The 57671-nt window shown below is 67.3% G+C and carries 48 protein-coding genes and 1 pseudogene (2 of these 49 cut by a window edge); 25 read left to right on the forward strand and 24 right to left on the reverse strand.

Features of this window, described 5'->3' with window-relative positions; genetic code table 11:
- Positions 1–97, forward strand: the 3' portion of a protein-coding gene (locus tag V6V88_RS14915; RefSeq protein WP_223575805.1) for an NnrS family protein. Its footprint begins 1154 nt before the window's first position; the window shows 97 of its 1251 coding nt (coding positions 1155–1251); the start codon falls outside the window, past its left edge; it ends in the stop codon at positions 95–97.
- A 42-nt stretch (positions 98–139) separates the two neighbouring features.
- On the opposite strand, the gene V6V88_RS14920 is transcribed toward V6V88_RS14915, so the two are convergent.
- Positions 140–1096 (reverse strand): molecular chaperone DnaJ, encoded by a 957-nt coding sequence (locus V6V88_RS14920; protein WP_338615415.1) that lies wholly within the window; start codon positions 1094–1096, stop codon positions 140–142.
- A gap of 153 nt (positions 1097–1249) precedes the next feature.
- On the opposite strand from V6V88_RS14920, the gene V6V88_RS14925 reads away from it, so the two are divergent.
- The 3 genes from V6V88_RS14925 to V6V88_RS14935 are packed head-to-tail and all read left to right on the forward strand — an operon-like array spanning position 1250 to position 8576.
- The gene (locus V6V88_RS14925) at positions 1250–2437 is read left to right on the forward strand and encodes an efflux RND transporter periplasmic adaptor subunit (RefSeq protein ID WP_338615416.1); all 1188 of its coding nucleotides are present in this window, start codon (positions 1250–1252) and stop codon (positions 2435–2437) included.
- Complete coding sequence (locus tag V6V88_RS14930; RefSeq protein ID WP_338615417.1) at positions 2434–5514, forward strand: multidrug efflux RND transporter permease subunit; 3081 nt, start codon at positions 2434–2436, stop codon at positions 5512–5514. Before V6V88_RS14925 ends, V6V88_RS14930 begins: the two co-directional genes overlap by 4 nt.
- Positions 5511–8576: an efflux RND transporter permease subunit gene (locus V6V88_RS14935; RefSeq protein WP_338615418.1), complete on the forward strand. Its 3066-nt coding sequence runs from the start codon at positions 5511–5513 to the stop codon at positions 8574–8576. The genes V6V88_RS14930 and V6V88_RS14935 overlap by 4 nt, the downstream gene beginning before the upstream one ends.
- A gap of 102 nt (positions 8577–8678) precedes the next feature.
- On the opposite strand, the gene V6V88_RS14940 is transcribed toward V6V88_RS14935, so the two are convergent.
- Positions 8679–9605, reverse strand: coding sequence for a LysR family transcriptional regulator (locus tag V6V88_RS14940; protein WP_223575813.1), 927 nt, complete (start codon positions 9603–9605; stop codon positions 8679–8681).
- Positions 9606–9717: 112 nt separating this feature from the next.
- Between V6V88_RS14940 and V6V88_RS14945 the strand changes: the two genes are divergently transcribed.
- Both V6V88_RS14945 and V6V88_RS14950 read left to right on the forward strand, forming a co-directional pair.
- Positions 9718–11139, forward strand: coding sequence for a M20 family metallopeptidase (locus V6V88_RS14945; RefSeq protein WP_338615419.1), 1422 nt, complete (start codon positions 9718–9720; stop codon positions 11137–11139).
- Between the two features lie 17 nt (positions 11140–11156).
- Entirely contained in the window at positions 11157–12140 is a 984-nt protein-coding gene (locus V6V88_RS14950) for a tripartite tricarboxylate transporter substrate binding protein (protein WP_338615420.1), read from the forward strand.
- A 51-nt stretch (positions 12141–12191) separates the two neighbouring features.
- Here V6V88_RS14950 and V6V88_RS14955 read toward each other — a convergent pair whose 3' ends face one another.
- The 3 genes from V6V88_RS14955 to V6V88_RS14965 all read right to left on the reverse strand — a co-directional run bounded on the left by V6V88_RS14955 (position 12192) and on the right by V6V88_RS14965 (position 15892).
- Positions 12192–12713, reverse strand: coding sequence for a lipid-binding SYLF domain-containing protein (locus tag V6V88_RS14955; protein ID WP_223575815.1), 522 nt, complete (start codon positions 12711–12713; stop codon positions 12192–12194).
- Positions 12714–12889: 176 nt separating this feature from the next.
- Positions 12890–15265, reverse strand: a complete 2376-nt coding sequence (locus tag V6V88_RS14960; protein ID WP_338615421.1) for a catalase — start codon at positions 15263–15265, stop codon at positions 12890–12892.
- A gap of 12 nt (positions 15266–15277) precedes the next feature.
- Positions 15278–15892: a hypothetical protein gene (locus V6V88_RS14965; RefSeq protein WP_062840969.1), complete on the reverse strand. Its 615-nt coding sequence runs from the start codon at positions 15890–15892 to the stop codon at positions 15278–15280.
- Between the two features lie 305 nt (positions 15893–16197).
- Between V6V88_RS14965 and V6V88_RS14970 the strand changes: the two genes are divergently transcribed.
- The 4 genes from V6V88_RS14970 to V6V88_RS14985 all read left to right on the forward strand — a co-directional run bounded on the left by V6V88_RS14970 (position 16198) and on the right by V6V88_RS14985 (position 19773).
- Positions 16198–16548, forward strand: coding sequence for a DUF3325 domain-containing protein (locus V6V88_RS14970; RefSeq protein WP_056318298.1), 351 nt, complete (start codon positions 16198–16200; stop codon positions 16546–16548).
- 161 nt (positions 16549–16709) lie between these two features.
- Positions 16710–18704 (forward strand): ribonucleoside triphosphate reductase, encoded by a 1995-nt coding sequence (locus V6V88_RS14975; protein ID WP_338615422.1) that lies wholly within the window; start codon positions 16710–16712, stop codon positions 18702–18704.
- A gap of 93 nt (positions 18705–18797) precedes the next feature.
- Positions 18798–18980 carry an anaerobic ribonucleoside-triphosphate reductase gene (gene nrdD / locus V6V88_RS14980; RefSeq protein WP_056318292.1) on the forward strand — a complete coding sequence of 61 codons (183 nt, stop codon included), beginning with the start codon at positions 18798–18800 and terminating at the stop codon, positions 18978–18980.
- Positions 18946–19773: an anaerobic ribonucleoside-triphosphate reductase activating protein gene (locus V6V88_RS14985; protein ID WP_062840971.1), complete on the forward strand. Its 828-nt coding sequence runs from the start codon at positions 18946–18948 to the stop codon at positions 19771–19773. Before nrdD ends, V6V88_RS14985 begins: the two co-directional genes overlap by 35 nt.
- Here the strand turns inward: V6V88_RS14985 and V6V88_RS14990 are convergent.
- Complete coding sequence (locus V6V88_RS14990; protein ID WP_062841095.1) at positions 19764–21182, reverse strand: PLP-dependent aminotransferase family protein; 1419 nt, start codon at positions 21180–21182, stop codon at positions 19764–19766. The genes V6V88_RS14985 and V6V88_RS14990 overlap by 10 nt on opposite strands.
- A gap of 131 nt (positions 21183–21313) precedes the next feature.
- Between V6V88_RS14990 and V6V88_RS14995 the strand changes: the two genes are divergently transcribed.
- The 4 genes from V6V88_RS14995 to V6V88_RS15010 all read left to right on the forward strand — a co-directional run bounded on the left by V6V88_RS14995 (position 21314) and on the right by V6V88_RS15010 (position 25862).
- Positions 21314–22603 (forward strand): hydroxymethylglutaryl-CoA reductase, degradative, encoded by a 1290-nt coding sequence (locus V6V88_RS14995; protein ID WP_223576509.1) that lies wholly within the window; start codon positions 21314–21316, stop codon positions 22601–22603.
- Between the two features lie 70 nt (positions 22604–22673).
- A complete protein-coding gene (locus V6V88_RS15000) occupies positions 22674–23198 on the forward strand; it encodes a hypothetical protein (protein WP_338615425.1) in 525 nt (174 codons plus the stop codon).
- Positions 23195–24583 (forward strand): tripartite tricarboxylate transporter permease, encoded by a 1389-nt coding sequence (locus tag V6V88_RS15005; RefSeq protein WP_338615426.1) that lies wholly within the window; start codon positions 23195–23197, stop codon positions 24581–24583. The genes V6V88_RS15000 and V6V88_RS15005 overlap by 4 nt, the downstream gene beginning before the upstream one ends.
- A gap of 121 nt (positions 24584–24704) precedes the next feature.
- Complete coding sequence (locus V6V88_RS15010; protein ID WP_062840973.1) at positions 24705–25862, forward strand: nitronate monooxygenase family protein; 1158 nt, start codon at positions 24705–24707, stop codon at positions 25860–25862.
- A 14-nt stretch (positions 25863–25876) separates the two neighbouring features.
- Here the strand turns inward: V6V88_RS15010 and V6V88_RS15015 are convergent, their stop codons facing one another.
- A complete protein-coding gene (locus tag V6V88_RS15015; RefSeq protein WP_338615427.1) occupies positions 25877–26545 on the reverse strand; it encodes an HAD family phosphatase in 669 nt (222 codons plus the stop codon).
- A gap of 126 nt (positions 26546–26671) precedes the next feature.
- Positions 26672–27880, reverse strand: coding sequence for an MFS transporter (locus tag V6V88_RS15020; RefSeq protein ID WP_338615428.1), 1209 nt, complete (start codon positions 27878–27880; stop codon positions 26672–26674).
- Between the two features lie 100 nt (positions 27881–27980).
- Here V6V88_RS15020 and V6V88_RS15025 point away from each other — a divergent pair, with 100 nt between their 5' ends.
- Complete coding sequence (locus tag V6V88_RS15025; RefSeq protein WP_338615429.1) at positions 27981–28892, forward strand: LysR family transcriptional regulator; 912 nt, start codon at positions 27981–27983, stop codon at positions 28890–28892.
- Here V6V88_RS15025 and V6V88_RS15030 read toward each other — a convergent pair.
- Both V6V88_RS15030 and V6V88_RS15035 read right to left on the reverse strand, forming a co-directional pair.
- Positions 28883–29683 (reverse strand): DUF169 domain-containing protein, encoded by an 801-nt coding sequence (locus tag V6V88_RS15030; protein ID WP_175155613.1) that lies wholly within the window; start codon positions 29681–29683, stop codon positions 28883–28885. The genes V6V88_RS15025 and V6V88_RS15030 overlap by 10 nt on opposite strands.
- 78 nt (positions 29684–29761) lie before the next feature.
- Positions 29762–30679: a LysR substrate-binding domain-containing protein gene (locus V6V88_RS15035; RefSeq protein WP_338615430.1), complete on the reverse strand. Its 918-nt coding sequence runs from the start codon at positions 30677–30679 to the stop codon at positions 29762–29764.
- Positions 30680–30781: 102 nt separating this feature from the next.
- Here V6V88_RS15035 and V6V88_RS15040 point away from each other — a divergent pair, with 102 nt between their 5' ends.
- On the forward strand, positions 30782–31531 hold the full coding sequence (locus tag V6V88_RS15040) for an SDR family oxidoreductase (protein WP_338615432.1): 750 nt from the start codon (positions 30782–30784) through the stop codon (positions 31529–31531).
- Between the two features lie 58 nt (positions 31532–31589).
- On the opposite strand, the pseudogene V6V88_RS15045 reads toward V6V88_RS15040, so the two are convergent.
- Positions 31590–32423 (reverse strand): annotated as a pseudogene (locus tag V6V88_RS15045) (DNA alkylation repair protein).
- Positions 32420–32932: a MarR family transcriptional regulator gene (locus V6V88_RS15050; RefSeq protein WP_062840980.1), complete on the reverse strand. Its 513-nt coding sequence runs from the start codon at positions 32930–32932 to the stop codon at positions 32420–32422. Before V6V88_RS15050 ends, V6V88_RS15045 begins: the two are co-directional and overlap by 4 nt.
- A 220-nt stretch (positions 32933–33152) precedes the next feature.
- On the opposite strand from V6V88_RS15050, the gene V6V88_RS15055 reads away from it, so the two are divergent.
- Positions 33153–33641 (forward strand): DUF6882 domain-containing protein, encoded by a 489-nt coding sequence (locus V6V88_RS15055; RefSeq protein WP_062840981.1) that lies wholly within the window; start codon positions 33153–33155, stop codon positions 33639–33641.
- 170 nt (positions 33642–33811) lie between these two features.
- Here the strand turns inward: V6V88_RS15055 and V6V88_RS15060 are convergent, their stop codons facing one another.
- The 6 genes from V6V88_RS15060 to V6V88_RS15085 all read right to left on the reverse strand — a co-directional run bounded on the left by V6V88_RS15060 (position 33812) and on the right by V6V88_RS15085 (position 41887).
- Entirely contained in the window at positions 33812–35800 is a 1989-nt protein-coding gene (locus V6V88_RS15060) for a TRAP transporter large permease subunit (RefSeq protein WP_338615433.1), read from the reverse strand.
- Entirely contained in the window at positions 35797–36420 is a 624-nt protein-coding gene (locus V6V88_RS15065; RefSeq protein WP_062840983.1) for a TRAP transporter small permease subunit, read from the reverse strand. The genes V6V88_RS15060 and V6V88_RS15065 overlap by 4 nt, the downstream gene beginning before the upstream one ends.
- A gap of 127 nt (positions 36421–36547) precedes the next feature.
- A complete protein-coding gene (locus V6V88_RS15070) occupies positions 36548–37675 on the reverse strand; it encodes a TRAP transporter substrate-binding protein (RefSeq protein WP_062840984.1) in 1128 nt (375 codons plus the stop codon).
- Between the two features lie 300 nt (positions 37676–37975).
- Positions 37976–39499: an amidase family protein gene (locus tag V6V88_RS15075; RefSeq protein ID WP_338615434.1), complete on the reverse strand. Its 1524-nt coding sequence runs from the start codon at positions 39497–39499 to the stop codon at positions 37976–37978.
- 12 nt (positions 39500–39511) lie between these two features.
- Positions 39512–40492, reverse strand: coding sequence for a tripartite tricarboxylate transporter substrate binding protein (locus tag V6V88_RS15080; RefSeq protein ID WP_338615436.1), 981 nt, complete (start codon positions 40490–40492; stop codon positions 39512–39514).
- 48 nt (positions 40493–40540) lie between these two features.
- The gene (locus tag V6V88_RS15085; protein WP_142054960.1) at positions 40541–41887 is read right to left on the reverse strand and encodes a D-serine ammonia-lyase; all 1347 of its coding nucleotides are present in this window, start codon (positions 41885–41887) and stop codon (positions 40541–40543) included.
- Positions 41888–42006: 119 nt separating this feature from the next.
- Between V6V88_RS15085 and V6V88_RS15090 the strand changes: the two genes are divergently transcribed.
- Entirely contained in the window at positions 42007–42936 is a 930-nt protein-coding gene (locus tag V6V88_RS15090) for a LysR family transcriptional regulator (RefSeq protein WP_056318235.1), read from the forward strand.
- A 12-nt stretch (positions 42937–42948) separates the two neighbouring features.
- Here the strand turns inward: V6V88_RS15090 and fhuE are convergent, their stop codons facing one another.
- The 4 genes from fhuE to V6V88_RS15110 all read right to left on the reverse strand — a co-directional run bounded on the left by fhuE (position 42949) and on the right by V6V88_RS15110 (position 47801).
- On the reverse strand, positions 42949–45144 hold the full coding sequence (gene fhuE / locus V6V88_RS15095; protein WP_223575828.1) for a ferric-rhodotorulic acid/ferric-coprogen receptor FhuE: 2196 nt from the start codon (positions 45142–45144) through the stop codon (positions 42949–42951).
- A gap of 104 nt (positions 45145–45248) precedes the next feature.
- Positions 45249–45893: a glutamine cyclotransferase gene (locus V6V88_RS15100; RefSeq protein WP_338615441.1), complete on the reverse strand. Its 645-nt coding sequence runs from the start codon at positions 45891–45893 to the stop codon at positions 45249–45251.
- A gap of 31 nt (positions 45894–45924) precedes the next feature.
- Positions 45925–47154 (reverse strand): helix-turn-helix domain-containing protein, encoded by a 1230-nt coding sequence (locus tag V6V88_RS15105; protein WP_338615443.1) that lies wholly within the window; start codon positions 47152–47154, stop codon positions 45925–45927.
- A 68-nt stretch (positions 47155–47222) separates the two neighbouring features.
- Positions 47223–47801, reverse strand: a complete 579-nt coding sequence (locus tag V6V88_RS15110; RefSeq protein WP_081101038.1) for a M23 family metallopeptidase — start codon at positions 47799–47801, stop codon at positions 47223–47225.
- 186 nt (positions 47802–47987) lie between these two features.
- On the opposite strand from V6V88_RS15110, the gene V6V88_RS15115 reads away from it, so the two are divergent.
- The 7 genes from V6V88_RS15115 (at position 47988) to V6V88_RS15145 (ending at position 55937) form a co-directional block, all read left to right on the forward strand.
- A complete protein-coding gene (locus V6V88_RS15115; RefSeq protein WP_338615445.1) occupies positions 47988–48836 on the forward strand; it encodes a DUF3348 domain-containing protein in 849 nt (282 codons plus the stop codon).
- Positions 48837–48846: 10 nt separating this feature from the next.
- Positions 48847–52143 (forward strand): DUF802 domain-containing protein, encoded by a 3297-nt coding sequence (locus V6V88_RS15120; RefSeq protein ID WP_338615446.1) that lies wholly within the window; start codon positions 48847–48849, stop codon positions 52141–52143.
- On the forward strand, positions 52140–52790 hold the full coding sequence (locus tag V6V88_RS15125; RefSeq protein ID WP_338615447.1) for an OmpA family protein: 651 nt from the start codon (positions 52140–52142) through the stop codon (positions 52788–52790). Before V6V88_RS15120 ends, V6V88_RS15125 begins: the two co-directional genes overlap by 4 nt.
- Positions 52780–53499, forward strand: a complete 720-nt coding sequence (locus V6V88_RS15130; protein WP_338615448.1) for a DUF2894 domain-containing protein — start codon at positions 52780–52782, stop codon at positions 53497–53499. The genes V6V88_RS15125 and V6V88_RS15130 overlap by 11 nt, the downstream gene beginning before the upstream one ends.
- A 74-nt stretch (positions 53500–53573) precedes the next feature.
- The gene (locus V6V88_RS15135; protein WP_056318213.1) at positions 53574–53819 is read left to right on the forward strand and encodes a ParD-like family protein; all 246 of its coding nucleotides are present in this window, start codon (positions 53574–53576) and stop codon (positions 53817–53819) included.
- Complete coding sequence (gene map, locus V6V88_RS15140) at positions 53820–54611, forward strand: type I methionyl aminopeptidase (RefSeq protein WP_056318211.1); 792 nt, start codon at positions 53820–53822, stop codon at positions 54609–54611.
- A 105-nt stretch (positions 54612–54716) separates the two neighbouring features.
- Positions 54717–55937, forward strand: coding sequence for an MFS transporter (locus tag V6V88_RS15145; protein ID WP_338615451.1), 1221 nt, complete (start codon positions 54717–54719; stop codon positions 55935–55937).
- Between the two features lie 29 nt (positions 55938–55966).
- Here V6V88_RS15145 and cml read toward each other — a convergent pair whose 3' ends face one another.
- Positions 55967–57154: a CmlA/FloR family chloramphenicol efflux MFS transporter gene (cml, locus tag V6V88_RS15150; protein ID WP_338615452.1), complete on the reverse strand. Its 1188-nt coding sequence runs from the start codon at positions 57152–57154 to the stop codon at positions 55967–55969.
- 219 nt (positions 57155–57373) lie between these two features.
- Positions 57374–57671, reverse strand: partial view of an alpha/beta hydrolase gene (locus V6V88_RS15155; protein WP_196589521.1) — the final stretch only. It continues 569 nt past the right edge of the window; 298 of the gene's 867 nt are visible here — the last part of the coding sequence; its start codon lies off the right edge, out of view — the gene reads right to left on this strand; its stop codon occupies positions 57374–57376.

Consider the following 57671-nt stretch of genomic DNA (forward strand, 5'->3'; position numbering starts at 1 on the left):
GTTCTTCCCCATGATGATCCGCCCACGCGCGGACGCTGCGGCCAAGCAGGCGGCGCCCGTCATGCGGGTGATGCCGGTGTCGCGGCCCAAGAGCTGATGGGGCCGCGTCAAAGACCTCGCCGGCCCCCGCCCTAACGCTTCACGACCGGCCTTCGCGCCGCTCCATCGCGGCAACTTCACGCCGCATGGCTTTGAGCCAAGCCTTGAGCAGCGATTCGTCCGAGAATTGCATGACCTCGTGTTCAAGTTCCTGGATGTACTCCTGGATGTCCTTGATGTCGTCGTCCAGCTCTTGCATCACCGTTTCCGGATCGAAGGTGGCGAACGGGTCCAGCTCATAACGCAGCGTGAAGCCTTCCTCGGCAAACTGAACCTGGGTAAGGATCTCGTCGAGCTGCGCGGCCAGCACCGCATTGGCCGCTTCCAGCTGATCGTCGGGGATGTCGGAGGCGGCCTGCACGGTGGCGCGCAGGTTGGGATCCTGGGCGGCCTGGGCCAGCCGCTCCCGCTCGGCGGCATGCAATGCGTCCCAGGCGACGGCGTTCGTCACTGTCGGCATGCGGACCACGCGAGCGTATTCCAGCAGCTCTTCCGCGTCTTCGTCGTCGTATTGATCCTGGATGACCTGCAGCAACTGCATGGGCGACATCGAGTCCAGGTCGGCAACGTCCAGGTCCAGCGCATCGGCCAGTTCTTGCCGCGCGCTTCCGGTCAATTCGGCAAGATTGGCGTCGTAATCGGCCCCGCGGTGCTTCTTGTAAAGCGTCTTGAGCCGCGCGGTGTCGCAACCGGCCGGTAGCGCCGACTTGGCCGACAGCACCAGCAGTTCTTCCGAGAACTCCGTGACCAGTTCGGACACGAACTCGCGTTCGGCCTTGGACAGACCCATTACCTTGTAGGCGTGGTCAAAGCACAGCACCAGCTTGTAGCGCAGCTGGTTGAGCTTGTCTTCGAGCGGCCGCAGCGTCTCGGTGTATTTGTGGTGGTAATCCGCCTCGATCGACTGCCATTGCGCCAGCCGGGCCCGTTCGGCCGTCAGTCGTTCCTGCAGGCGTTCGCATAATTCACGCGGACTTTCGAGGGATTTTTCGCTCATGGACCCACTCCTGTTGCAAACCGGGGTATTGAAAACAGCCGCCACTCTAAACGATACGCGCAAACCCTTCTTGAATATCGGCGTCAATAACGCTAATCATTATTATTAATATAGAATCTCGGCTGTCCGCTATCCCCTTGCCTGGCAGCCCTGATGTCCCTGCGCTTCCTTGCGGGCCCCACCCCCTCACGCAAACGCCTGATCCTGATCGCGGCCGCCCTGGCGCTGGCCCTGCTGATTGGTGTGGCGCTTTGGCTGGCGGGCAATAAAGGTCCGGCCGCTCCGCCTCCCCCGAACTACGGGAAGCTTCCCGTCGCGGTGAGCGTCGCCGCTGCGCGCGTCGGTCCGCTGCAGCGAGACCTGCACGCGCTGGGCACCATCACGCCGCTGGCGCAGGTGACCGTGCGCAGCCAGGTCGATGGCGAACTGGTCAAGCTGCACTACCGGGAAGGCCAGGCCGTCACGCAAGGCCAGTTGCTGGCCGAGATCGATCCGCGCCCCTTTGTGGCCGCGCTGGCGCTGGCCGAAGGCGAACTGGCGCAGACACAGGCGCTGCTGGACAACGCCGAAGCAGACCTGCGGCGCTATCGCAGGCTGGCGCGGCAGGAGGCGGTGGCGGGCCAGCAGCTCGATACCGCCGAGGCCCAGGTGCGGGCCTACGCCGCGCGGCGTCAACGAAACCTGGCGCAAGTCGCGGATGCCCAGCGCCTGCTCGGTCACACGCGCATCGTGGCGCCGCATGCCGGCCGGGTGGGATTGCGGCGCGTCGACGCCGGCAACCACGTACGCGCGACGGACGCGGAGGGCTTGACCACCGTGGTTCAGATGGCCCCCATCTCGGCCCTTTTCAGCATCCCGGAAACGCGCCTGGCTCTTATGCGGCAGGCGCAGGCGAAGACCGCCGTGCTGCGCGTGCAGGCCTGGGATGCCGACGATCGCCGCTTGCTTGCCGAAGGCACGCTTGAGGCGCTGGACAACCGCATCCAGGCCGCCAGCGGCACGGTGCGGCTGCGCGCCCGTTTCGACAATGCCGACGAATCGCTGTTTCCCAATCAATTCGTGAACATCCGGCTGGCCGTGGTGCAGGAAGATGACGTGGTGACCATTCCGGCCGCGGCCGTGCAATACGGCTCGCAAGGCGCGTTCGTGTTCGTCATCGGCGACGACAACCGCGCCACCCGCCGGGTGCTGACGCTGGGCCCCGCCAACGCCGGCCGCATCGTGGTGCTGACGGGCCTGGCCGCGAACGAGCGCGTGGTCGTCGAAGGCGTGGACCGCCTGCACGACGGACGCGACGTGCAGATCGTTGACCCGCCCGGCCACGACGAGGAGTCCGCATGAGCCTGTCACGTCCATTCATCCTGCGTCCGGTCGCGACGTCTTTCCTGATGATTGCCCTGCTGCTGTCGGGCATCCTGGCCTGGCGCATGCTGCCCGTGGCCGCGTTGCCGCAGGTGGACTACCCGATCATCCAGGTGACCACGCAATATCCGGGCGCCAGCCCCAATGTGACGGCGCGCGCGGTCACCGCGCCGCTGGAGCGGCGCTTTGGGCAGATACCGGGACTGAAGCAGATGTCGTCCACCAGCGGCAGCGGCATCTCGGTCATCACGTTGCAGTTCGCCCTGGACGTCCCGCTGGGCGTGGCCGAACAGGAAGTGCAGGCAGCCATCAGCGCCAGCGATTCGCTGCTGCCGGGCGATCTGCCCACTCCGCCCGTGTACCGCAAGGTCAACCCCGCCGACGTGCCGATCCTGACGCTGGCCGTCACGTCGAATTCGCTGCCCCTGCCCAAGGTCTACGATCTGGTGGACACGCGCATGACGCAGCGGCTGTCGCAGTTGTCGGGCGTGGGCATGGTCAGCCTGGCCGGCGGACAGCGCCCCGCCGTGCGCGTGCAGGTCAATCCGATGGCGCTGGCCGCGCGCGGCCTGAAGCTGTCGGACGTGCAGGAGGCGATCGCCAAGGCCAATTCCAATCAGCCCAAGGGCAGCTTCGACGGCCCCGTGCGGTCCGTCATCATGGACGCCAATGATCAGCTGCAGAGCGCGCAGGAGTACCGCGACCTGATCGTCGCCTGGAAGAACGGCGCGCCGGTGCGGCTGGGCCAGATCGCGACGGTGGAGGACGGCGCCGAGGACCGCTACCTGGCGGCGTGGGTCGACAGGCAGCCCGCCGTGCTGGTGAACATCCAGCGCCAGCCCGGCGCCAACGTCATAGCCGTGGCCGACCAGGTCAAGGCATTGCTGCCCCAATTGACCGCCAGCCTGCCCGCCGCCGTGGAGGTGCGCATCCTGACCGACCGCACCGAAAGCATCCGCGCGTCCGTGCGCGGCGTGCAGTGGGAACTGGGGTTCGCGGTGGGGCTGGTGGTGCTGGTGACGTTCCTCTTTCTGCGCAACCTGCCCGCCACGCTGATCCCCAGCCTGGCCGTGCCGCTGTCGCTGATCGGGACCTTTGGCTTCATGTATCTGGCCGGCTTTTCCACCAACAACCTCACGCTGATGGCATTGACGATCGGCGCGGGCTTCGTGGTGGACGACGCCATCGTCATGCTGGAGAACATCGCACGCTACCGGGAACAGGGGCACAGCCCGATGGCGGCCGCGTTGAAGGGCGCCGGGCAAATCGGCTTCACGCTCGTTTCGCTGACGCTGTCGCTGATCGCGGTGCTGATCCCGCTGCTGTTCATGGAAGACGTGGTGGGCCGGCTGTTCCGCGAATTTGCCATCACGCTGGCCGTTGCCATCCTGATATCGCTGGCCGTATCGCTGACCCTCACGCCCATGATGTGCGCCCGGCTGCTGCCGCCGCACGCGCCGTCCAAGCCTGGACTGCTGGATCGCCTGCAGGCGCGCTATGCAGGCTGGCTGGACGTGACGCTGCGTCATCAGCGGCTGACGCTGCTGGCGATGCTGGCGACCGTGGCGCTCACCGGGCTCTTGTATTTCGCGGTGCCGAAGGGTTTCTTCCCGGCGCAGGACGGCGGGGTGCTGCAAGGCGTGACGCAGTCGTCGCAAAGCACCTCGTTCGACGCCATGTCGCGCCGCCAGCAGGCGGTGGCGGAAAGCCTGCTGGCGGACCCCGACGTCGCCACGCTGTCCTCGTTCATCGGCATCGACGGCATGAACGCCACGCTGAACACGGGGCGGCTTCTGATCAACCTGAAACCCTGGAACGAGCGCACAGCCCCGCTGGCCGACATCATGGCGCGGCTGGACGCGCGGGCCCGCGAGGTGCACGGCATCTCGCTCTATCTGCAGCCTGTGCAGGAATTGAACATCGAGGATCGCGTCAGCCGAGGCCAGTATCAGTTCAGCCTGACCTCGCCGGATAGCGCGCTGCTGTCGCGCTGGACCCGCGCCCTCATGGAGCGCCTGGCGCAAGCGCCCGAACTGGCCGACGTCTCGTCCGACCTGCAAGGCGACGGCCGCCAGGCCTATCTGGAGGTCTCGCGCGACGCCGCCGCGCGTCTGGGCCTCACGATGGACGATGTGGCGCAAGCCTTGTACAACGCATTCGGCCAGCGTCAGGTCGCCACGCTCTTTACGCAGTCGAACCAATATCGCGTCGTGCTGGAAGTTGACCGCAAGATGGCGGCCAGCCCCGAAGCGCTGGAACGCATCCATCTGCAAACGGACACCGGCCAGCCCATCCCCTTGTCAGCGCTCGCCACCGTCAGCGAGCGCGCCGTCCCGCTGGCGGTCAATCACCTGTCGCAGTTCCCCGCAGTGAACCTGTCCTTCAACCTGCCGCCCGGCGGATCCCTGGGACAGGCCATCGCCGCCATCGAGTCGGCGCGCCAGGAGATCGGCATGCCCGAGAGCGTCGAGCTCCGGCTGCAGGGCGCGGCGTCCGCCTTTGAGGCGTCGCTGTCGAACACGTTTTGGCTGATGCTGGCCGCGGTGGTGACCATGTACCTGGTGCTGGGCATGCTGTACGAAAGCGCCATCCACCCGGTCACCATCCTGTCCACCCTGCCCTCGGCCACCGTGGGTGCGCTGCTGGCGCTGCTGTTGACCGGCCGGCCGCTGGACCTGATCGCGGTCATCGGCATCATTCTCTTGATCGGATTGGTCAAGAAGAACGGCATCATGATGGTCGACTTTGCGCTGGAGGCCGAGCGCACGCGCGGCGTGGCGCCGCAGGCCGCCATCCGCGAGGCCGCGCTGCTGCGCCTGCGTCCCATCCTGATGACGACGTTGGCCGCGCTGTTTGGCGCGCTGCCGCTGATGCTGGCGACGGGTTCGGGCGCTGAATTGCGCCAGCCGCTGGGCTGGGTCATGGTTGGCGGACTGCTGGTCAGCCAGGTGCTGACGCTGTTCACCACGCCCGCCGTCTACCTGTTCTTTCACCGTCTGGGCCACCGGCGCGCTCAAGCCGCACCGGCGCCCAACGCCGAAGGCCCGGTGAAATGATCCGCGCGTTGCTGCACCGTCCGGTCGCCTGCATTTTCCTGGCGCTGGCGCTGACGCTGCTGGGTGCCGTGGCATGGCGGCTCTTGCCGGTGGCGCCGCTGCCGCAGGTCGATTTTCCGACCATCGAAGTGCGAGCCGACCTGCCCGGCGCCAGTCCCGAAAGCATGGCCAGCACGGTCGCGGCGCCGCTGGAGCGGGCGCTCGGCAGCATCGCCGGCGTCAGTTCCATGAGCTCGTCCAGCAATCAGGGCGCAACGCGCGTTCAACTGCAGTTCGACCTGGACCGCGACATCGACGAGGCCGCGCGCGACGTGCAGGCCGCAATCAACGCCGCGCGGGCCGAACTGCCCTCGGGCATGCCGGGCAATCCCAGCTACCGCAAGGTCAATCCGTCGCAGGCGCCCATCATGGCGCTGGCCCTCAGTTCCGCCACCCGGCCCGCGGGCCAGCTCTACGACCTGGGTTCCACCGTGCTGGCGCAAAAGCTATCGCAGATCAGCGGCGTGGGCGAAGTCACGATGGGCGGCAGCTCGCTGCCCGCCGTGCGGGTCCAGGTGAACCCCAACGCGCTGGCGCACTACGGCGTGGCCCTGGACGACGTGCGCGAGGCCATCTCCAACGCGGCGCCGATGGGTCCGCAAGGCCAGCTAGATTCAGCCGCGCGGCGCTGGGAAGTCGGCGCCCCCGAGCAGCCGCGCCGCGCCCAGGACTACGACAGCCTGATCGTGCGCTACCAGGACGGCGCGGTGATCCGGCTGTCGCAGGTGGCTCGCGTCAGCGATTCGGTCGAGAACCGCTACAGCAGCGGCTTTCACAACCGCAATCCGGCCGTGGTGCTGACCATCAGCCGGCAGCCCGGCTCCAACATCATCGAAACCATCGACGCCATCAACCAGGCGCTGCCGGGCCTGCGCCAGCTGATGCCCGCCGACGTGGACCTGACGGTGGCGCTGGACCGCTCGCCCGGCATCAAGGCGACGCTGCGCGAAGCCCACATCACCCTGGCGCTGGCAGCCGGGCTGGTCATCCTGGTGGTGTGGCTGTTCCTGGGCAACGCGCGCGCCGCCGCGATTCCCAGCGTGGCCATTCCCGTCTGCCTGATCGCCACCTTTGCCGTCATGTACGCGTGGGGCTTTTCACTGAACAACCTGTCGCTGATGGCGCTGATCGTGGCGGCCGGCCTGGTCGTGGACGACGCCATCGTCGTGCTGGAGAACATTTCGCGCCACCTGGAGCGCGGGCTGACGCCGGTCAAGGCCGCCCTGCGTGGGGTGCGGGAAGTGGGATTCACCTTGGTGGCGATGACGGTCGCGCTGAGCGTGGTCTTCGTGTCGATCCTCTTCATGGGCGGGCTGGTGGAACGGCTGTTCCGCGAGTTCTCGATCACGCTGGTGGCCGCAACGGTGATTTCGCTGGTTGTCTCGGTGGCCATCATTCCGGCGCTATGCGCGCGGTGGCTGCGGCCCGTCAGCTCCGCCGCGGCCAAGCCGTCGCGCATGCAGGCCGTGTTTGCCCGCCTGCACGACTGGTATGGCGTGTCGCTGGCGCGCGTACTTGGCCATGCACGCCTGACATTGCTGCTGCTGGCCGGCGTCGTGGGGCTGAACGTCTACCTGTACGTGCAGGCGCCGAAGGGCTTTTTGCCCGTGCAGGACACCGGCCAGCTCATGGGCTTCGTACGGGGCGACGACGGGTTTTCGTTCCAGGTGATGCAACCCAAGATCGACCAATACCGGCAACTGGTCCTGAAGCACCCCGCCGTCGAGGACGTCATCGGCTACAACGGCGGCGGCCTGGGCATCAGCAATTCGCTGTTCCTCATCCGCTTGAAGCCTGCCGCCGAACGCAACGAGTCCTCGACCGAAGTCATCAACTGGATGCGCACCCACGCCCCGGCGGTGCCGGGCGGCATGTTCTTTCTGAACGTGGACCAGGACCTGCGCATGCCCGGCGGCTTCGGCAATTCCGGCGACCACGAGCTGGCCATCATGGCCAGCGACGTGCCCGCGCTGCGCGAATGGTCGCGCAAGATTTCCAAGGCCATGCAAGAGATCCCCGAGCTGCGCGACGTCGACGCCCAGGGCGACGGCGCCACGCAGCAGGTGGTGATCGACATCGACCGCAGCGCGGCGCAGCGGCTGGGCGTGGACATGGAGACCATCAGCAGCGTGCTGAGCAATTCGTTCAGCCAGCGCCAGGTCGCCACGCTGTACGACGCCATGAACCAGTACCGCGTCGTGCTGGAACTGGACCCCCGCTACACCGAAGACCCCGAGGTCCTGGAGCGGGTGCACGTGGTGGCCGCTGACGGCAACCGCGTGCCGCTGACCGCGTTCGCCACCTACGACAATGGCCTGGTCAACGACCGCGTCTTTCACGACGGGCTGTTCGCCGCCGTGTGGGTCGGGTTCTCGCTGGCGCCCGGTGTATCGCTGGAACAAGGCCTGGCCGCCATCGACGCGGCCACGGCAAAGCTGATGGTGCCTTCGCACATCCAGACCCGGCTGGGCGGCGATGCGCGCAACTTCCAGCAGAGCCTGCAGGACCAGCCCTGGCTGATCCTGGGCGTCTTGGTCGCCATCTATCTGGTGCTGGGCATCCTGTACGAAAGCCCGCTGCATCCGCTGACGATCCTGTCCACGCTGCCTTCGGCGGGCGTCGGCGCCCTGCTGGCGCTGCGGCTGGCGGGCATCGAGTTCACCCTCATTGCGCTGCTGGGGCTGTTCCTTCTGGTGGGCATTGTCATGAAGAACGCCATCCTGATGATCGACTTTGCCCTCAGCCTGGAGCGGCGCGAAAACCTGACGCCCGAACAGGCCATCCACCGCGCCGCCATGCTGCGCTTGCGGCCCATCGTCATGACCAATCTGGCGGGCCTGCTGGGCGCCCTGCCCCTGGTGCTGGGCATGGGCGAAGGGTCGGAACTGCGCCGCCCGCTCGGCGTGGCGATCGTCGGCGGACTGATGATCAGCCAGTTCCTGACGCTGTACACCACCCCGATCGTCTATCTGGCGCTGGAACGCCTGCGCCGTCTGGCCTGGCGAAAGCGCCGCACGGCCTGACCGCGCATCCTGCGGGCCCGCCATCTTCCCGCTAGCCGGAAAAGCTTCCCGGAGTCCGCATGAGCCTGTTGAACACGGTCTCGCTGTAGGCGCATTCCTGGATCACGCGTCGCCCTTGTCCGCATCCGGCGCGCGGGGCGTGGCGGTGAGCCGTTGCGCCATGAACTCCAGGAACTCCTTGGCCAGGGGCGGCAAGGTGCGCCCCTGCAGCGTCACCGCCTGAATGCTGCGCTGGCGCATCTCGGGGTTGCTGAACGGCACCGCGGCCAGCGCTGCCCCCTGCGGGTCGCCCATCAGCGTCAGGTAGCCCGTCAGCGCCACGATGCGGCTGCCCGGCAGCATGGGCAGGAAGGCCGCCGAATTGTTCGATACGTAGGCCGGCTCGATGTGCAGCCCGGCGTTGGCGCACGCGCTATCGAATAACTGCCGGACGGTCGTGCCGGTATCGCCCACCGACACCGGCACCTCCGCCAGGTCGCGAAGGCTGACCGTGCGGCGGCTGGCAAGCGGATGCCGCCGGCACATCACCGCGTACACCGGGGCCCGGGTCAGCAGCTCGGTCTTGAGCCGATCGTCCTGCGCCACCGTGTAGTGCAGCGCGATCTGAGACAGTCCCTCCAGAATCCGGCGAATCACCTCTTCCGGCCGATCCACCTGCAGATGAAAGCGCGCCTCGGGCCGCATCTGTTTGAAGTCGGCCATGCACATCGGCATGAAACGGTGCGCGAAGCCCTCGCTGCAGGCCAGCCGGATGGTGACGTCGCCCAGCGCACTGCGCCGCCGGATCTCGGTGGTGACGCGTTCGGCCTCCAGGGCGGCGGCCCGGGCGTAGGCGGCCAGTTGCAAGCCTGCCTCGCTGAGCTCCATGCCGCGCGCCTGACGCTCGAACAGCACGATGCCCAAGCTGTCCTCCAGCTTGGCGATCTGCCGGCTCACGGCGGAGGCCGCTACGTGCAGCGCCGCCGCCGCGCCCGCGATGGATCCGCAGCGCGCGACTTCCAGGAAATATCTGAGGCCTAGTGAAATCATGTCGGGCTCCCGAAGACATGCCATTTAAGCAACGCAAAAGTGCGAAATATCTAATTGTGGCACGTTAAGAAGCGCAATAAATTTGTGCTTCCAACCCGCACCGAGAACCGCCATGACCCGCGAACAAGCCATTCTCCACGCCGTACAAGCGTATGACAGCGGCGTCCTTCTGGACACCCTGGCGCGCCGGGTCGCATTTGCGACCGAAAGCGAAGTGCCCACGCAGGCCGCGGCGCAGCATGCCTACCTGAAGGACGAACTGGTTCCGCGCCTGTCGGCGCTGGGCTTTTCCTGTGAGGTGCACGCGAATCCGGCCGGGGTGGACCTGCCGATCCTGGTCGCGCGCCGCATCGAAGCGGCCGAATTGCCCACGGTCCTCATGTACGGCCACGGCGACGTGGTGCGGGGCAACGCTGCCAAATGGGAATCCGGCCGCGACCCCTGGCAGCTCAAGGTCGAAGGCGACCGCTGGTACGGGCGCGGCACGGCCGACAACAAGGGTCAGCATTCGATCAACCTTGAAGCGCTGTCCCGCGTCATTGATGCGCGCGGCGAGGCGCTCGGTTTCAATACCATCTGGCTCATCGAAACCGGCGAGGAAGCCGGCTCGCCGGGCCTGTCCGACTTCTGCAAGACGCACCGCAATCTCCTGGCCGCCGACGTCTTCATCGCCAGCGACGGACCGCGCCTGAACGCCGCCCGGCCCACGCTGTTCATGGGCTCGCGCGGGGCGATCAATTTCGAACTCAGGGTGCGGTCACGGGACCGCGGCTACCACTCCGGCAACTGGGGCGGACTGCTCGCCAATCCGGCCATCCGCCTGTCGCACGCCATCAGCTCGCTCGTGGACGCCAACGGCCGCATCGCCGTCCCCGGGCTGCGTCCCCCGCCCATCCCCGCTGCGGTCGCCCAGGCCCTGGCCGACCTTGAAGTCGGCGGCGGGCAAGACGATCCGGCCATCAACGCGTGGTGGGGCGAACCCGGCCTGACATCGCCTGAAAAGGTGTTCGGCTGGAACAGCCTGGACGTGCTGACCTTCGGCGCGGGCGACCCGGCCAAGCCCGTGAACGCCATCCCCCCCGAAGCCGTGGCCTGGTGCCAGTTGCGATTCGTGGTGGGCACCGACTGGCGCGGCCTGCAGGATCACGTGGTCGATCATCTGCGCCAGCGCGGCTTTGACGACGTGGACGTGCGCATCGGCATGCAGGCCGGGGCAACGCGCCTGTCGCCAGACACCCCGTGGGTACGCTGGGCCGCCGCCTCGCTGGAACACACCACCGGCAAGCGCCCGGCGCTCCTGCCCAACCTGGGCGGCTCCCTGCCCAACGACATCTTTGCCGACCAGCTTGGCCTGCCCACCCTGTGGGTCCCGCATTCCTACCCCGCCTGCGCGCAGCACGCGCCCAACGAGCATCTGCTGGGCAGCGTCGCCCGCGAAGGCCTGGCCATCATGGCCGGCCTGTTCTGGGACCTGGGATCCCAGGGCGCCGACGTCCTCGAACAAGCCTGCGCCCAATCGTCCACTTACGCCTGACAAGACCGAGCCCCGCCATGACCGCCAGATTTCGCACCGCCCTGTTGGCGTTGACCCTTGCCGCCACCGCCTCCCACGCCCAAGACGCCCACGCGGCCTATCCGGACCAGGCCATCAAGATCGTTGTCCCCTTCACACCCGGCGGCGCCACCGATGCGGTGGCGCGCCTGCTTGCCACCAAGCTGTCGGGAAAGTTCGGCCAGCCCGTCATCGTTGAAAACCGCCCCGGCGCCTCGACGCTCATCGGCGCCGAAGCGGTCGCCCGCGCCAAGCCGGACGGCTACACGTTGATGCTGTCGGGCAGCACAACCTACAGCGTCCTGCCGGCACTCAAGCCCGCATTGCCCTACGATCCCGTGCGCAGCTTCGAGCACGTGGGCATCGTCGCGATGGCCCCTGTCGTGCTGCTGGCGCAGAATTCGCTGCCCGCGGCCACGCCTCACGAGGCGGCCGAACTCGCGCGCCAGCAGACCGCCAAGGGCGGCCTGATGTACGGCACGTTCGGACCCGGATCCGCCCCCCACCTGACCGGCGAGATGTTTGCCCAGGCAGCCGGCGCCAAAATGGTGCCGGTGCCCTACAAGGGAAGCGCGCAGCTCATCACCGCGCTGATCGGCGGCGAGATCGCCCTGGCCGTAGACACGGTGTCGGCGTCGGCGGCCCAGGCGCGCGCGGGCAAGGTCCGTGCGCTGGCCGTTACCGGCGATCAGCGCATGCCGCAATTGCCGGACGTGCCGACCTTCGCGGAAGCCGGCATGGCGGATGTGTCGTTCGTGGGCTGGTACGGCCTGGTCGCGCCGGCCCAGACGCCATCCACCGTCATGCACACGCTGAACCGGGCCATGACGGAAATCATGCACGACGAACAAGTGCGCAAGAGCGTATCGGACCTGTCGCTCAATCCCGTCTTCCTGCCCGGCCAGGCCTTCAGGGACCAGATCACGATCGAGATCGCCAGATTCAGCGCCGTCGCCCAGCGCGCAGGCATTACGCTTGAGTGACCGCAACACGGGACGCCCACCGGCGTCCCGCCTGCTTTGCGTGCCACGTCATCAATCCGGCACCATGCTGCTGATCTTGGAACCTTCCAGGCCCATCCCCGCCATCAGGCCCTGCTCGCCAAACGGCACCGCGTACACGTCCTGCGTCAGGGTCGTGGTCGAGATGCTGGCAGCGTAGCCCTGGTCGACCACGACCAGGCTCGGGCCCGCGCCCAGCGCCCAGCCGTCGCTCTGGTTCAGATACGCCAGCGCGGGCTCGTTCATGAAGAACAGCGCGTACGAGAACTGTTGCGCCCCCGCCTGCAGTCCGAACGACAGCGCCGAGATCGAATAAAAGCCCTCGACCTGACCGCGCCGGATCAAGGCGCCCGAGCCGCGCTCGCCCCCCACCAGGAAACCGCCCTTGATGATGTTGGGAAACACCAGCACCGCAACGGCCTTGTCGCCCAGTTGGCGGATGCGGGGGTCCTGCGTATAAAGCTGCTCCAGCGCCGCCGTTGCGTCGGCGCTTATCTCCGCCGCCGACGCCGCCCACGCGGACGGCGCGACGCTGATCAGGGCGGAAAAAGACAAAAGGCTGGCACAAAGCCAGCCAACGAATTTCACAGGCAACACGGACGCTCGGTTCATACGGCCTCCCCGGTTAGACAGGGCGAGCGCCCGATGCGCTCGCCCGACCTGCCGGCTCAGTATTCGAGAGGCGTCCCGCGGGTGTCAATGGTCCTTGCTTACCCGTGCTGCCGCGCCCCTCATACCTTGGGCGGCGTCGTCTCCCGTTCCGGATGGCGATGTTTGCCCAAGGCGGCAATGAACGCTTGCGGATCCTCGCCGCCCAGCAGCAGTCCGCCATCGTTCGGATCGGGGTCGATGCCCGCCGCGGCGTACACCTGAACGCCGTCGCCGACACCCATCAGCGTCTTGCCGTGGCGATAGGCGTCGCGCAGGAACTCCAGCGCCCGTCCGTCAGCCGCCAGGCGTTGCACGGCGCCGGCGCCACCGACAACCACCGCGCCGTCAAACACCACGGACGGATGGTTGTCCAGCGACGCATCCGCATCGAACGCGCCGCCCTCGCCCGTCTGCATCGGACCAATGCGCTGGCCCACCAGCCGCACGACGGCGCCTGCCTGCATGAGCGCGTCGGCCACGGCGGACAGCGCCTTGCCGTCGACGCCTTCCGCCGCCAGGATGGCGACCTTGCGCGTCGCCACGCCGCCGTCGCCAGGGCGGGCGGTCAGCGACAGCGAGGGCGACACCTGCACTTCGGGCTTGGGCGGATTCTTCGTCGCGCGCGGCAACGGATCCGGCAAGGGCATGCCGATTTCATCGGCCACGCCCTGCGCCAGTTCGTCCGACACATTGCGCAGGGAAGCGACCATGCGCTCACGGATCTGCGGCACGGTCACCTTGCTGAGCTCGAACGCGAAGGCGTCGATGATGTGCTTGCGTTCCCAGGCGGTCTGGCTGTCGTAGAACAGCGTGGCCTGGTTGTAGTGCTCGGCGAACTTTTCCGGATGTCCGCGCAGTTCGTCGCTTGTCACCGGCTCCGGAAACGACACGAACCCGTCCATTCCCGCCTGGAACGGACAGCCACCGGCAAGGGAATTGGGCTCATAGGACACGCGGCCGCGATGAATGGTCTGGCGATGCATGCCGTCGCGCTGGTTGTTGTGCACCGGCGCCAGCGGCGCGTTGATGGGGATCTCGTGGAAGTTCGGGCCGCCCAGGCGCGAGATCTGCGTGTCGACGTAGGAATGGATGCGGCCAGCCAGCAGCGGGTCATTCGTGAAGTCCACGCCGGGCACCACGTGCGCGGCGCAGAAGGCCACCTGCTCGGTCTCGGCAAAGAAGTTGTCGGGGTTGCGATCCAGCACCATGCGGCCGATGGGCACGACCGGCACCAGTTCCTCGGGCACGATCTTGGTGGCGTCCAGCACGTCGAAGCTGAAGCCTTCGGCCTGGTCTTCCGTGAAGACCTGCACGCCCAGCTCCCATTGCGGACCATGACCTGCGTCGATGGCCTCCCAGAGGTCGCGGCGGTGATAGTCAGGGTCTGCGCCCGACACCTTGACCGCCTCGTTCCACACTTGCGAATGCGTCCCCAGGATGGGATTCCAGTGGAATTTCACCAGGCGCGATTCACCCTGCGCGTTGACGAACCGGAACGTGTGCACGCCAAAGCCCTGCATCATGCGGTAGCTGCGCGGGATCGCGCGGTCCGACATCACCCACATCAGCATGTGGGTGGACTCGGGCATGAGCGACACGAAGTCCCAGAAGGTATCGTGCGCGGACGCGGCCTGTGGCATGCCATGGTGCGGCTCGGGCTTGACCGCGTGGACCAGGTCCGGGAATTTCATCGCATCCTGGATGAAGAACACCGGCATGTTGTTGCCCACCAGGTCCCAGTTGCCCTCGTCGGTATAGAACTTGACGGCAAAGCCGCGCACGTCGCGCGCCGTGTCTTTGGAGCCACGCTCGCCCGCCACCGTCGAAAAGCGCACGAACACCGGCGTGCGCTTGCCGGCCTCGGCAAACAGCGACGCGGCGGTCAGGTCGGTCAGCGGCTTGTAGCACTCGAAGTAGCCGTGCGCCGCAGAGCCGCGGGCGTGCACGATGCGCTCGGGAATCCGCTCATGGTCGAAGTGCGTGATCTTCTCGCGAAGGATGAAATCCTTCAGCAGCGCCGGCCCGCGCAGGCCAGCCTTCAGCGAATGCTGGTTGTCGCTGACGCGCACGCCCTGGTTGGTGGTCAGTTCCTGGCCGCCGCCGTCCGCGCGCACGCGCGGCAGTTGCCCGTCGACACGATTCACGCCCGGGGTCGCGGCGTCGCCGGTCTTGTCCGACACTTCCTTTTCGGACAGCGAGCTTGCGCCGACGGCGGGGTCCACGGCGCCCACGTGCGCGCCGGCATACGGGCAACGCGCGGCCTGCTCGCCGTACTCGGCTTCCTTGTTGGTGTTATGGGGCATGGCGCCCACGGTGGCGCCCACCGCTGCCGCGCGCTTGAGCGCGGGGTGGCTCGGCTTGCCGGCCGGTCCGCTAGCGGGACCGCTGTCGGTGTTCATGTAGGCGGTATCCAGTGCACCGCCCTGGCCGGCCTTGGCTGGCTTTTTGCTTGCCATGAGTCTTTCTCCTTAATGGGTCAGCATCGAGTCGCGCGCCTGTTCGGCGCGGGAGGCGCCAATGGCGGTCTCGACCTTCTTCACTTCTTCGGGCGGCGGCAGCACGGCGGGGAAGCCGAGCGACTCGATCCACAGTTCGCGCGACCAGCCCTGCGTGTGATAAAGGTGGTGGTCCTCGTCGGTCGCCACCGCGTCGTAGGCTTGCTTGAGGATCTTGGCCTGCTCGCCCGGCTGCTGCTCGGCAATCAACCCGATCAGCGACCAATTGGCGTGATCCTTGGTTTCGGCCAGCACCACGCATTCGGTGGCTACGAGCTGCGCAGCTTCGGGATCGCCGGCCGAAATGGCCATCTTCATGGCCTTCACCAACGATTCGCCCAAGTGCCGCACCACGTCGCGGCCCGGCGACTTGGCCTGCGGGTCGAGCTTCAGTTGCTCGAAGACGGTCAGCAGCACGCGGCGATGCGTGCGCGTTTCTTCCAGATAGCCCAGCCATTCCTTCTTCAGGTCTTCATTGATGGCACACGACACCGCGGTCTCGTAGATGGCGAGGCCGCCAATTTCGGTTTCCAGGGCCTGGTACAGCAGTTCCTTGATCTGATCGGCGTTTCCGGCTTTGCGCTTCATGGTTGGGCTCCTTGTGGTAGGTCATCAACGATCCGCACGCGGCGATCGTTCCGGATGGAGGCGCAACCCAGCAATTGCCGTTCCTGCAATGGAAAAGCGCCTGCAGACGTCGCGCAGACGGGCCTTGCGGGGCATCGCGGGGGCCGGCCGATCGGCACACGTTCCGCATCGCTCGGAAGAAAATACAAAGCCCCGCGCGCAGGACGGGCCGCCGATTCCCGTAGAATCAGGGTCGTTACCCATCAAAGCGCTAGCGCGCCGCGCCCTCACACAGGGTCGGCAACTTGCGAAAGACGTGCAGCCGCATGACCCTGAATGACCTCTGCGCCATCGCGATGGCCTTGCTGCTGACTTACGCCGGCATGGCTTGCCTGGCCCTGGCCACCCCCCGCCACTACCACCAGGTCTGGACGCGCAATCCCCGCGCGGCCCACACGCGCGTGCTGCGCGGCGCTGGCGCACTGCTGATGGGACTGGCGATCCTGCCTTGCGTCGGACTCTGGGGCGATGCGCTGGGCATGATGGTCTGGCTGGGCTGGCTCTGCGCGGGCGCGCTGCTGTGGTTTGGCAAACTGTCCTGGACGCCACGGCCTGCCGCAGGCGCCGCCGCCCTGGCGGTGGCGATATCCCTGGTGGGTGTCGGCATCGGGTTTTGACGGCGTTTTACTGAGCACCTGGCCGCGGCCCATCGCCGCATTGCGCAATTTCGCAGACCATTTTGCCTGTTTGACGCCGGTCAACCTGCGCCCAGATGCCGACCGTTCAGCACCATATGTGGTGGTAGAGTTTTCGAACTCCACTACATATGGTGCCAACAATGGAAATCCAACACATCCTCAAGCGCGACGGCCGCGTCGTTGCATTCGATAGCGAGAAGATCGCGCAAGCCATGGCGGCAGCGGGCCAAAGCACCGGGGAGTTGGACCTGCAAGGCGCACGCGCCCTGACCGGCACCGTCATCGCAAAGCTGGACGGCAATGTCTGCCCCGGCGTCGAAACCATCCAGAACCGCGTCGAGCAAGCCCTGGTCCAGGCGGGCCACTGGCGCACGGCGCGCGCCTACATCGTCCACCGCGAGCAGCACGCCCGCCTGCGTTCCCTGCGCCACACGCTGGTCGACGTGGAAAGCGCCATGGAAGAGTATCTGGAACAGCGCGACTGGCGCGTGAATGCCAACGCCAACCAGGGATACAGCCTGGGCGGCCTGATCCTGAACGTGGCCGGCAAGGTCACCGCCAACTACTGGCTGTCCAACGTCTTCACGCCCGAAGCCGGCCACGCCCACCGCGAAGGCGACATCCACATCCACGACCTGGACATGCTCAGCGGTTACTGCGCCGGCTGGTCGCTGCGCCAGTTGCTGACCGAAGGCTTCAACGGCATCCCGGGCAAGGTCGAATCCACGCCTCCGAAGCATATGTCGGCCGCCATCGGCCAGATCGTCAACTTCCTGGGCACGCTGCAGAACGAATGGGCCGGCGCGCAGGCATTCAGTTCGTTCGACACCTACATGGCGCCCTTCATCCGCCGCGACGCGATGACCTACGCGGACGTCAAGCAATCCATCCAGGAACTGATCTTCAACCTGAACGTGCCCAGCCGCTGGGGCACACAGACGCCCTTCACCAACCTGACCTTCGACTGGACCTGCCCGGCCGACCTGAAGGACCAGATTCCGTACGTTGGCGGCGAGGAAATGCCGTTCTCCTACGGCGACCTGCAAGCCGAAATGGACATGATCAACCGCGCCTACATCGAGGTCATGATGGCCGGCGACGCGAAGGGCCGCGTGTTCACGTTCCCCATCCCCACCTACAACATCACGCCGGATTTCGACTGGGACCACCCGAACACCGAGCGCCTCTTTGAAATGACGGCGCGCTATGGGCTGCCCTACTTCCAGAACTTCCTGAATTCCGACCTCGAGCCGCACATGGTGCGCTCGATGTGCTGCCGCCTGCAGCTCGATCTGCGCGAACTCTTGAAGCGCGGCAACGGGCTCTTCGGCTCGGCCGAGCAGACCGGGTCGGTCGGCGTGGTGACCGTGAACTGCGCCCGCCTGGGCCATACGTGCCGCGGCGACGAGGCTCGGCTCATGGAACGCCTGGACTATCTGCTGGCGCTGGGCCGAGATGTCCTGGAAACCAAGCGCAAGGTGGTGCAGCGCTATATCGACCAGGGGCTCTACCCCTACACCCGCCGCTACCTGGGCACGCTGCGCAACCACTTCAGCACGCTGGGCGTGAACGGCATCAACGAGATGATCCGCAACTTCACCGACGACGCCGAAGACGTGACCACGCCCGCCGGCCACGCCTTTGCCGTGCGCCTGCTGGATCGCGTGCGCCAGCGCATGACCGAATTCCAGGAAGAGACCGGCCATCTCTACAACCTGGAAGCCACGCCCGCCGAAGGCACCACATACCGCTTTGCCCGCGAAGACCGCAAGCGTTATCCCGGCATCCTGCAAGCGGGCACGGACGCCCAGCCTTACTACACCAACTCCAGCCAGTTGCCGGTGGGCTACACGGACGATCCCTTCCACGCGCTGGAACTGCAGGAAACGCTGCAAAGCAAGTACACGGGCGGCACGGTGCTGCACCTGTACATGAACGAAGCCGTGTCCACCGCCGAGGCCTGCAAACAGCTCGTGCGCCGCGCGCTCAGCAATTTCCGCCTGCCCTACATCACCGTCACGCCCACGTTCTCGATCTGCCCGAATCACGGTTATCTGGCCGGGCACCACGAGTTCTGCCCCAAGTGCGACGCGGAGCTGCTGGCCAAGCAATCGGCCTGCTGCACGCCGGCGTAGCGTTTCCGGACCCGGACCGGCGCGTGGCCTCCCGGCGCGCGCGGTCCTTCACCCGCCGGGCATGCGTCCGGCATTCACTCCCGAGGAAATCTCATGCAAACCTTGACCGCCCCCGCCGCCACGTCCGCTCCGGCCGTCCAACTGGACGACAGCCAGCGCGTGCGCTGCGAAGTCTGGACCCGGGTGATGGGCTACCACCGCCCGGTTTCTTCCTTCAACACCGGCAAACAGGGCGAATTCAATGAGCGCCGCTTCTTCGTCGAACGCAGTGCCTGAAGGCGGCTCGCCCGTGGGCGCTTCGCAGGCCGGCGGCGCCGGCCGGCCCGCCAGCCAGGCCGTGCGCCTGCTGACAGACCGGCCAGCCTATGCCTCGCCGCCCCAACCCGTCATCCAGCCCCTGCCCCGGCATTCGCCCGCGGTCGGGGGGCTGGTGCCCTTTTCCACCGTGGACTGGCCGGGCCAGCTGGCGGCGGTCGTCTTCATCTCGGGGTGTCCGTGGCGGTGCCACTATTGCCACAACACCGAGCTGCAGACGCGCGCCGCCCGCTATGACTGGCGTGAAGTCCGTGCCTTCCTTGAAACCCGCAAGGGCCTCCTGGATGCGGTCGTGTTCTCCGGCGGCGAGCCCTTGAGCGAACCGCGCCTGCCCGCCATGATCCGCGACATCAAACGCATGGGCTACCGCGTGGGCCTGCACACCGCAGGCATCTATCCGTTGCGGCTGGCCGACGTGCTGCGCCATCTGGACTGGGTGGGCATGGATATCAAGGCGGACGCCAAGGGGTATGACGACATCACGGGCCGCCGCGACTCGCAGCGCCCGGCGCTCGCGTGCCTGACGCAGTTGCTATCGGCAGGCACGGACTTCGAATGCCGCATCACCTGGCATCCGGACTGGCTGGACGAACCGCGCCTGATGACGCTGGCGCGTGAACTCTCGCGCCGCGGCGTGCGCCAGTTTGCGGTGCAGGCGGCACGCGCCGCGCCCGGCGCCCCGGTCGCGCGCGCGCTCAGCAACCAGGCGCAGGCCGAACTGCGGCAGACCTTCGAGGAATTTGCCTATCGGTGAGCCAGGTGCGCGGCCAGGGTGGCATGAAACCGCGGCGACACCACGGCGCCTACATTGCAGCGGGACCACGGCGAAACCGCCTTGGGGTCCACGCTGAACACGCGGCCCGGCGCCATGATGACCTTTGCGGGCATAAGCGCCTCGGCCAGCGTCAGCGAGTCCGGCACGCCCGGAAACGCCGCCCACAGGTACAGCGAGCTGGTCGGACGCGTAAACACGTGCGCGCCCAGCGCCTCCAGCACCTGCAAGGCCTGTCCGGTCGCGGCCTCCAGCCGTTGCCGCAGCCGCACCAGATGCCGCTCGTAATGGCCCTCGCGCAGCATCACGTCCACCATGCGTTCGCAGTATTCGGAACTGCTGACATGCACCAGCGCTTTCAGGTCGGCCAGATCGCTGGCCAGTGCCGCATTACAGGCGATGAAACCCACGCGCAGCGCCGCCGAGAAAGACTTGGAGAAGCTGCCGATGTACAGCGTGCGCTCAAGCTGATCCAGCGCCGACAGCCGGACCGAGGATGTGGGCTTGAAGTCCGCCAGCGGATCGTTCTCGACCACCATCAGGTTGTAGCGCTCTGCCAACTGCAGGATCTTGTAGGCCTTGGCCGGCGACATGTCCGAGCCTGTCGGGTTGTGCGCGATCGATTGCGTGAAGAAAAGCCGCGGCTTTTCGCGCTGCAGCAATGCTTCCAACGCCACCACGTCCGGCCCGTCGGGCAGGCGCGGCACGCCCACCATCCGCACCCCGGCCAGCTTCAGCTTGCCAAAGAGCGGGTAGTAGCCTGGGTCGTCCACCAGCGCCGTCGACCCCGGCGGCAGGAAGTACCGGATCACCAGGTCCATGGCCTCGTTGGCGCCATGAGTCAGCACCAGTTGCGACGGCGCGGCGTTGATGCCCACATCGCCCAGCTTGCGCACCAGGCTTTCGCGCAGCGGCGCGTAGCCGAAACGGCTGCCATAGCGGAATAACGCGCCAAGCCCCGTGCGCACCACCTTCTGGTGGTAGCGGTCCATGCGCATGTCCGCCAGCCACTCCACCGGCGGAAATCCATCGCCCACGGCAACCGCGTCCGGCTGGGTCTTGAGCTGCTCGCGCATGAGCCACACGATATCCATCGCCCGGCTCAGTTGCCCCGGTTCCTCGTCCGCCGCGGGCCGCGCGTGGTCGACGTCCAACACGTAAAAGCCAGAGCCGCGCCGCGGCTCGACCAGTCCGCGCGCCACCAGCATTTCAAATGCCACGACGACCGTGTTCTTGGCATAGCGATGCAATTGCGCCAGCTCGCGCAAGGACGGCAACTTGTCGCCGGCGCGATAGACGCCGTCTGCGATCTGCTGGCCGATCAGGTTGGCCAGACTTTCGGCGATGGGCGCCGGGCGCTGCGGCCTGCCAGGCGGATTGGCGTCTGCCACGTTGGAATCCCCGCGAATGCGTTGCTGAAAATTGGTGCAGTGCAATGGTACTGTTTGCCCAAACTGTACCTCTGAATAGCGGTACAGTTTACCTAGAATCAGGCCACTCGATTCTTATACGGAGACACGCCATCGTGGCCGATTCACGCCTGCCCAACTTCCGGGCCCTCACGCCCGCCCAACGCCTCGCTGCCATTGCCGACGCCGCCTCGCTTACGGCAGAAGAGCGCCGCCAGCTCGCCGAGCCCGGCGCCCTGGGCCTTGCCCGCGCCGACGGCATGATCGAAAACGTGCTGGGCACTTTCGAGCTGCCGCTGGGCGTGGCTGGCAACTTCCAGGTCAATGGCCGCGACGTGCTGGTGCCGATGGCGGTGGAAGAACCATCCGTCGTGGCTGCCGCTTCGTTCATGGCCAAGCTGGCGCGCGAGTGCGGCGGCTTCGAGACATCCAGCACCCGGCCCCTCATGCGTGCGCAGGTGCAGGTGCTTGGCCTGACCGACCCGCATGGCGCGCGCCTGGCCCTGCTGCGCGAGCGGGAGCGCATCCTGACGCTGGCCAACAGCCGCGACAAGGTGCTGATCGAACTGGGCGGCGGCTGCCAGGACATCGAAGTGCACGTCTTTCCCGACACGCCGCGCGGCCCGATGATCGTGATGCACCTGATCGTCGACGTGCGCGATGCCATGGGCGCCAACACCGTCAACACCATGGCCGAGGCCGTGGCGCCGCTGGTCGAGGAGATCGTCGGCGGGTCGGTGCGGCTGCGCATCCTGTCCAACCTGGCCGACCTGCGGCTGGCCCGCGCCCGCGTGCGTCTGACCCCGCAGACGTTGGACACCAAGGAGCGCAGCGGGGCCCAGATCATCGAAGGCGTGCTGGATGCCTACACGTTCGCCGCAATCGACCCGTACCGCGCCGCCACGCATAACAAGGGCATCATGAACGGCATCGACCCGGTGATCGTGGCCACGGGCAATGACTGGCGCGCGGTCGAGGCCGGCGCGCACGCCTACGCCAGCCGCTCGGGCCGCTACACGTCGCTGACGCACTGGGAAAAGGACACCTCCGGCGCCCTGGTCGGCACCATCGAAATGCCCATGCCCGTGGGCCTGGTCGGCGGCGCCACCAAGACCCATCCGCTGGCGCGCCTAGCGCTGAAGATCATGGACGTGCGCTCGGCGCAGGAGCTGGGCGAAGTCGCCGTCGCGGTCGGCCTGGCGCAGAATCTGGGCGCGCTGCGCGCGCTTGCCACCGAAGGCATCCAGCGCGGCCACATGGCGCTGCATGCCCGCAACATTGCCCTGGTGGCCGGCGCAACCGGCGCGGAGATCGACGAGGTCGCCAAGCGCATGGCGGCGGAAAAGGATGTTCGCACCGATCGCGCGCTGGCGTTGCTGGAGGAACTGCGCGCAGCCCGATAACCCGCAAGGCAGGTATCCGAGACGGCGCCGGCCCCCAACGCGCGCCGTCCGATAAACACAGGAGAGAGACATGAAACAAAGCCTCCCGGCGCCCTCCACGCGCCTGGCTGAAGTCTGGAGCGACACCGTGGATCTCAGGCATCTGGCCTGGGCCATCGGCATCGGCATCACGATCAGCGTGGCGGGCTTCTTTGCCGCCAGCCGCTGGTTGCGCGGCATGGTCGCCTCGCCCGAGCTGGCGCACGCCTACGCCATGCTGGCCGGGCTGGCGGGCTGCGTGCTGGCCGGCGTGATCTGCGCACGGCTGTTTCCGCCCAAGCGCGAGGTCATCGAGCGCAGCGCCACGCACGATCCCGCCTGGCGCGCCGAGGTGCTGGCCGAACTGGCCGAGCAGCCGGGCGGCCTGGGCACGCTGGCGGACCTGCCCGAGCCGGTGGTGCGCGAACTGAAGGAACTGGATCTGTACGACCTGTTCGCACAGCCTGCTGCCGCAGCCGGCTCTGGCGCCGGTGATGGCGTCAACGATGGCGTCACAGACAGCGCCGCCAACGCCGCCGCCGCGCGGCGCGGCGCCGCCAAGGAGGCATTGGCATGAGCGACCCCGCACTGCTTGAACAAATCATGGTGGCCGCCGGCATGGGCCTGTTGGGCGCGGTGGTGTTCGCCGCCATCGGCCTGGTGTCCGGCACCGACGAAACCACCACGCTGGCCCCGCTGACCCTCCTGGTGGTGCTGCTGGGCGTGCCGCCCGCCGGCGTCTTCACGTTTTTCCTGGCGGGCGCGGTGGCCAAGCACATGACGCACGCCGTGCCCACCGCGCTCTTGGGCATCCCCGGCGACACGATGGCCACGCCATTGCTGCAGGATGCAAACATGCTGCGCAAGCTGGGCGTGCCGCACATTGCGCTGCGCAAGATGGTGTCCGGCGCCATCGTGGCGGCCTTTGTCGCGGTGCCGCTGGCGGTGCTGTTTGCCGTGCTGCTTGCGCCGTTCGGCGCCGCCATCACCAAGTCGGCCCCCTGGATCTTCCTGGCGGCCGCATTGCTGATCGCATATTTTTCCGCGGGACGCTGGGCCGCCGTGGCGCTGCTGGTGCCGTTCGTCATGGTCATCATTGCGCTGCAAAGCCTGACCGCCAAGTACGGCGTCAAGCTGAGCATCAGCTATTTCCTGGGCATTGCGATCGGCCCGCTGATCGCCGACCTGTTCACTGTCCTCTCGCCGCAAGGCCGCGGCAAGATGATGCGCGACAAGGTGCGCACGTTCTCGCTGGCGCCCGATGTGAAGGGCTGGTCGGGCTACTTTCCGAACCCGCTGAAGGTCATGGACCGCGTGCAGACCCGCTGGACGCTTGCCACCGCGGCCGTCTCAAGCGCCACGTTCGTGTTCAGTCCGGTCGCCATGACCGTCGTGCTGGGCGAACTGGTGGGCTCGCGCATCAAGCACGCCTATCACCGCCTGACCACGGTGCTGAGCGCGCGCAACGGCGTGACCGAAGCCACCTACATTGCCGAGGCCCTGATTCCGCTGATCGCGTTCGGGCTGCCCCTGAGCCCCGTGGCCGCGGGACCGGCGGCGCCGCTCTTTAACGCACCGCCGCGCTTTACGGTGGATGCGGCAACGGGCCAGACGCACAACCTGCACAACCTGCTGAACCACTGGGAATTCCTGGGCTACGGCATGCTGGCGGTGCTGCTGGCGGCGGTGGTGTCCTACCCCTTCGCCATGAACTTCGCGCGCCGCGCCGCGCTGTTCGTCTCGCGCCGTGTCAGCCACGAAGCCATCATCGCCACGTTCGTGGGATTGATCATCGTGATCAGCGTCTGGGAAGGCCAATTCCTGGGCCTGCTCGTCATCCTGACCATGGGCCTCATCGGCGGCCTGCTGTCGCGCCTGTTCGGTTTCAACACCGGCGTGCAGTTCATGGGCTACTACACCGCCGTGCTCTCGGTGCCGGCGATCGTCAAGCTGCTGGGATAAAGCGTGACGGATGGGCGGGCATTTAGCCCCGCCCATTGCCGCGCCACTTGATCCTTCGCAAGGCGGGGCTCCCCACCTTGCTCTAGCCTCTGTTCTCTTGACCAGAGGAAAGACTCATATCATGACGTGGTTCAAATCACTCACCCTCGCCGGACGCGAGTTGCTGCCCATCGTGCAGGGCGGCATGGGCGTTGGCGTATCCGCCCATCGCCTGGCCGGCGCGGTTGCCAGCCAGAACGCCGTGGGCACCATTGCCAGCGTCGATTTGCGCCATCACCACGCCGATCTCGTGGAAAAAACTGAAAAATGCAATGACCGCGACACGATCGACACGGCCAACCGCGAAGCCCTGCATCGTGAAGTGCGCGCCGCGCTAGACACCGCGCAAGGCCGCGGCCTGGTGGCGGTGAACGTCATGAAGGCAGTGCGCGACCACCCCGCGCTGGTGCGCCAGGCCTGCGAAAGCGGCGCCGAGGCCATCGTCATGGGCGCCGGCCTGCCGCTGGACCTGCCCGAAATGACCGCCGACTTCCCCAAAGTGGCGCTGGTGCCCATTCTGTCCGAGGCCCGGGGCGTCGCCGCCGTCCTGAAGAAATGGATGAAAAAGGGGCGCCTGGCCGACGCAGTCGTCATCGAACACCCCGGCTATGCGGGCGGCCACCTGGGCGCGGCCCGGCTCGACGACCTGCACAGCGAACGTTTCGATTTCAAGAAGGTGCTGGCCGAATGTCACGCCCTCTTCAGTGAATTGCAGTTGGGCCGCGATGCGCCCCGCCTGATCGTCGCGGGCGGCGTGGGCAGCCACGAACAGGTCCGGCACTGGCTCAGCAACGGCGCCGACGGCGTGCAGGTCGGCACCGCGTTCGCCGTCACCCACGAAGGCGACGCCCACGAGAACTTCAAGCGCGTGCTGATCGACGCCGATCCCACCCAACTGGCGGAATTCACCAGCGTGGCCGGCCTGCCGGCCCGCGCGGTCGCCACGCCGTGGCTCACGCGCTACCTGCGCCAGGAAGGCACGCTTCAGGCCAACACCCGCGCCGATCCGCGCCGCTGCAGCCAGCGCATGGACTGCCTGACGCAATGCGGCCTGCGCGACGGCATCGCCAAGTTTGGCCAGTTCTGCATCGACCTGAAACTTGCGGCCGCCATGCGCGGCGAAGTCAGCCGCGGCCTGTTCTTCCGCGGCGCATCCAAGCTGCCGTTCGGCAACGCGATGCGCTCGGTGCGCGAGCTGATGGATTACCTGCTGCACGGCGAAATGCCCGCCGCGGCATAAGGCCTCAGCAACCCTCAGATGATCTCCGGCAGGCGCCGCAGATCATCGATCACTTCAAAGGCGCCCTCGTCCAGCAACCGCTGCCGCTGCTGCGGCCCGTTGTGCGAGGCGCCGACGAATCCCACCGCCCGCATGCGCGCCGCGCGGGCGGCGCGTACTCCCGGCACGCTGTCCTCGACCACGACGCAGTCCAGCACCGCGGCACGCATCTGCCGCGCTGCATACAGGAATATGTCGGGCGCCGGCTTGCCCTTGGCGACCTGCGCCGTGCTGAACACGTGAGGCGCAAACATCTCCCACAGACCCACCATCTTCAATGCCGCCTCAAGCTTGGCGGGCATGCTGCTGGACGCCACGCACAGGTCCAGGCCGCGTTCGCGCAAGACCCTCAAGGTTTCATGCACGTGCGGCAGCGCGCGCAGCTCGGTGCGGAACGTGCGCTCCAGCCGGTCGGCATACTGCCGGGCAAATTCGTCGGGCAGCGAGCAGGCGCTTTCGGCCTGCAACGTGCGCCACATGTCCGCATCGGGAATGCCGGCAAACCGCTGCGCTGCCTCTTCAGGCGTAATCGCGATGCCGTGTTCGGCCAGCGCGCGGGACTGGGCGCGCGCGGCAATGATTTCGCTGTCGATCAGGACGCCATCGCAATCGAAGATCACCAGGCGTGGAGCGGACGTGTGCATGCAACCTCCATCGTGTCGTGCGCTCCATGATAGGCCAGCCGGGTTACCGCGCCGACCCGGCCGGATGACCTGCGCCTGGCGGCGCACGCAGGCGAGGCCCCGCGCGCACGTGCCGGCCAGCGCACGTCAAAGACGGACGCCTTTCACGCGCCGCAGACGCCAGGCAACCGCCACGCCCGCCAGACCCGCGGCCGCGACGATGAACGAGGCGGACGTCCAGCCAAAGCGGTCGATTGCACCGCCTACGGCCACCGGTCCAATCACCTGCCCGAGGTTGCTGCCCTGCATGACCAGTCCCACGGATGCGGCGGTCAGCGCCGGACGCGGGGCGACCAGCGGCGCGGTGCCCAGCAGCGTGGCCGGGATCAGTCCGCCCACGGCCGAGAACAGCACGCACAGCAGAAAGGTGGTCATGGCGGGCAGCGCCGATCCGAAGATCAGGAGCGCCACGGCCGACATCACCGAACTGGCCAGCGCAATCAATGTGGACCGGCGCCATCCGCGCGCCAGCAGCACGCCCGCGCCCAGGTTGCCCACCACATTGGCGGCGCTGGCGATGGCGCTATACAGGCCGGCTTTGGCAAGCGTCAGCCCCAATTGCTCCATCAGCAGCACCGGCAGGAACGTGAACAGCGCGAAGAACATCAGGCTGTAGAGCGTGAAGGACAGCGCCAGCAGCACCGGGCCGGCCGCGCCCATGGTGTCGGCGGTGTCCTGGCGCAGGCCCTGCCACGACAGGCTGGTTCCCCGGGGCGTAGGCGGCGCGAGCACGGCGATGCTGACCAGCGCCACGCCGGCGGCAATGCCCGCACACCACCAATAGGCATGCCAATCGTCAAACGCCTGCGAGGCAAGCATGGCAATCGCCATCCGGGCCGGCATGTAGCAGCTCCAGAGCGCGAAGGCGAAGTCGCGCCTGCCGCCCGCGACGATGCGCTGCAACGCCGCGGGGCCGGCTACCGTGACGAGCAGGAAACCCAGTCCCTCGACGATCCGCGACCCGAGCAGCAGGCCGTACGTCGTCGCCAGCGCACCGGCCGCGGTGCCGGCGGCCGTGGCCGCCAGGCCCAGAATCAGCATGCGCCGCGCGCCAAAGCGTGCAATCACGCCGCCCGCGGCGATGCCGCCCACCATGCCCAGCACCGAGAACACCGCCGTCAATGTGCCGATAGAGGCCAGATCCAGTCCCATGTCCTTGCGCAGGAGCGGCGCGGCAATGATGACCTTACCCACCTGCAACGCCGCCACCACGCCCGCGCCGACGATGGCCAGCACCGCGCCCCAATGATGTCCCGCTGCGCGGCTGTCTGCCGCGACCCCATCAACCTTGTCCATCCTGCCCTCGTTTTTGCCGGAATTCCGGCATCATGCCGCGCAAAGCCGATCCCGCGAAGTGATAACCTTTTGACGTTTTTGATCGAAAAAATAGATCAACATGATTGACGCCCTGACCCTGGACCAACTGCGCGTATTCGCCGCCGTGGCGGACACGGGCAGCTTTCGTGCGGCCGCCCGCCGCCTGGCGCGGGTGCAGTCCGCCGTCAGCCACGCCATCGCCAACATGGAGGCGCAATTGGGCGTGCCGCTGTTCGACCGCACCGGCCATCGTCCCGTCATGACGCCGCAGGGGCAAGCCCTGCTTGCCAACGCCCGCGACATCCTCTTGCGGGTCGATGCGATGCGCGCCCGCGCCCAGGGGCTGGGCGAAGGCGTGGAACTGGAACTGTCGCTGGTCATCGATACGCTCTTTCCCATCGAACAGGCGGGCGCGGCGCTCAACCGGATGCGCGCCACGTATCCCTCGGTGTCGCTGCGCGTGTCGGTGCTGCCGCTGGGCGGGCCGGTAGAGGCGCTGCTGGCCGGCACGCACACGCTGGGGATCCTGGCCGGAGAGCATTTCAGGCATCCGCGCATCGCCGTGCAGGCATTGGGCGCCGTACAGATGGTGGCCGTCGTCGGCGCCTCGCACCCCTTGGCGCAGAACGCGCGTGCCGGGCAGGCGCTTGCGGCAGCGGACCTGGCGGATCACCTGCAGATCGTGCAATCCGATCCGTCGCCCCTGTCCGAAGGCCGCGACTTCGCCGTCCTGTCGCCGCAGACATGCCGCGTCAGCGGACAGGACACCAAGCATGCGCTGATCCTGTCCGGACTCGGTTGGGGTCGCCTGCCGCTTTGGCAGGTGGCGCGCGATCTGGCCGAAGGCCGTCTGCTGCGCGTGCCCGCCGCCAGCCTGGGCCGCGACAGCCAGATCGCCATGGAAACCTATCTTGCGCACCGCATCGACCGGCCGCTGGGGCCGGCCGCGCGCGCGCTGGCAGCGGCGCTGCAAGCCGGCGTTCAACCCTGAGCCTTGGGCGGTTGGGCGTAGCTTACGCCCATGCCTGCACGCACGTCGTTCTGAATGCCATACGGCGCAATGGGATAGCGCAGGCCGTTGGCCGACAACGCCTTCATACCTTCTATGGCAATGGGCAGATAGCGCGGCGGCAGGGCCATGAGCATTTCTTCATCGGGCACCCCGCCATATCTGCGCTCTGCAAAACAAGGCAGCGACAGGCTGGGTTCGCCCGTGGCAAGCGCCCTGCCCCAGGAATCCGCACAGGCCGTCTCGCCCACGACGCTCCAGTCAAAGCGCCGGTAGTTTTTCCATTGCAGGCCGTTGATCAGGATGATCATCTGGCCCGGCGTGGCATACACCAGACAGATGTCGGGCGGGTCCAGGCGTCCGGATGCCAGCGGCGACACCACCATCGCCCGGTACTTGCCGGCCGGCACACAGGACAGGGCCTCCTGGCGCGCCCGAGCGTCCGCTTCGGTCGCGTGCCAGACGCCCACGTATTCCTTGCCCTGCTTCCATGCCTCGTCCTGCGGGCCCAGCCCGATGACGGCGCGGCATTGCGCGCCGACCAGATCGTCACCCGTGATACCCACCGTCCAGCCCAGCCGCGCGGCCATGCCCACGATCTGGTCCGTGGTGTGGGTGGCCTGGGGCCGGCGCAGGCCTTTCACGCCTGCCATGTCCGCCTCGTGCTCGTACAGCTTCATGCCGATGACCGTAGTCTTCAGGCGCAGCAGCCGGTTCAGGTCGTCGACCAGCGACGCCCAATCGAGCGGGGGTTCCTGTCTTGTCTCTTCCATGTTCGTCCTTGGGACTGTTGTACGCGGTCTGGCCGGCCGGGCGCCGGGGCTGCCGCACGCGGCTAAGACTACAACGCGTCAGGCGAACCCGTCGATGCCCCGCATCAGCGCCGCGGCCACCCGCGGCTGGCGCAATTGGTCCAGCCACCAGCGCAGGGCGCGTCCATCGTGATCGCTGCGCCACGCCAGGTACAGCAGGTTCGGTTCGCGCGGGGTTTCCGTGGCCATTTCCACGAGTTCGCCTCGCGCCAGCAACGAGGCCGCGCGGTGCCGCGGCACCCAGCCCACCCCCAGTCCGGCGCGCTGCGCCAGGATCTTGGCCCGCATGCTGGGCACCGCCAGCGTGGCCTGCCCGCCCACCCCACCGTAGCCGCGAGCCGCCGCGCCCCGCGCCGTGTCGGCGACGACGACGGCACGATGCTGCTGGATCTGGTCCTGGCGCAGCGGCGCCTTGGCGCGCGCAAGCGGATGGCGCGGCGACACGGCGAACAGCCACTCTATTTCGCCCAGCGCCGCCCACTGCAGGTTCGGCATGGTTTGCGGTTCGTTGGTGGCGCCCACGATCAGGTCCGCGCGGCCCTCGCGCAGCGCCTCCCACGTGCCGCCCAGCACCTCGTGCGTGAACCGCAGCCGCACGCCCGAGCCCAGCTTGTCGAATGCCTGGATGAGCGGCGCCATGAGCTCGAATTCCAGGATTTCGTCGCTGACGATGCGCAGCCGGTCCTCCCAACCGCTGGCGACCTGCCGCACCCGCTGCGTCAGCCGGCTGACGTCCTGGGCCAGCCGCCCGGCTTCGTCGGCCAGCAACTGCCCCGCAGGCGTGAGTTGCATCCGGTAGCTCCGGCGGTCGAACAACAGGGCGTCAAAGCGCTCCTCAAGCTGGCGGGCGGCGTGCGACACCGATGATGGGGCCTTACCCAGCTTCGCGGCTGCCCGGGACAGACTGCCGCTGTCGCGGATGGCTTCCAGCAGCGCCAGTTCATTCGGGCTCAACATGTGCGATTCCTTCGAACGTGTTTATGCGCCAGATCGTACGACAAAGCACCGGGCGAGGCGCAACATGGCTACACCTCTTCCCCACTTCCCAAGGAATCCATCATGAACCGTTTTGAACAAAAGACCGTCCTGGTCACTGGCGGCACCAGCGGCATCGGCCTTGCGGCCGCCCAAGCCTTTGCCGCCGAAGGCGCCCGCGTCATCGTCACCGGGCGCGATGCAGCCGCCCTGGAAAAGACCCGCGCCGCCTTGGGCGCAAACGCGCTGGCCATCCAGAACACGGCCGGAGCGCCCGGAGCTGCTGCCGCACTGGTCCACGCCCTGGCATCGGCAGGCGTGCGCCTGGATGCCGTCTTCGCCAACGCCGGCATCGCCAAGTTCGCGACGCTGACCGACGCCACGGAAGACCTCTGGGATCAGACGTTCAATACCAACGTCAAGGGCGTCTACTTCCAGCTCCAGGCGCTGGACCCCTTGCTCAACTCGGGCGCGTCCATCGTGCTCAACGGGTCCATCAACGCCCACATCGGCATGCCGGCATCGTCGATCTACGCCGCCAGCAAGGCCGCCCTGATCTCCCTGGCCAAGACGCTGTCGGCCGAATGGCTGCCGCGCGGCATCCGGGTCAACGTCGTCAGCCCCGGACCGGTCGCCACCCCCATCTACAACAAGCTGGGGCTGGCTCCCGCCACGCTGGAAAAGACCGCCGCCAGCATCCAGGCGCAGGTGCCGCTGGGCCGCTTCGGCACACCCCAGGAGATCGCGGCGACCGTGCTGCACCTGGCCGCGCGCGAGTCGGCCTTCATCGTGGGCACGGAGATCATCGCGGACGGCGGCATGAGCCAGCTGTAAGCCGGGCGGCCAGGGCGATGGCCGCGTTCAGGACGGGCGTATCAGGCATTCATGCCCCCTATGGGCCGACTGAACGCAGGGCGCGCTTGCAGATCCGCTCGGTGGCGGCTTTGGCGCCGGCAGTAGCGGCCCCAGCTGACCATCGCGCGCAGAGCTCACGCACCCAATCTGGCTGATCCTTACTGGCATCGTTGAGCCAGTTGGCCACGGAGTCCTGCACATAAGTGGCTGGATCCGCCCGCAACGGTTCGAGCAGCGGCAACGCGATGGCCGGATTGGCCTTCAGCGCCGGAACGTGGGCGCATCAGACGCCACGTGGCCGCAGCGACTCGCTGGCAAAACGCCGCACGCGCTCGGACGAGTGGATTGTCCACGGCGCCAGACAGGCCACCGACGTCTCGAGTTCGGCCGTCAACGGCGGCCGGACGGCCAGCCAGGCCCATTCCCGCACACCAAAATGCGCATCGTCGGCGAAAGGACGGATCATATCCAGCCGTGCTCGCACCGGCAGCCCAGGCAACGCGCCCACCATGAAGCAGGCCCAGCCACGGACGGTGTCCGAGGCATGTGCTTGCAGCCGGTCGATCGCTTGCGGCCCCAGCGTGTCCAGCAAGATCAACGCCGCCCGCTGCATCCGCTTGGATATTCCCGCCATCGCATCCGCACGCATCACGGCCAGCGCCTGCGCACCCACTTCGGGTACGGCTGCCTGCATCAAACGCGCGTAGTCCACCGCCAGGCACTCTGTCAGCGTCGTGGCCGGCGCGCCCGCATTCAATTGGGCCAGCCTTGCCGGCGCGAGGTCCTTCACGCCTCGCCCGGCCGACTTGTTCCGTGCCGGCGCAACGCCATTGGCCGCGCCTTCCTCCGCCTTGTCTGTTCTCTTGTTCATAGCCCGGCATCCTGCCGTGCGACCCTACCGGCATCCGTGCCGCGCCACACTTTCGTCAGCAACCGGCTCAACTGATCCTGCTCGGCAGCACTCAACCCGCCAAAGAGCGAACCGATCCACGTCGCATGCTCCTTGAACAGCCTGCCCGCGATCCGCGTGCCTTTGGCAGTCAGCTTCACTGCAATTGTGCGACGGTCGGCCTGCCCACCTTCGCGCGTGACGAACCCGTCCCGCTCCAGCCCGTCCACCAAGCCGGTAATCGTCGCGCGCGTCACGCCGGCGCGCGTCGCCAGTTCGTGGGGCGACAGCCCGTCCGGCTGGCCTTGCAGCAGGAACAACAACACGAATTTGGCTTCGGACAATTGCTTGGGGGCCAACCTCATGGCGCAGTCCCGGTCGATGGCGCTGGCCAACGCCAGTACCTGGAAACACAGGCGCACGCCGTCTGCGGACGGCAGCCCTCGTCGGGACACCTCGTCCAGCAAGGCGTGATGTTTGAGTTCGAGCATGTTCGGATGAAAGCCAGAGGGAATTGATTTTGTGCCATATAGTATGGCGGCTAATCAATTGAGGCAAATGCAACGTGAAGCGCCGCATGAACAACGGTTTGCGTGCCTGCGGACCTCGAGACGCACTACCCACGCGACACCGAGGTACTCAGGCTCGCGACTCCTGGGAACCAGACTGGCTTATCATGCTGACCCTTCACCCATCAAGGAATCCCGCAGCATGTCCGACATCCCCACGCCCTTCGACGTCCAGGCCTTCATCGCCCAAAGCATGGAAGGCATGCAGGCCGCCACGGCGGCGCATTGCGTGACCTGGCATCTGGATGAGGCGGAGCAGTGGTCAGTGGACATGGACAGCGAGCGCATCGTGTTCCAGCTTCCCGGCGGCGCTGTCGCTAGCGCGCCGGTGCAGATCATCGGCACGTCCAACAGCGACGACGGCAGTTTCCTGTGGGGCTGGGATCACCCGTCCGTCCCGGCCGAGCTGGCTGAACACGCCCAACTGGCGCTGGCCTTCGGGCGCGCGCACGGCCTGACCGCCTACACCACGCGCAAGATCATCTGCGATGACGCCCAGGCCTGGGAGTTCGCCGCCGTCGCAATGCGTCTGGGCGAAGCCTCCGGCACGTATCGCGCGCAGGCATCGGATACCGCGCAGGTGTGGATGACGTTCGGCCAGGTGTCGCTGTCGGCGGCGTCCGGGCAGTAAAAATTCAAGGCGTCTGACACCCGTTGAGACGCTGTTGCAGGCTGACGATCATCTCCCCAGGGTGTCAGACACCGGTGCGGCATCGCTGAAAAAGTCGGTGTCTGACACCCAGGCAAGCGCGTCGTCAATGTGCGACGACGTCTCGCGGGTGTCAGACACCGTATCGCGTCTTACCGGTACAGCACCGTCGGCAGCCACATGCCGATCCCCGGGAACATGTACAACAGGAAGATGGCGACGACCTGGATTCCCATGAACGGCATCATGCCCAGGAAAATCTGGTTCAGCGTCACGTGCGGCGGTGACACCCCTTTCAGGTAGAAGGCCGACATGGCCACCGGTGGCGACAGGAACGCGGTCTGCAGATTCAACGCCACGAGCAGGCCGAAGAACAGCGGGTCGATGCCGAACGTATTGAGCAGCGGCACGAAGATCGGCATGAAGATCACGATGATCTCGGTCCATTCCAGCGGCCAGCCGAGCAGGAAGATGATGATCTGCGCCAGCAGCAGGAACTGGATCGGCGTCAGGCCCAGGGACAACACCCATTCCTCGATGATGCGCTGTCCGCCCAACAGGGCGAACGCCGCCGAGAAGATGGACGAGCCCACGAACAGCCAGCAGACCATGGCGCTGGTCTTGGCCGTCAGGAATACCGCTTCGCGCAGCACCGGCAGGTTCAATCTGCGATAGGCCAGCGCCAGCAAGGCCCCGCCCATCGCGCCCATCGCGGCGGCCTCGCTGGGGGTGGCCAGGCCAAAGCCGATCGACCCCAGCACGGCCGCGATCATGACCGCCAGCGGGAAGAACGAGCCCATCAGCATCTTGAAGATTTCCAGCCGCGCCCACGTCAGCGCGGCGTAGAACACCGCCAGAATCACCGCGCATATGCCGGCAAAGATCCAGAAGCCCGTGGGCGCAGCGATCCGGGGTTCGGCCTCGGCGGCAGCGCCGGATTGCGCGGGTGCTGCGGCGCCGGCCGGCGGTTGGGCGGCGGGCGTGCCGGGCGGCTCGCTCAGCCCGGACGCCGCGGGCGCGCTGCCAGGGGGCTCGGCCAGCTCGTTCGACGGCGGTTCGGGCAGGTCGTTGGAGGGCGGCTCGGCCAGCCCATCGACGGGCGGCTCGCTCAACCCCGATCCGGAATCGAAGTCGCTGGAGCCCAGGCGCAATTCAGCGGGAATCTCGTAGACCTCGGGCGGCTTGGTCAGTGCGTGGTGCACCACCGCCAGCATCAACACGGTGACGACCAGCGGCGTCAACGCCATGGCCATGTTGCGCGTCAGGTACCCGAACGACACCGCGCTGTTGCGCCGGCCCTTGAACATTGCGGCCAGCATGCCGGACACGGCGCGCGTGTAGGGCCCGGCCGCCAGCGCCGCCGTCCCGGGCGGCAGCGGCACGCCGCGTTCGTTCTCGGGCAGCGGCGGCGCCATGTCGGGCCGCAGCTTGGCCACGATGATGACGTAGACCATGTACAGGATGGCCAGCATGATGCCGGGAAACAGCGCGCCCGCGTACAGCTGCACCACCGACACGCCGGTGGTCGCGCCATACACGATCAGCATCACCGATGGCGGCAGCAGGATGCCCAGGCATCCGCCCGCCGTGATGGAACCGGCCGTCAGGCGCACGCTGTAGCCGGCCTTGAGCATCGCGGGCATCGCCAGCAGCCCCATCAGCGTGACCACCGCCCCGACAATCCCCGTGGCCGTCGCGAAGATGGCGCAGGTGGCCAGCGTTGCGACCGCCAGCGCGCCCGGCAGCCGCGCCAGCGCCAGGTGCATCGACCGGAAGAGCTTTTCAATGAGATTGGCGCGCTCGACCAGATAGCCCATGAACACGAAGAGCGGGATCGAGATCAGCGAGTCGTTGGTCATGGTGGCGTACGTGCGCTGTACCATCAGATCCAGCGTCTGCCCCAGGGACCGCCCCGGGTCCGAACTCTGCATGTAATACGCCAGGAACGTGAACAGCACGCCCATGCCCATCAGCGTGAACGCGGTCGGAAAGCCCAGCATGATCGCCACCACGATCAGGGCCAGCATCAGCAGCCCGATATGACCGGTGGTGAGGTTGTCCCACGGGGTGAGGAACGCGATCATCAGGAGCACCAGCGCGATGCACGACAGGCCGAACCACAAAGCCTTGTGGACTTTCATCGCTTTGACTCCCCGGGTGTGACGTAACGATCAAGCTGGGCGATGTCTTCGTCCTTCACGTGCACCATCTGCTTGAGCTTGTCGACGTCCACTTCCTCGACGTCCTCTTCGCGCGACGGCCAGGCGCCCTGCTTCAGGCACAGGATGCAGCGCATGACCTCGGCCACGCCCTGCAGCAGCAGGACCGCGCCGGCGGCGGGGATGAAGGCCTTGAAGGGATAGATGGGCGGACCGTTGGCCATCAGCGACGAATGTTCGCGGATGGCGATGGAATAGCCGGCGTAATACCAGCCGGCCCACACCAGGGCGATCACACCGGGAAAGAAAAAGACGATGAACAGCAGCAGGTCCAGGCCGGCCTGCACGCGCGGCGGCAGAAAGCCGTACAGGATGTCGCCGCGCACATGCCCGTTCTTGGCCAGCGTGTAGGCGCCCGCCATCATGAACAGGATCCCGTAATACATCATCTGCAGGTCGAAGGCCCAGGCGCTGGGCTGGTTCAGGATGTAGCGTGCGGCAACTTCCCAGCACACGTGCAGCGTCAGCACCACGATCAGCCAGGCAAAAGTCTTGCCCACCAGGGTGGAAATGCTGTCTATGAAACGTACGATTCGGATCATCGAGGGTCCTGGAGTCGGGCCCGCTCACGCAGCGGCTATCCTGCCGCCGACGCGCACGGGCCCTGGACACGCATGGCGAGGCGCCGCGCGCCGGCTCGGCGGCGCGCTTGGCCTGCGTGAAACCGCGTCAGGCTGGCTTGGTGCTGCGCGAGAAGTAGTGGTTGTAAGCCATGCGGTAATTGACCGTGGTGTCGCCGTGCCAGCGCCCCACCCGCTCGGCGAACGCGCGCTGCGAATCCAGGACCTTCTTGAAGAGCGGGTTCTCGGCCGACCGCTTGGCGATCATCTCGTCCCAGATCTTGAGCTGCTGCTGCAGGATCGCGTCCGGCGTCTTGTAGAACTTGACGTTGTGATCCTTCTGCAGCTTGATGTAGTCCTGCGAGTAGCGGTTCGCCGCCTTCCAGGACATGTCCGCGCTGGAGGCCTGCGCGGCATAGCTCAGGATGTGCTTCAGGTGTTCCGGCAAGGCGTCGTACTTTGCCTTGTTGAACAGCACCTCGAACTGTTCGGCGCTTTGGTGAAAGCTCTGCAGCATGCAGATCTTGGACACGTCCTGAAAGCCCAGCGCCAAGTCCGACGAGGCATTGTTGAATTCCGCCCCATCCAGAAGCCCCCGGTCCAGCGCCGGCACGATTTCACCGCCCGGCAGCGCGTTCACGGCCGCGCCCATCGCCGTGTACATGTCGATGGCCAGGCCCACGGTGCGGAACTTCACGCCCTTGACGTCCTCGACCTTCGTGACAGGCCGCTTGAACCATCCGAACGGCTGGGTCGGCATCGGTCCGTACATCAGCGACTGCACGTTCACGCCCATCGCCTTCTGGATCTCGACCAGCAGCTCCTTGCCGCCGCCGTATTCGTGCCAGGCCAGCAGCATGTTGGCATCCATCCCGAACGACGGACCCGACCCCCACAGCGCCACGGCCGTGTTCTTGCCGTACCAGTACGCCACCACGCCGTGGCCGCCGTCCAGCGTGCCCGCCGAAACCGCGTCCAGCAGATCGAACGCCTTGACCACGGCGCCCGCGGGCAGCACTTCGATCTTCAACTGGCCGCCGGCCATCTCGTTGACCTTGTTGGCGTAGTCGCGGGCGAATTCGTGAAAGATGTCGTTCGCGGGCCAGGTGCTCTGGAACCTGAAGGAAATGGGCGCGTTCTGCGCCTTGGTGACGGCGGGAAATCCTAGCGCCACGGCGCCGGCGGCGGCGGCGCCGGAGATGAACTTGCGGCGGCGGGGCTTTGTAACGTGTTGCATGGCTTGTTGTCTCCTGGGGTGGACTACATGGACCAGCGTGTAGTTACTACGGCTGCAAGGGTGCGGCGCGAACGGCCTGCGGTGGGCTTTCGTCTGCCGTCTGATGCGTCTGATGCGCAACTTTGGAGTGATTAAACCTGCCTGACAAACGGCTGACAATCAGCTTTTAGTCAGGAATAACCCTAGAAGACGGACTAGGCCGTAATAGCGAAAGGCCAGCAAACCGCGTGTTGCGGCGTGCTGGCCTTGTTGCTGACTAGGCGCGGCCCCGTGCGAGGCCCGCAGCGTGACGACGGTGCGCTACACCGCCGACACCGACCCCGCCTCACCGCCGCCATCGAGGAGCGGCGGGGCCTTCACGATCGACGTCAGCGCCGGTTCGGCCGGGCGCAGCGCGGCCAGGTCGGGGCGCGGACGACGCAGCGCGTCCGTGCCCGCGAAGGCCTGCTCCATCGCCTGCGCCGCGGCCAGCACCTGAAGGTCGCCACGGAAGCGGCCCACGATCTGCAGGCCGAACGGCATGCCGTTCGCATCGCGCCCGCAAGGCAACGTGAGCGCCGGGTGCGTGGTCAGCGTGACGACGTAGGTCAGCGCCAGCCAGCGGTAATAGTTCTCCTGGGCGACGCCGTTGATCTTGTCCGCGTACAACTGCGTCCACGGGAAGGGCGACACGGGCGTCGTGGGCGAAAGGATGAGGTCGTAATCGTCGTAAGCGCGTTGAAAACGCTTGATCAGGCGTGTCTGCTCGGCCTGCGCCCATGCGCAGTCCTTCAGGCTCATCGCAGCGCCCATCTCGAAGTTGGCGCGGGTGTTGGGGCCGAGGCTGGACGGATCCTTCTCGTACGCGTCGCGCATGCCGGCCACGAAGGCCTCGGCGCGCAGCACGTCAAAGCATCGATGGGCCTCACCGACATCCAGGTCGATCGGATCGCAGGCCGCGAACAGATGACGCATGGCCGCGATCTTTTCGCGGAAGGTGGCGCGGATGCCGTCGTCCACGTCGCACGCGCCGAAGTCTTCGGTGTAGGCCACGCGCAGCGAGCCGAGGTCGGCGATGCCGGGGTTCAAAAATTGCAGCGGATCCAGCGGATAGCTGAGCGGATCGCCAGCGTGCGGTCCGGCGGAGGCCGCCATCTGCAGGCAGGCGTCAGCCACGGTGCGGCCCATCGGTCCCACCACCGAGATCGGCGTCCAGCCCAGCGGTTTGCGCACGCTGGGCACGATGCCCGGGGACGGCCGGAATCCGACCACGCCGCACTTGGACGCAGGAATGCGCAGCGAGCCGCCCGTGTCCGAGCCCGTGCAGACCGGCAGCATGTCGCTGGCCAGGGCGGCGGCCGAACCGCCCGACGAGCCGCCCGCATTCAGGTTGGGATTGAAGGGGTTGCCGGTGGCGCCCCACACCGTGTTGCGCGAGTTGGCGCCCGCGCCCATCTCGGGCACGTTGGTCTTGGCGGCGACGATGGCCCCGGCGCGGCGCAGGCGCGCGACCAGCTCGATGTCCTCGTCCGGCACGTGGCCGCGATACAGAGGCGAACCGTAGGTGGTCAGCACGCCGGCCGTGGGCTCCAGATCCTTCACCCCCATCGGCAAACCGTGCAGCAGGCCCAACGGCTCGCCCGCCATCACCGCACGCTCGGCCGCGCGGGCCTCCGCCCTCGCCCGCTCAAAGGCGGTGGCGGTGACGGCGTTGATGTACGGGTTCACGGCCTGGATGCGCGCGATGCATGCTTCCAGCAGTTCCACCGGCGAAAGCTGGCGGGCGCCGATCATGCGCCGCAATTCAACGGCGGTCAGCGATACCAGGGAGTCGTCCAAAGCCATCGTCGTCTTCCTTCAGTCGATCTTGATGTTGGCCCGTTGCGCGACTTCGCGCATGATGGGCAGTTCCTTCTGGATCAGCGCCTCGCCTTCCGCGGCGCTGGCGAAGGCGGCCTCAAAGCCTTGCGCCTCCAGGCTCTTGACCACTTCGGGCGATTCCACCGTGGCCTTGAGCGCCTGCTCCAGACGCGTCTTCACGTCGGCGGGCAATCCGCGCGGCGCGGCGACCATCAGCCACGTGTCCATCGCGACCGAGGGATAGCCTTGTTCGGCGAACGTGGGCACGTCGGGCTGGAAGGCCGAACGCTTGGGACTGGACACCGCCAGCACGCGGACCTTGCCCTGCTTGCTTTGCGGCAACGCTGCGGCCACGGTGTCGACCGAGAAAGGAATCTGGCCGCCGATCAGGTCGGTCATCGCGGGCGCGCTGCCCTTGTACGGCACGTGCGTCATTTTCAGCTTGGCGGCGGAGATGAACGCCTCGCCCACGAAATGCGCGGTCGTGCCCGTGCCGAACGAGCCGTACGGGGGCTGGTCATGCGCCGGGTCCTTCACGTACGCGACGAACTCCTTCAGGTCCTTGACCGGCACCTTGGGGTTGGCCAGCAGGGCCAGGCCGGTGCGGCCGACGATGCCGATGGGCTCGAAACTCTTGACCGGGTCATACGGCAGGTGGGCCTGGATGGCCGGGTTGACCGTGAAGGTCGTGCCCGAGCTCACCAGCAGCGTATAGCCGTCGGGCGCGGCCTTGGCCACGTAGCTGGCGCCGATCACCGTGCCCGCGCCGGCGCGGTTTTCCACCACGACCGTGCGTCCCAGTTCCTGTCCCAGCTTCTGGGCCACCACGCGGCCCAGCACGTCCGTGGCGCCCCCCGGCGGAAACGGGACGATCATCGTGAGCGGACGCGAGGGATAGGCGTCCTGGGCCGCGGCGGGCGCGGCCGCGCCGAGGGTGCTGGCAAAAGCGAGACTGACTGCAAGAAACGAGGTTTTCATGGCGGTGCTCGATGGTAGGTGGTGGAGATGCGGCGCGTCTGCCGGCGCCTAGTTGCCGGCCGTGAGCGAACGCCCACGGCTCAGGAATCGGTCATATTCTTCGTCGGGCACGAACAGCCCGCCCGTCGTCCAGGCCAGATGCGTGGCCTGCGGCAGGTGCGCCTGCAGGCCCTGCGCCCGCAGCCACGCCCGGCCGGCATCGGTGCCGCACAGATGGCGGGGGCCGCTGAAGCCCGCGGCGGCGGACGGTTCGATGCGCAGGCCTTCGCTGTCCTTTACGCGCGCCAGGTCCGCGTACAAGGTGTCGTCTTCCACCGTGTAGACCCCACGCAGTTGCGCGCCCACGGCCGCGTAGGCCAGTTCGGAGGCCGTCGGCACCGCCAGGCCGTCGGCCTCGGTCACGTTGGTCAGACCCACGTCGTACACCGATGCGGACGCCGGCGCGCCAGGCAGTTCGCCGCGGCCCGCCATCATTCGCACCAGGAAGCACGGCGACTGCACCGGCTCGGCAAAGAAGCAATGCACGTGGGGGCCGAAAAGCTGCGTCAGGCCGAACGCGATGCCGCCCGGCGCCCCGCCCACGCCGCAAGGCAGGTAGACAAAAAGCGGATGCTCGGCATCCACACGCACGCCAGCTTCGCCCAATTGCACGCGCAGGTGCAGCGCGGCGGCGGCGTAGCCCATGAACAGGGACGCCGACCGCTCGTCGTCCACGAAATAACCGAACGGATCCGCTTCGACCTGCGCCCGGCCCGCGGCCACGGCCTTTTCGTAGTCGCCCGCGTGCTCGACGACCTCGACCCCGCGCGCGCGCAGCCGCGCCTTTTTCCATTCCTTCGCGTCGGCCGACATATGCACCGCCGAACGGAAACCCAGCGCCGACGCGATCACGCCGATCGACAGCCCCAGGTTGCCCGTGGACCCCACGGCGACCTGATAACGGCCGAACACGGCGCGGGCCTCGGGGCCGGCCAGCTTGCGGTAGTCGTCGCCTTGGCGCAGTACACCCTCACGCATGGCCAAGGATTCGGCAAATTCCAGCACCTCGTGGATCCCGCCCCGCGCCTTGATCGACCCGGCCACCGGCAGCGCGTGGTCTGCCTTGATCCACAACCGGCCCGCGTCCTGCGGCAGGCCCATGGCCGCCTGCATGGCGGCGGCGGGCAAAAGCGGCGACTCGATCACGCCGCCCGTTGCGGCCAGCTCGGGAAACAATTCCGCCAACAGCGGCGCGAACCGCGCAAAGCGCTCTTGCGCGGACAGCACCTGGTCCATCAGGAAGTGCGCGCCCGGCCCAGCAGCCGCACGCGTTTCAGGGCCGGTCCACAGCACCGGCTTTGCTTGACGGAGCGAATCCAGAACGGGGGATTTGGAGGGAGCGTCGGATTGAAACATGGCTGTGCTAGCGAATGAGAGCGCAAGGAATGCCCACATCCTAGAGGCGGCCGACGCTTTGCAGCAATATCAATGGTTAGAATTCTTCTTTGCGCTTTCCGCAAACCTTGGATCCCACCATGAACCCTCGCGTCCTGCAGGAGATTTCCCTGCGCTATTTCCTGGAAGTCGTGCGCACCGGCTCGGTCAGCGAAGCCGCCGCCCGCCTGGATGTCGCCCCGTCGGCCGTCAGCCGGCAGATTGCCCGCGTCGAACGCGAACTGGGCACGCTGCTGTTCGAGCGCCGTGCGCGCGGCATGGTCCCGAACGCCGCCGGCGAACTGCTGGCCGCGCACGCCAAGCGCATGCAGCAGGACGTGGAGCGCGTGGCGGGCGACATCCTGGCGCTGCGCGGGCTGCGCCAGGGTCATGTGCGCATCGTCAGCACCGAGGGCTATGCGTCGGAATTCGTCCCCGCCGCCATCGCGGCGTTCCGGCAGCATTACGCCGGTATCCGGTTCTCGCTGGATGTCTGCTCGCAGCAGGAGATTCCCCAGCGCATCCGGGACGGCTCGGCGGACATCGGCGTCACGCTCAGCCTGACGTCGCAGCGCGATATCCGGGTGGAAGCGCGCGTGCCCGCGCCGGTGCGCGCGATCCTTTCGGCCGGACATCCGCTGGCCGACCGCCGCGAGTTGGCGCTGGCGCAATTGATGGCGTATCCGCTTGCGCTGCCCACGCCCGATTCCACGCTGCGCCAGCTGATCGACATCAGCTGCAGCCGCCAGCAGTTGCATTGCGAGCCGGCGTTCACCAGCCGCAGCATCGACGCGCTGGTCGGCTTTGCCAGCGCGGGCGGCGGGGTCGCCTTCTGCGGCGAACTGGCGATCCGCAACCGCCTGGCGTGGGGAAAAATCGTCGCCGTGCCCCTGCGCGACCGCGAGATGAACGAGCGCCACTTCGAGGTGCAGACACTGGCCGGGCGCATCATGCCGGAAGCCGCCAAGGCCTTCATTGCCAGCATCGCCGAGGCCGCGCGGGCGGCGTCGGGGCCGATCGGCCCCGCCTAGGCGCGCGTGCGATCAGTACTGGTAGCGCATCGTCAGCATCGCGCTGCGACCCGCGGCCCACGCGCCCTGGCTGTAGAAGCCGATCTGGCTGTAGTACTTGCGGTCGAACACGTTGTTCACGTTCAGTTGCGCCGACAGATTGCGGTTGAAACGGTAGCGCGCCATGAGGTTGGTCACGGCATAGCTGCCCTGCCCCACGCGCTCGTCGCCGTTGGGGCCGCTGGCGATGGTGTAAACGTGGCTTTGCCAGTTCACGCCCCCGCCCACCGTCAGGCGGTTCCAGTCACCCGGCAGTTGGTAGGTCGTGAAGACGCGCACCAGGCTGCGCGGCTGGTCGGTCTGGATCGCGTTGCCGTCGCCATCGCGCGCGGTCCAGTGCGACCACCCGGCCGCCACGTTCCAGCCCGGCGTCACTTCGCCTGACAGTTCCAGATCGAACCCGCGGCTGCGCGTGCCTTGCGCCGCCGTGTACGCCTGGTTGGTCGTGCCCGGCACCATCTGACCGGGATCCGCCTGCGCCACGTTGTCCTGGTCGATCTGGAAGACGGCGGCGCTGGCATTCAAGCGGCCGTCCAGCCATTCGCCCTTGATGCCGGCTTCGTACGACTTGCCTTCCAGCGGGTCCAGCCAGTTGCCGTTGCGGTCCTGATAGGTCTGCGGATTGAAGATGCCTGTGTAGCTGACGTACGCCGTGTAGGTGTCATTGATGTCGTACAGCAGGCCAGCGTATGGCGTGAAGTCGTTCTTGTCGAACTCGGTGCGCCCTTCGCCGCCAAACCCGACCGAATTGGTCTTCCAGGTGCTGTAGCGCCCGCCCACGATCAGCTTGAGCGGGTCGGCCAGGTTCAGGCGCAGCGCGCCGTACCAGCCGGTCTGCGTGGTGGTGTAGCGGTTGGCAATGATCGAATCGTTCCAGCCGGGTTCAGGATACGAGCCGTCCCAGTCCAGGAAATTGCCCACGGCGGCGGCGCCGATGGCAGACCGGTAGTTGAAGTCGCCCTTCTGCCGGTTGAAGCTTGCGCCCACCACGGCTTCGTGGCGGCGGCCAAACAGCGTGAACGGGCCGTTTGCCTTCAAGTCCAGCGCGTTCTGCTTGCGATCGCCTAGATACCAGGCGGGCGAGGCGCCCATGCCCAGTCCGGTTTCCCGGTCCGGCCAGCCGTACAGGTACAAGAGCTTGCCGTCCATTTCATTCTTGGAATACGACCCCACGGCCTGCACGCGCCAATCGTTGTCGAAGCGATGCTCCAGGCTGGCAAACGCGCCCTGCGTGGTGCTGCCCCACGAGGACCAGCGCGCGCCGGTGTTCAGCGACCGGCGCCAATCGGTGCGCCCGCCGTCCGCGTACCAGAGCGGAAAGCCGCCCCACGTGCTGCCCTTTGGCTCGTTGTCCTGGTAGTTGTAGCCCACGCTGAGCGTCGTGCGCGAGGTCAGGTCGGCGTCCACCACGCCGTAGAAAACCTTCTTCTTGTTCTGGTAGTAGTCCAGGAACGAATGGTTGTCCTGGTACGCCGCCACGATGCGGCCGCGCACGCTGCCCTCGGCATTGAGCGGCGTGGACAGGTCTGCCGTGGCGCGATAGGTGTCCCACGTGCCCACGCTCGCGCTCAGGTCCGCCTTGAACTCGCGGCTGTCGGCGTGCTTGCGCACCAGGTTGATCGAGGCCGACGGATTGCCCGCGCCCGTCATCAGGCCCGTGGCGCCGCGCACGACTTCCACACGGTCGTAGATGATCGGGTCGACGGACGACTCGCCCGCCGAATAGCCCACGTCGAACGCCGTGGGCACGCCGTCGTACATGTAGTTGGTGATGCTGAAGCCGCGCGAATTGAAGGTGTAGCGCTCGCTATCGAAGTTCTGCACCGAAATGCCGGGCGTGCTGGCCATCACGTCCGCCAGCGAGCGCATGTCCTCGTCGTCCATGCGCTGGCGCGTCATGACGGTGACCGACTGCGGCGTCTCGCGCAGCGACAGCGACAGCCCGGTGCTGGCCGCCGTGGCGCGCGGCGTGTAGGAACCGGTTCCCTCGGTCGTGTTCGCGTTGGCGGTGTCGCCCACCACCTGCACCGACGGCAGCGTGGCGACAGCGGCCTCCTGCGCGACCGCGCCTGCCGAGGCCAACGCCAGAAAAACCATCGCCGACGTGCGGCGCAGCACAAAACGAGGGTGAACGAGGGGGCCGCGCGCGACGCGTCTCTGATCTTGCATTGTGGCTTCCTACCGAATTGGAATAAGAGTGACAAATCGGCACGAAGTTTAAATGCAAATACTTCTCATATCCACTAATGTTGTATTTTTCCCATTGTTGAGGGTCAACTGGACGCTTTTGCGGGGCGCTGCACCGCCCGCACCTTGCCGCTCTCGCCGCCTCCGCAATAAAACGTGCCGCGGCCGTCGGATTCCAGTCCTGACACGCCCACGCCCGCCGGCATCTCCACGGCCTCCAGCACTTGCCCGGTGCGCGGTTCCAGGCGCCGCAGCTCGCTTTCTTCCGCTTCCCAGGTGCCATGCCACAGCTCGCCGTCCACCCACGTCACGCCCGTCACGTAGCGGTTGGAATCAATCGTGCGCAGCACCTTGCCGGTGGCGGGATCGACCTGGTGAATCTTGCGGTCGCGGTAGGCGCCCACCCACAGACTGCCTTCGGCCCACGCCATGCCGGACACGCATTCGCCGCCCGGCGCGGGGATCGTGGACAGGATTTCCCCGCTCGAGGGGTCCACCTTCTGGATGTGGCCATCGGCAATCTGATAGAGATAGGTGCCGTCGAAGGCCGTGCCCGCGTTGGCCGTGATGTCGAGCGCGCGGGAGGTCTGTCCGGTCACGGGGTCCATGGCGACGAGGCGGTCGCCCGTGGCAAACCACACCTGTTCGCAGTCGTACGTCAGCCCGTGGACCGCATCGACACCGGGGAACGGACCATATTCACGCAGGATTTCGGCTTGAGATCGATTCATGTCGGCTTCCTTTTGTAGGGGTCCGTTCATGCTAATGGCCCGGCAGAATCACCGGAAGTAACAAGCTTGTCGTGAATCCCGGCACGGGCGGCAGCATCCAGCGCCGCGCGCGCCCCTGGCCGAAGGCCTGCACCTTACCGGCCGCAGCCAGCGTCTCAAGCGCGCGCTGCACGGTGCGCTGGCTGGACCCGACGACCAGCGCCAGCGCCGAACTCGACCAGCCCTCGCCGTCGGCCAGAAAGGCAAGCAGTGCGCCCGCCTCCGGATCCGATTCCTCGCCCGCGGGCGCCAGCAGCGCCACGTCGCTCGCCACACGGGGCTTGAGCGCGTAGCCGTGCCGGGTGGCCTGCACGCCGGCCAGTGGGCCGATCACGGCACGCAGACGGCCCATTTCGACGCGCAGGCGCGCGCGGTGCGTGTCGTCGAAATAGCGCGTGCGAAAGGCCTGGGCGATGAGCGCCTCGCGCGTCGCCTCGCCGGGCCAGTTTTGCGCCAGCACCCGCAACAGCGCAAACAGCACGGGGCGGCCGGCCAGCGCGACGGTCCCTTGCGCTGCGCGCACGGCGTGCCGGCAGGCATCCACGACCAGCGCGCCGGACGCGAGCAACGCCTCGACCTCGTCCAGCGACAGGGTCCTTTCGCCGTCGGGTGCGATGCGCCGCGCCGCCGGCGTGTCCAGCGCCTGTGCGGCGTGTTCCACTTCCGCCATCAGCGCCGGGATGCTTGCCTGGCCGGCGCACTGCGCCGCGCGCGTGAGTGCGGCCCGGCCTGCCGCAGCCTGCTGGCGGCGGATGGCGATGCCCGCGACGATGAGTTCATGAATGGCCCGCGACGCCCACGGCAACGCGGCCACGTCCAATCCGGCGAGCGTGCGCTCGGCTTCGTCAAGACGCCCCAGCAGCAACTGGCGGCGAGCCGCCAGGTGGCCGGCATGCGCCGCATTGACCACATCGCCGTGCGCCTGCAGCGTGGCGCGCGCGGCATCCAGCGCTTTCTCGCCATTGCCCAGGTCGCGCGAAGCCAGCGCGATTTCGGCCCCGGCGACGACGCAGCGGGCCCGCGCCACAGCCTGTCGCGGCCCAAAAGCGCGGGCGGCGCCTTGCAGCAGGCTACGCGCGCGCGCCAGGTCGCCCAGCTGCGCCATGGCGATGCCGCGCAAGGCCAGCGCGGGCGCGTCGCCACGCAGCGCCACGTGGTTCAACGCGCCCAGCGGGTCGCCCGCCGCCAGCGCGCGCGCCGCAGCCGAGATCAGAAAGTCCATGGAAAGTGCGCCACGCCGTGCCCCCTTGTTCTGGCCAGGACACAAATCTACACCGGCGCGCCGCGCGGTTATTGCGGGGACGACACCGGCATGGGGGAACCGCCGGGCGAGATCAGTAGCGGATAGGGATTGAGCGCCCCGCCCCCGGCATAGATGCCGTAGTGCAAATGCGGCGGCGTGCCTTTGGCGTTGCCCGTATTGCCGACAAAGCCCAGCACGTCGCCCGGCGCGACAAGCTGGCCGCGGCGGATATCCGCATATCCGTCCAGGTGCGCGTAATAGTGCATCTGCCGGCCCGGCCCCATCACCCAGACCACCTGGCCGCCCAGTGTGTTCTCGCCGATGCGCGTGACCACGCCTTCGGTTGCCGACAGCACGGGCGTGCCGCGCTTGGCGAAGATGTCGATGCCCTGATGCGTGCGCCCGCCCGACCGCGCGGCGCCCCAGGTGTCGGCCAGCCGACGGGGCGCGACGCCCTGCACGGGTACGGGCAACGACAGCGGCGCGTCCTGCCAGGAAAGCCGCGCCATGTGCCAGGGTGCGCGCGCCGCTTCGGGCAGGCGCGGCCAGGCCCAAACCGCCAAGGCGGCCAGCGCGGCAAGCATGAGGAGTCGTCGGGTAAATCGCCAGGGGGTGCGGGCATCCATGCAGGGTTCGACGGACGGGCGGGCCGAGGGTTCCTGCCCGCCGGGTGGCGACACAGTGTTGCGGAAGCGGCGACGCGCCGGCCATGATGCGACCCCATTTTGTGCCTTGTCCCCGGTCCGGGCGTCCCGACAGGGCCTCCGGGGCCGTCGCAGCGTGTAAACTCCCCCCTTTTTGACTCTGGTGGTATGTTGCAAGCCCCCCAGCGCACAGGTTTAAGCGGCCCGACGCTCATTCGCTTGCTGACTCGCCTGACGGACGCGGAAGTCCAGCAGTCCAGGCAGTCGCTATCCGACCATCTGAGCCAATGGCTTGGCTGGACGGACGCGATCGCCCTGTCGGCGGCGCTCAATACCGCTCCGCCCGTGATTGCGCCCGGCGCCCGCATGTTCAGCAGCGCCGAAGAACGCGAATGCGTGCGGGTGCGCACCACGCTTGCCGACGCCATCGCCAGCGACACGGCGGCCACGGCCGCCAAGCGGGTTGCCCCGGCTCGGGCGCCCGCCAAGAAGCTGGCGGCCGTCCTGGCCGAGCATGAGTTCGATTATTCGAGCTTTCGCCAGCGGTATCTGTCGTTGCAGCACACGATGGAAACCAGCATTGGCAACCTGCGCAGCCGGCTGCGCGGAATGGTGGCCGCCCGCAACGGGGAATGGACGCGTCTGGCCGTCGTGGACGCGATTATGGACCGCGCGCTGCTGCCCAAGGAGCGGGCCCTGCTGGGCGCAATCCCGAAACTGCTGCAGGCGCACTTCGACCGCCTGCGCAAGGCCGAGGAAGCGGCGCTGGCGCAGGCTGCGGAGCATGCCGTGGCTGAACCGGGCGCGCCGGCCGATGCGGCGGCCAACGTGCAAGGCGATACCGAGGCGCCCGCCGTTGACGCCGCGCAGGCCGGGACGTCGCCGCCCGCCCCGGCCATTACCGCCGGCGCGTGGCTGGACACGTTCCGCGCCGACATGCGCGCCGTTCTGCTGGCCGAATTGGATGTTCGTTTACAACCGGTCGAAGGGCTGCTCGCCGCCCTTCGCACCAGCTAATTAGGACACTATGTCCAAGAATCTGATCAATATCGTGGTTTTCCTGGCCGGACTGGCCGTTGTGGGCTGGATCGGCGCGGGTTACGCGGGTACGAACCCGCTGGCGCTGACCGTAACGCTGTTGATCGGCGTCTGTTACCTGGCGGGCGCGCTTGAACTGCTGCGCTACCAGCAGGCAACGTCGTCGCTGACGCGCGCCGTATCAGACCTGAACGAAGCGCCGGGCAGCCTTGGCGCCTGGCTGGACAAGCTTCCGGCCGGACTGCGCAACGCCGTGCGCCTGCGCATCGAAGGCGAGCGCCTGGGCCTGCCCGGCCCGTCGCTCACGCCGTATCTGGTGGGCCTGCTGGTCCTTCTGGGCATGCTGGGCACCTTTCTTGGCATGGTCGTCACGCTGCGCGGCACTGGCCTTGCGCTTGAAAGCTCGACCGATCTGGCCGCGATCCGCGCGTCGCTGGCTGCCCCCGTCAAGGGTCTGGGCTTTGCCTTCGGCACCTCGATCGCCGGCGTTGCCGCGTCCGCCATGCTGGGCCTGTTGGCCGCGCTGTCGCGGCGCGACCGCGTCCACGCAGCGCAGCTTCTCGATACCAAGACCGCGACCACGCTGCGCGTGTACTCGCAAGGCTACCAGCGCGAAGAATCCTTCAAGCTGCTCCAGCGCCAGGCCGAGATCATGCAGCGGCAGGCCGAAGCCATGCCCGCCATCGTCGGCCAGCTGGAATCCATGATGAAGAGCATGGAACAGCAGAACCAGGCGCTGAACGAACGCCAGATCGCCAGCCAGACAGCATTCCAGGGCAAGGCCGAAGCCGCCTACGCCCGGCTGGCGTCCGTCATGGAACAGTCCATGAAAGACAGCGTGGCGCAAAGCGCGCGCTCTGCCGGCGAGGCCCTGCAGCCTGTCGTGCAGGCCACGATGGACAGCCTGTCCCGCGAAACCGCCACCCTGCAGGACACCGTCGCCCAAGCCGTGCGCCAGCAGCTCGAAGGCCTGACGGCAGGCCTGCAAGCCGCAACGACGGACGTCGCCGGCATCTGGAGCCAGGCGGTCGCTGGCCAGCAACGCGCCAGCGAGGCCATGGCCCAAGACCTGCGCGCATCGCTCGACCGCTTTGCCCAGACCTTCGAACAACGCTCGGCCAGCCTGCTGGACAGCGTGTCGGCACGTCTGGAGGCATCGTCGGGCGACATGTCGCAAGCCTGGACCGAAGCGCTGTCGCGCCAGCAGCAGGCCGGCGAAAAACTGGCCGGCGACAACCTTCAGGCCCTCACCGCCGCAGCCGCCAGCTTCGAGCAGCATTCGGCGTCGCTCCTGCGCACCCTGAACGCATCGCACGCCGCGCTGCAAACCGACCTTGCCTCGCGCGACCAGCAGCGTCTGGCCGCCTGGACCGAAACGCTGGGCGCGATGGGCGCCACGCTGCGCCAGGAATGGGAGCAGTCCGGCGCGCAGGCCGCCGTCCGCCAGCAGGAAATCAACGACACCCTGGCTCAGACCGTGCGCGACGTTGCCGAACAAGCCGCCGCGCAGGCTGCCCTGCTTGAAGGCGTGTCGGCCCGCATGGAGGCCGCCGCCAACGGCGTGTCGGACCAATGGACCCGCGCGCTTGCCCGCCAGGAAGAAGCCAGCAGCAAGCTGGCCGCCGGCAATCAGGCCGCGCTGGAAGCCGCCACGGCAGCATTCGAGCAACACGCCGCATCGCTCCTGCGCACGCTGGACCAGTCGCACACCGAATTGCAGGCCGCCCTGGCCGCGCGCGACGAAGAACGCCTTGCTGTGTGGAGCAACACGCTGGGCGCCATGACCGCCAAGCTGGGCCAGGACTGGGAACAGGCCGGCGCGAACACCGTCGCCCGCCAGCAGGAAATCAACGACGCGCTCGCCCAGACCGCCCGCGGCATCGCCGGCCAGACCGAAGCGCAGGCCCGGCTGCTGCAAGACGTGTCGACCCGCCTGGAAACGGCGGCCGGCAGCGTCACGCAGGCCTGGACGGACGCCCAGACCCGCCAGGAAGACCTGGGCAAGCAACTGGCCGCCGACAACCAGCGCGCCCTCGAAACGGCGGCGGCCGCCTTCGGCCAGCATGCCGACGCGCTGCTGCGCACGCTGGACCAGTCGCACGCCGACCTGCAGGCCGCGCTGGCTTCGCGCGACGAAGAACGCCTGACCGCCTGGACCGGCTCGCTGACGGCGATGGCCGCCAAGCTGGGCGAAGAATGGGAACAGGCCGGCACGCAGGCCGCCCTGCGCCAGCTGGAAATCAGCGACGCGCTCAGCCAGACCGCCCGCGACATCACCGCCCAGACGCAGCAACAGGCCGCGCTTCTGGAAACCGTATCCTCTCGCCTGGAGACGGCCGCCGGCGGCGTCACGCAAGCCTGGCTAGACGCGCAGACCCGCCAGGAAACGGTCGGCAAGCAACTGGCCGACGACAACCGCGACGCGCTGCAAACCGCGTCCGCTGCCTTCGGCGCGCATTCGGCCGAGCTGCTGCAGACGCTGGAACAATCGCATGCCGCCCTGCAAGCAGCATTGGCCGCCAACGACGAGGAACGCCTGACCGCCTGGACGGCCAAGCTGGCGGACATGGCCAATGCGCTGCGCGCCGAATGGCAGCAGGCAGGCGCGCAGGCAGCCGGCCTGCAACAAGAGATCTGCGACACCCTCAGCCTCACTGCGCAGGACATCACCGCGCAAACGCAGGCCCACGCCAGCGAAACCATCGCCGAGATCGGCCGTCTGGTCCAGGCCGCGTCCGAGGCGCCGCGCGCCGCCGCCGAAGTCATCGGCGAGCTGCGCCAGAAGCTGTCGGACAGCATGGTGCGCGACAACGACATGCTCGAAGAGCGCAACCGCCTGCTCGAGACGCTCGGCACGCTGCTGGACGCCGTCAACCACACCGCGGCCGAGCAGCGCACGGCCGTCGATGCCCTGGTGGCGTCGTCGGCGGACATGCTGGAACGCGTGGGCGCGCAGTTCACCGACAAGGTCGAGTCCGAAACCGGCAAGCTGACCGAAGTGGCCTCGCTGGTCACCAGCAGCGCGGTCGAGGTCGCCAGCCTGGGCGAATCCTTCGGCGCCGCCGTGCAGGCCTTCGGCGAATCGAACGAAAAGCTCACGGCGCAGCTGCAACGCATCGAGGCGGCGCTGGACAAATCCATCGCGCGCGGCGACGAGCAACTGTCCTACTACGTGGCGCAGGCCCGTGAGGTCGTCGACCTGAGCCTCATGTCGCAAAAGCAGATCATCGAGAACCTGCAGCAGCTCGCCGCCCAGCGCGCCGCGGCCGGAGCGGAAACGGCATGAGCGAGGATATCGACGGCGGCGTGGAGCCGACGGCGCCGGCCTGGGCCGTCTTTGGCGACCTGATGTCGGTGCTGCTGGGCGCCTTCGTCCTCATCCTGGTCAGCGTCGTCGCGGTGCAGTTGCAGTTGTCGACGCAGCTTGAGGAAGAGGTCAAGCAGCGCCAGGAAGAAACGCAGCGCCGCGAGACGCTGGAACAGGCACTGGCCGGCCCGCTTGCCGCTGGCCGCGTGACGCTCGTGAACGGCCGCATCGGCATCAGCGGCAGCGTGCTCTTCGCCCTGAACTCCGATCAGCTTCAACCCGAAGGCCGCGAGATCCTGAAAAGCCTGATCGAACCGCTGTCCGCCTACCTGAAGACCCACAACGAAATCCTGATGGTCAGCGGCTTCACCGACGACCAGCAGGTACGCGAGGGCAACCGCCGCTTTGCCGACAACTGGGATCTTTCCGCGCAGCGCGCCCTCACCGTGACGCGGGCCCTCATTGACGAAGGCGTATCGTCGTCAATGGTCTTTGCCGCGGCCTTCGGCGCCGAGCAGCCGGTTGCGTCCAACGCGGACGAGGAAGGCCGCGCCAAGAACCGGCGCGTCGAAATCACGCCCATCCCCAAACCCTCGAACGAAGCGGGTAAGCCCGGTGAGCAGTGACGGCAGCCGCGGGGCGGACCTGGACCCGCGCGCCGTGCTGGACGGCTGGCGCGCCAGCGGCGCCGACCGCGCCGACCCGCTGCGTTTTCATCTGATCAACGCGCTGGCACGCCGCGCGGCCGCGTATGACGGCCCCGTCCGCGAGCGGCTTGATGGGCGGCTGGCCGAACTGATCCAGGCGTACGAATCGGCTCTGACGGACGCGGGCGCCGCCGAGGCCCCCCCTGGCCCACCGCCTGCCCCCGAATGCGGCCCCCTCGCCGGCCTGGTCGCCTACCTGGACAACCCCGGTGCAGCCGGCCAACCGCAAGCTGCGGACGCGCAAGGCGACCGCGCGTGCGCCGGGCGGTTCGACCCGCTAAACCTGCGCGCCGCCTATCCCGAGCTGCCCCTTCTCGACGAATTCCAGACGCTCTGGTCGCGCTTCAGCGCCGACCGGCAAGTCCGCCAGTCGCAGGAACAGGTCCACAAGAACGCCGGCCCGCTCAACTCCAATCAGCTCGTGCACCGCGCGCTCTCCCTGATGCGCGAAATGTCGCCCGGTTACCTGCAGCAGTTCCTGTCGTACACGGACGCGCTGATGTGGATGGAGCAGATGACCGCGGCAGCCGCCCCGGCGCCCAAGGAAGCGCCCCGAGCCGGCGCCGCCAAGAAGTCCGCGCGCAGTAAGCCCCGCAAGCCAGCCAAGGAAAGCAAGGAATCCGCCTGAGGCCGATTTGCACGCGGCGGCTCGACGCAGTACGATACGTTCCATATACGAAACATATATGGAACACATCCACCATGGGTATCGTCAAAATTTCCGAGCAGATGCACGAGAACCTGCGCGTCGCCAGCGGCGCCCTCAGCCGCTCCATCAATTCGCAGGCCGAACACTGGATGCGCATCGGCATGCTCTCCGAGCTCTATCCCGAACTGCGCCATGCCGACATCTGCCAATTGCTGATCCGCATCGACCAGGCCGAAGGCTTCACCATCGCCTCCCTCTCGCAAGGGTTGCCGCAGCCCGCGCAGCAGGAGGCCGCATAAATGGCCAAGAAGGTTTCCATCAAATCGGCCGCCGACATCGAAATGGCCCGCAAGGCGGGCGCCATGGCGGCCGAAGTGCTGCACATGATCGGCGAACACGTTCGCCCCGGCGTCACCACCGACGAGCTTGACCGCGTCTGTCACGACTACATCGTCAACGTGCTGAAAGCCACGCCCGCCAACGTGGGCTACCACGGCTTTCCCAAGACCATCTGTGCGTCGGTCAATCACGTAATCTGCCACGGCATTCCGTCGGCCAAGGTGCTCAAGAACGGGGACATCCTGAACATTGACGTCGCGGTCATCAAGGACGGCTGGTTCGGCGACACCAGCCGCATGTATTACGTCGGCCAGCCCAGCCCGCTGGCGCGCCGCCTGGTCAACACCACGTATGAAGCCATGCGCGCCGGCATCATGGCCGTCAAGCCCGGCGCCACGCTGGGCGATATCGGCCACGCCATCCAGACCGTCGCGCACCGCGAGCACTTCAGCATCGTGCGCGAATACTGTGGCCACGGCATTGGCCAGATCTACCACGACGATCCGCAGGTGCTGCACTATGGCCGGCCTGGAGAAGGCCTGGTATTGCAGCCCGGCATGATGTTCACGATCGAGCCCATGATCAATGCCGGCAAGCCGCAGACCAAGCAGTTGCCCGACGGCTGGACCGTCGTCACCAAGGACCGCTCGCTGTCGGCCCAATGGGAACACATGGTCGTCGTCACCGAGACAGGCTACGACGTGCTGACCACCTGGCCTGACGGCTTCGGCGACTACCCGCCCATTCCCTGACCGAAGCGCGTCCTTGCCGCACAGCAAGGACCGGAGTGCGGGGCCGCAAGGGTACGATCAACATCGTGCCCTTGCCGTTTGCGCGGCGCCCGCCGCTCCCTTCCCATGCCCGCCCTGCCCTCCGCCTTCCGCCGCCTTGCGGCGTCGAACCTTGCCGCGCAATTCTCCGAGCAGATCGCGCTGGCGGCTGCGCCCTTGTATGCCGTGCTGACCCTGGGCGCCACCGCGGCGCAGACCGGCTATCTGCAGACCGCGCAAACGCTGCCGTTCCTGTTGCTTTCCCTGCCCGCCGGTGTGTTGGCCGACCGGATGTCGCGCCGGTCCCTCATGACTGGCGCCGAATGCGTGCGCGCGGCAAGCCTGATCGCACTGCTGGCGCTTTTGTGGACGGGCGGCCTCAGCCTGCAATGGCTGGCGGCGCTGGGCTTTGCCGGGGCGGTGGGCACCGTCGCCTACAACGTCGCGGCCCCCGCGTTGGTGCCCAGGCTGGTTCCACCTGCCGAACTGTCCAACGCCAACCGCTGGCTGGAGCTGGCGCGCAGCGCCGCCTTTTCTGCCGGTCCGGCCGCGGGCGGCGCGCTGGTCGGGTGGATGGGCGCATCCACCGCTTACGTGCTTGCCACCACGCTGTCGCTGCTGGCCGCCGTGTTTCTTGCCGGCCTGCCGCAAGATGCGCCCAAGCCCGCCATGCGGCGCCATCCGCTGACCGAACTGCGCGAAGGCGCGGCATTCGTCGCCACGCATCCCTTGTTGCGACCGGTTCTCTTGACCGCCCTCTTCTTCAATACCGCGTGGTTTGTCCTGCTGGCCATCTACGTTGCCTACGCCGTGGATCGGCTTGGTTTGTCGGCCGCGGGCGTCGGCATCACGCTGGGCATCTACGGCGCGGGGATGCTGGCCGGCGCGCTGGCTGCACCGTGGCTCGCGCGCCGGCTGTCGTTCGGCGCGATGATCGGCGCGGGACCGCTATCCGCATTGCTGGCCAGCAGCATCCTGCTGACGACGCTGGCCTTTCCGTCGGGCGCCTGCGCGGCCGCGGGCTTCTTCCTGTTCGGCGCAGGGCCCATCCTGTGGACCATCACCACGACCACCCTGCGCCAATCGGTCACGCCCAACGCCTTGCTGGGCCGAGTGTCATCCGTCATCGTGACGGCCAACTTCGGCGCGCGGCCCATTGGCGCGCTGATCGGCGCCACCCTGGCTGCGAAGTTCGGCGTAGAAGCCTGCCTCTGGGTATCGACCGCCGGCTTCTTCATCCAGTTCGCCGTGCTGTTCACGTCGCCGGTGCTGCGGTTGAAAAGGCAGCCGGAGCCGGTGGCGTCCTGAGGCCGGGGGAAGTCTTGAGGTTGCGCCCGTCATCGGCGCTTCAGGACGGCATGTCCCCCCAGGCTGATGCAGCACATGACAAGGCAATACGCCACCAAAGGCCAGACCGTGTCGCCATCCAGTATCAGCACCACCAACGTCCCCAAGCCGCCGACGATCACGCTCTGGATGCCGTAGTACAACGCCACCGCCATCCCGGCCACGTCCGAGAAGCCTTCGAGTGCGCCGTTGGCCGTTACGCCGGCCACCATCACAATGCCCACGGCGATCAGCCACATGGGTAGGACGACGGCGGTGAACCCGGGTGGGACCGGCCCCGATGACAGCGCCAGCACACCCGCCCCGCCTGCGATGACCCAGACGCCACGGACGAAGCAGCCGGCAATGCCCCACCGGTTGACCAACGTCCCGATAAAGCGTGTCGCGAAAATCATGACCAGCGCGACTGACGAGAAGGCCAGGCTGAATGCCAGTTGGCCCCACCCCGCTCTGCCGATCAATATGCGCGGCGCAATCGAGAAGAACACGAAAAACGCGCCCATCGCGGTTGCAAACCCGCCGGTATAGACCCAGAAGGAGAGGCTGCCGAGAATGGTCAGGACACGCCGGCCTTGCGGCGCGCCAGCCGCCGGCCGGGTCTCCGGCCATCGCAGCCAGGCATGGATAAGCGCAAGCGACGCCAATACGCCCAGCGAGAGAAAGATCGCGCGCCATCCCCACGCAAGCGCGACGACCGCCCCAAGTATCGGACCGACAGCCGGCACGAACGCCAGCATCGCGCTGAACAATCCATAGATGCTGGCGCCTTCCGGCCGGTCCGCGTACACATCGCGGACCGTGGCAAACACGGCCACCAGCGCTGCCGATGCGCCCAGCGCCTGCAGGATCCGCAGGCCGAGAAACGCGTGGCCCCCACTAGCGCCCGCCAGCAGGAAGGACGCCACGGCAAACGTCGCCGCGCCGCCCAGCACGACCGGCCGCCGACCAACCCTGTCCGACAGCGGCCCGAATATCAACTGGCCCACACCCAGCACCAGCATGTAAAGGGTCAGCGTCAATTGAATGAGCGCGGGAACGGCGCCCAACGCGGCCGGCATCGACGGCACTACCGGCAAATAAATGTCCATGGCCAACGATGCGAGCAGATCGAAGGGGGCCATCAGGACCAGGGAATATGGCAGGGAATGCGCCCACGCAGGCGCAGATTTGACAGGCATGAGAAAGCCTCCGCACAGAAAAAAGATCTGGCGGCGATCTGCCTGTTTTGACCTGAATGAAGATCGAGGAATGACCGCCGCAACAACGATTGATGACGTCGTTGCGGCTCAGCGATCCGTGGAGGGGCCTGCTCCCATGTGCGTGCTTCTTAAATGGTTACGGGCAACATTCTATCTTTCTTCAGTTGCGCAACATGTCGGATGCTGCGCAACCCGCGATCAAGGCCAAGCAATCCCGCTGACGAACGCCGTGGCCCGCGAGACGACATCGCCGCATCCGCGGCCCATCGTGATCACATGCTCGCGGTCTGCCAGCAGTTGCAAGTGCACATTCGTGTTGCGCGCCGCTTTCGCGATCTCGAACGCGCCGGATACGGTCGCGACGTCGTCGTGCCGTGCATGGATGACGAGGCACGGCGCTCGCACCATGTCCATCCGGCGCCGTACTGCGGCCGCCAGCTTACGCATCTGGCCCAGCGCCCCCCACGGCGTGCCCGGCAAGCCCGCGCGGCGCAGC

The sequence above is a fragment of the Achromobacter sp. E1 genome, from assembly GCF_037039475.1.
Classification (GTDB): Bacteria; Pseudomonadota; Gammaproteobacteria; order Burkholderiales; family Burkholderiaceae_B; genus Achromobacter; species Achromobacter mucicolens.

Bases quoted from the DNA above. Each gene is read 5' to 3' on its own strand.
- V6V88_RS14920 (WP_338615415.1), bottom strand. From the start codon at position 1,096: ATGAGCGAAAAATCCCTCGAAAGTCCGCGTGAATTATGCGAACGCCTG.
- V6V88_RS14925 (WP_338615416.1), top strand. From the start codon at position 1,250: ATGTCCCTGCGCTTCCTTGCGGGCCCCACCCCCTCACGCAAACGCCTG.
- V6V88_RS14930 (WP_338615417.1), top strand. From the start codon at position 2,434: ATGAGCCTGTCACGTCCATTCATCCTGCGTCCGGTCGCGACGTCTTTC.
- V6V88_RS14935 (WP_338615418.1), top strand. From the start codon at position 5,511: ATGATCCGCGCGTTGCTGCACCGTCCGGTCGCCTGCATTTTCCTGGCG.
- V6V88_RS14940 (WP_223575813.1), bottom strand. From the start codon at position 9,605: ATGATTTCACTAGGCCTCAGATATTTCCTGGAAGTCGCGCGCTGCGGA.
- V6V88_RS14945 (WP_338615419.1), top strand. From the start codon at position 9,718: ATGACCCGCGAACAAGCCATTCTCCACGCCGTACAAGCGTATGACAGC.
- V6V88_RS14950 (WP_338615420.1), top strand. From the start codon at position 11,157: ATGACCGCCAGATTTCGCACCGCCCTGTTGGCGTTGACCCTTGCCGCC.
- V6V88_RS14960 (WP_338615421.1), bottom strand. From the start codon at position 15,265: ATGGCAAGCAAAAAGCCAGCCAAGGCCGGCCAGGGCGGTGCACTGGAT.
- V6V88_RS14965 (WP_062840969.1), bottom strand. From the start codon at position 15,892: ATGAAGCGCAAAGCCGGAAACGCCGATCAGATCAAGGAACTGCTGTAC.
- V6V88_RS14970 (WP_056318298.1), top strand. From the start codon at position 16,198: ATGACCCTGAATGACCTCTGCGCCATCGCGATGGCCTTGCTGCTGACT.
- V6V88_RS14975 (WP_338615422.1), top strand. From the start codon at position 16,710: ATGGAAATCCAACACATCCTCAAGCGCGACGGCCGCGTCGTTGCATTC.
- nrdD (WP_056318292.1), top strand. From the start codon at position 18,798: ATGCAAACCTTGACCGCCCCCGCCGCCACGTCCGCTCCGGCCGTCCAA.
- V6V88_RS14985 (WP_062840971.1), top strand. From the start codon at position 18,946: ATGAGCGCCGCTTCTTCGTCGAACGCAGTGCCTGAAGGCGGCTCGCCC.
- V6V88_RS15000 (WP_338615425.1), top strand. From the start codon at position 22,674: ATGAAACAAAGCCTCCCGGCGCCCTCCACGCGCCTGGCTGAAGTCTGG.
- V6V88_RS15005 (WP_338615426.1), top strand. From the start codon at position 23,195: ATGAGCGACCCCGCACTGCTTGAACAAATCATGGTGGCCGCCGGCATG.
- V6V88_RS15010 (WP_062840973.1), top strand. From the start codon at position 24,705: ATGACGTGGTTCAAATCACTCACCCTCGCCGGACGCGAGTTGCTGCCC.
- V6V88_RS15015 (WP_338615427.1), bottom strand. From the start codon at position 26,545: ATGCACACGTCCGCTCCACGCCTGGTGATCTTCGATTGCGATGGCGTC.
- V6V88_RS15020 (WP_338615428.1), bottom strand. From the start codon at position 27,880: ATGGACAAGGTTGATGGGGTCGCGGCAGACAGCCGCGCAGCGGGACAT.
- V6V88_RS15025 (WP_338615429.1), top strand. From the start codon at position 27,981: ATGATTGACGCCCTGACCCTGGACCAACTGCGCGTATTCGCCGCCGTG.
- V6V88_RS15030 (WP_175155613.1), bottom strand. From the start codon at position 29,683: ATGGAAGAGACAAGACAGGAACCCCCGCTCGATTGGGCGTCGCTGGTC.
- V6V88_RS15035 (WP_338615430.1), bottom strand. From the start codon at position 30,679: ATGTTGAGCCCGAATGAACTGGCGCTGCTGGAAGCCATCCGCGACAGC.
- V6V88_RS15040 (WP_338615432.1), top strand. From the start codon at position 30,782: ATGAACCGTTTTGAACAAAAGACCGTCCTGGTCACTGGCGGCACCAGC.
- V6V88_RS15050 (WP_062840980.1), bottom strand. From the start codon at position 32,932: ATGCTCGAACTCAAACATCACGCCTTGCTGGACGAGGTGTCCCGACGA.
- V6V88_RS15055 (WP_062840981.1), top strand. From the start codon at position 33,153: ATGTCCGACATCCCCACGCCCTTCGACGTCCAGGCCTTCATCGCCCAA.
- V6V88_RS15060 (WP_338615433.1), bottom strand. From the start codon at position 35,800: ATGAAAGTCCACAAGGCTTTGTGGTTCGGCCTGTCGTGCATCGCGCTG.
- V6V88_RS15065 (WP_062840983.1), bottom strand. From the start codon at position 36,420: ATGATCCGAATCGTACGTTTCATAGACAGCATTTCCACCCTGGTGGGC.
- V6V88_RS15070 (WP_062840984.1), bottom strand. From the start codon at position 37,675: ATGCAACACGTTACAAAGCCCCGCCGCCGCAAGTTCATCTCCGGCGCC.
- V6V88_RS15075 (WP_338615434.1), bottom strand. From the start codon at position 39,499: ATGGCTTTGGACGACTCCCTGGTATCGCTGACCGCCGTTGAATTGCGG.
- V6V88_RS15080 (WP_338615436.1), bottom strand. From the start codon at position 40,492: ATGAAAACCTCGTTTCTTGCAGTCAGTCTCGCTTTTGCCAGCACCCTC.
- V6V88_RS15085 (WP_142054960.1), bottom strand. From the start codon at position 41,887: ATGTTTCAATCCGACGCTCCCTCCAAATCCCCCGTTCTGGATTCGCTC.
- V6V88_RS15090 (WP_056318235.1), top strand. From the start codon at position 42,007: ATGAACCCTCGCGTCCTGCAGGAGATTTCCCTGCGCTATTTCCTGGAA.
- fhuE (WP_223575828.1), bottom strand. From the start codon at position 45,144: ATGCAAGATCAGAGACGCGTCGCGCGCGGCCCCCTCGTTCACCCTCGT.
- V6V88_RS15100 (WP_338615441.1), bottom strand. From the start codon at position 45,893: ATGAATCGATCTCAAGCCGAAATCCTGCGTGAATATGGTCCGTTCCCC.
- V6V88_RS15105 (WP_338615443.1), bottom strand. From the start codon at position 47,154: ATGGACTTTCTGATCTCGGCTGCGGCGCGCGCGCTGGCGGCGGGCGAC.
- V6V88_RS15110 (WP_081101038.1), bottom strand. From the start codon at position 47,801: ATGGATGCCCGCACCCCCTGGCGATTTACCCGACGACTCCTCATGCTT.
- V6V88_RS15115 (WP_338615445.1), top strand. From the start codon at position 47,988: ATGTTGCAAGCCCCCCAGCGCACAGGTTTAAGCGGCCCGACGCTCATT.
- V6V88_RS15120 (WP_338615446.1), top strand. From the start codon at position 48,847: ATGTCCAAGAATCTGATCAATATCGTGGTTTTCCTGGCCGGACTGGCC.
- V6V88_RS15125 (WP_338615447.1), top strand. From the start codon at position 52,140: ATGAGCGAGGATATCGACGGCGGCGTGGAGCCGACGGCGCCGGCCTGG.
- V6V88_RS15135 (WP_056318213.1), top strand. From the start codon at position 53,574: ATGGGTATCGTCAAAATTTCCGAGCAGATGCACGAGAACCTGCGCGTC.
- map (WP_056318211.1), top strand. From the start codon at position 53,820: ATGGCCAAGAAGGTTTCCATCAAATCGGCCGCCGACATCGAAATGGCC.
- V6V88_RS15145 (WP_338615451.1), top strand. From the start codon at position 54,717: ATGCCCGCCCTGCCCTCCGCCTTCCGCCGCCTTGCGGCGTCGAACCTT.
- cml (WP_338615452.1), bottom strand. From the start codon at position 57,154: ATGCCTGTCAAATCTGCGCCTGCGTGGGCGCATTCCCTGCCATATTCC.